Source organism: Caulobacter sp. P1_D6 (genome assembly GCF_056406095.1).
Window position 1 is genome coordinate 1 of record NZ_JBFUAW010000032.1, and the last position, 43,989, is coordinate 43,989.

The window sequence follows — 43,989 nt, forward strand, 5'->3', positions numbered from 1 at the left end:
GCGCTGGAGGCGGCCGGCGGCTACAAATATCCGGAAAGCCAGACGCCCTGGCAGGAGATCCAGCGGGCCATCGTCGGCCAGATGGAGACCGGCGCGGTCCTGGAACCGGCGGTCAAGTACCAGCGCATCGCCCAGACCAAGGGCCTGCCCCGCGACAACCACTAGAGCTCGGGGCGCCGCCCCGACATCCGAACCAAGACCAACGCCGACAAACGGCGAGCCTAGGGAGAAATCACGTGAAGCTGACCACGCTGAAGCACGCGCTCGTCGCCGGTTTGGCCACCGCCGCCCTGATGGGCGCGGGAGCCGCCGCGGCCCAGACCGCCGTCACCGCCATCCTGCGCGCCGACCAGCCCGGTCCGGTGATCCAGCCCGAAGTCTACGGCCAGTTCGCCGAGCACCTGGGGCACGGCATCTACGAGGGCGTGTGGGTCGGCGAGGACAGCAAGATCCCCAACACCAAGGGCTATCGCACCGACGTGGTCGAAGCCCTGAAAGCCATCAAGGTGCCGCTGGTCCGCTGGCCCGGCGGCTGCTTCGCCGACGACTATCACTGGCGCGAGGGCGTGGGCCCGCGCGACAAGCGCCCGACCAAGGTCAATGTCGTCTGGGGCGGTGTCGAGGAGCCCAACAGCTTCGGCACCAACGAGTTCATGGAGTTCGCCGAGCTGATCGGCGCCAAGACCTATGTCGCCGGCAATGTCGGCACCGGCTCGCCGCAGGAAATGGCCGAGTGGGTCGAGTACATGGTCTCGCCGACCAGTTCGACGATCGCCAACATGCGCCGCGCCAACGGCCGCGATAAGCCCTGGAAACTCGACTACTTCGGGGTCGGCAACGAGAACTGGGGCTGCGGCGGCCAGATGACGGCGGCCCACTATACCGACCTCTACCGCAACTTCGCCGAGTTCATCCGGGTGCCGAAGGGGACGAAGACCGAGAAGATCGCCGGCGGCGCCAACAGCGACGACTACAGCTGGACCGAGACCCTGATGGCCGGCGCGGCCAAGAACATGGATCAGATCAGCGTCCACTATTATACGATCCCCAGCGGCAAATGGGAGAACAAGGGCTCGGCCACCCAGTTCGACGAACAGGTCTGGGCCGACACCATGTTCCAGGCCCTGCGCATGGAAGAGCTGATCACCAAGCACACCGCCATCATGGACAAGTACGATCCGAAGAAGCGGGTCGGCCTGGCCGTCGACGAGTGGGGCATCTGGCACGACGTCGAGCCTGGCACCAATCCGGGCTTCCTGTACCAGCAGAACACCATGCGCGACGCGGTGGCGGCCGGCGCGACGCTGAACATCTTCCACAAGCACGCCGATCGGGTGCGGCTGACGGCCATCGCCCAGATGGTCAACGTGCTGCAGGCGATGATCCTGACCGACAAGGACAAGATGGTCCTGACCCCGACCTACTGGGTCTACGACCTGTATAAGCCGTTCCAGGGCGCGACCTCGCTGCCGGTCGAGCTGAACAGTCCGGCCTATACGATGGGTAAGTCCAGCGTTCCGGCGGTCAGCGCCTCGGCCGGCAAGGACACCGCCGGCGTGGTCCACCTGGCGCTGGTGAACCTGGATCCGAACAAGTCGGCGACGGTGACGGTCAAGCTCTCGGGCGTGAGCGGCAAGACCGCCAAGGGCCGGGTGCTGACGGCCCCGACCATGAGCGCCCACAACACCTTCGAGGCCCCGAACGCGGTGAAGCCGGCGGCCTTCACGGCGGCCTCGATCAAGGGCGACACCCTGACCGCGACCCTGCCGAGCAAGTCGGTGGTCGTGCTGGATCTGAACTAGGGCTTCTGATGGGGACATGCGCATGCGCATGTCCCCATCGATTCAACCCACGTCCGTCATCCTCGGACTTGTTCCGAGGACCCCTCGTTCCGCCTCGCTGCCGCTCGATGTTTGGTCGCGATCTCGCTGTCCCACGGATCATCCTTCTTCGCGGTTGAAGCAGGGGTCCTCGGAACAAGCCCGAGGATGACGGGCGTTGAGGGAGCGGATCGGATGGAGGCCCTAGAACACCTTCATCTCGATCAGCCGCATGTCCTTGCCCGGCGTGAGATCGAACACCGCCCGCAGCTTCGTCTTCGTGATCGGCGCCAGGTCGTGCGGTCCACGCCGTTGGCCAGCGGGGCGGGGGCCTTGGCCACCTCCACCCACTTGCCGTCCTACCGGGCCTCCAGCCGAGGCCAGCTTCAGGCCCAGTCTCGACGGCGCCATCCGATCCTCCCTCGGCTATTTGTCTGAGTATTAGTCGGCTTGGCTACTTCGCCAATCTTTCATGTCTCCTGTCGCGAGGAAGGCGCTAGGCTCCGCCCAATCCCCGCGAAAGGGGAGCCCGCCGACCAAGGGAGATGGCGATGAAGACGTTCCTGGCCCTCTACATGGGCTCCGACGCCCCGATGGATCCCAGCACGATCGACGACGAGACCAAGGACAAGGGCATGGCCGCCTGGGGCCAGTGGATGGCCGACCACGCCGGGGCGGTGATCGACCACGGCGGCCCGGTGGGCAAGACCAAGAAGACGGCGGCCGACGGCGTCAGCGACATCCGCAACCGGGTCGCCGGCTACATCATAGTCCAGGCCGAGTCCCACGAGGCGGCGGCGGCCATGTTCGAGAACCACCCCCACTTCGCGATCTTCCCCGGGGACTCGGTGGAGATCATGGAACGCCTGCCGATCCCCGGTCAGGGGTAGGCGCTTGAGGGCGCGGCTCTAGCCGCGCCCCCACAGGCGCTCGAAGCGCCAGCCGGTCAGGTTCTCGACGATCTGCTTGGACTCCTCGCTCTCGGCCTGCGTCTCGCCGGCCCGCAGGCGCTCGACCTCGTGGATCAGGACCTCGTGGGTCCTGGCGTTGAGGCGGAAGGACCAGGACATCCAAAGGCCCCACAGCATCACCAGGATCGGCCCGCCCACCATCACCAGCACCACGGCGCGCACCGCCTCGGGAGACTGGACCACGGCCACGCCGGGGTGGGCCTTGTCGGCGGAGACATAGCCCCCCAGGCCGATCAGCGAGGTGGTGACCAGGATGGCCCCGGACTGGGCGATCTTGCGCACGAAGGTCATCACTCCGGCGAAGATGCCCTCGCGGCGCTGGCCTGTGACCGCCTCGTCGATGTCGGGCAGGTAGTTGTAGACGCTCCAGGGCACGAAGTTCAGCGTGCCGCGGCCCAGGCCCGCCAGGATGATCGGCACGAACAGCCAGAACAGCACCATGGGGTTGGCGGCGCTGAACAGGTTGCCGCCCATCGCCGTCAGGCCCTCGGCGAAGCCCGCCGGCTTGATCATGTAGAAGGCCAGGAACAGCAGCAGGGCCGCGCCGACGGAGCTGATGGCCAGGCGGTAGGCGACGGTCGGACCGGTGCGGATGACCACATTGATGGCGATCATCACCGAGATCAGCTGGGCGACGTACATGGTGGTCATCAGCTGGGAGATCACCAGGGTGGCCCCCATCATCACCGTCGCCACGAATAGCGGGAAGGCGGTGTTGAAGATGTCCTGCGAGATGTAGCCGCCTAGATAGAGGCTCAGGTGCTGGCGGAAGGCCTTGATGCGCAGGGTCGAGAACAGGTCGCGGAACATGTTGACCGGGATCAGCGCCGCCTTGGCCCAGTCCATGGGCTCGGGCTGGATCAGCTTTTCCGCCTCGGTGTAGGGCCGCTCCCAGGTGAACAGCACGACCAGCAGCACGACCAGGCTGAACAGCCCGCCGAAGATCGCGGCCATGATCAGGAAGGTGCCCGACGAATCCTTGCCGCCGAAGTGGTTGATGATCAGGGTCGGCAGGTAGGACGCCAGGATCGCCGAGCTCTGGGCGATCAGCATCCGCGCGCCAGCGAACTTGGCCTTCTCCTTGTAATCCTTGGTCATTTCCGCCGCGAGGGTTTCCCACGGGATCAGGAACATCGTGTAGAGGAACTCGAAGAAGATGAACGTCACCAGGTAGTAGGCGAACGTCTGGCCCGTGACGAAGATCAGGGCGAAGCTGGGCAGCAGCGGGATGGTCAGGATCAGGAAGATCTTGCGCCGCCCGATCCGCCGCCCGATCCAGGTGTGGCGCAGGTTGTCCGAGATGTAGCCGATCAGCGGGCAGGTGATCGCCTCCAGCAGCCGGGGCAGGCCCAGGATCAGGCCGGTCTCGACCGCCGACAGGCCGCAGAAGGTGATGAAGAAGTAGGCCAGCCAGCCGGTGATGACGGCTTGCGCGCCGGCTCCCAGCATGTCGCCGGAACCCCAGCCCCAGTAGTTGATCCAGGAGGGTTTGCGAGGTTCCGGCGTCGCCATTTTGCGTATCTTTCCGACTGATGGAAGGGACCCAGCCCGACGCTGGGCGGCGCTTTAGATGAAGGCGCGCTGGAACTCGCCCAGGGCCAGGATGGCCAGGGACTGGCCGTAGGGCATCGAGGTCAGGGGGATGTCCTTGTAGCCCTGCAGGGTGTCGAACACCGGGGTGCCGAACGACACCTGCTGCAGCTCGCCCTTGTCGTCGATGTTGGCCAGGACGCCCTTCAGCGCCTTGACGCCCAGCTCCTGGTACTCGCGACCGACGTAGCGCTTGCGCACGGCCTTCAGCACGCCGTAGGCGAAGCCGGCCGTGGCCGAGGCTTCCAGGTACGAGGTCTTGTCGTCGACGAGGGTGTGCCACAGACCGGTGGCCGGGTCCTGATAGCGGGCCAGGGCCTTGATCTGGGCTTCCAGCGTGTCGATCAGGAAGTCGCGCAGGGCGTCGCCGGGCTTGAGGTCCAAGAGCTCGATGAATTCCGGGATGGCGATCGTCACCCAGCAGTTGCCGCGGGCCCACAGGGCGTCGGCGAAGTTATGCCGGCCCTCGAAGGTCCAGCCGTGGAACCACATGCCGGTCTTGCGGTCGGCCAGGTACTTCACGTGCACCATGAACTGGCGCTTGGCCTCCTCGACGAAGTCGTCGCGGCCCAGCAGCAGGCCGATCTTGGCCAGCGGCAGGACGCTCATCATCAGCGTGTCGTCCCACAGCTGCTGGGGGTTCTCACTGTTGAAGACGATGTGCTGGAAGCCGCCTTCCTCGGTGCGCGGACCCTCGTACATCACGTAGTCGGCCCAGGTTTCGAGATAGGGCAGGTAGGTGTGGTCGCCGGTGGCCTCGTACAGATAGGCCAGGGTCAGGAACGGCGAGACGGTGTTGATGTTCTTGGTCGGGGTGCCGGCCTCGAAGCGGTCGGCGAACCACTGGGTCATGATCTCGAACGCCCGCGGATCGGCGGTCATCTCGTACTGCTTCCACAGGCCGTACAGGCCCACGCCGTGGGTCCATTCCCAGTCGTTCCAGCCCTTGGTGTCGATGACGCGGCCGTCGTCGAGGCGCAGCAGGAACTCGCCGGTCTCGTCCTGGATGTCGACCAGATTGCTGATCAGCAGGGCGATCTTGGCCTTGATGTCCTTGGCCTCGAGGCCGTGAGCGAGATTGGGCACGGGGTAGTCTCCTTGGAAAGTCTTGGCTCGGGCGGGGGAGCGCCCAAGCAAGGTAGAGTTCAGGGTTTGAAATCGGGCGCGGGGACGCGGGCGACGGGGATGCCGCCGCGCACGGTGCGCAGGCTTACGAGTTTCACCGTCTCCAGGGCGTCGCCGGGGGCGCCGTCGCTGGTCACGGCCAGGGCCAGGGTGTTCTTGCCGTGCAGGTCGACGATGCCGGGCGGCAGAACGAAGGTCCGCTGCGGTCCGACATTGGCGATGAACTGGCCCATGTTCCAGCCGTTGACGAAGATCAGCACCCGGTAGCGGCCCGGCGAGCGCGGGACGGTGGGGTCGCCGATCGTCAGCCCCAGGGTGGTGTCCTGGTCCTTGGGCAGGTTCAGGTCGAAGCGGGTGCGATACCAGGTCGTGCCGGCGGCGGGCTTGGTGGCGGCCATGTCGGCCTTGGTCCCCATGTCTGCCTTGATCCAGGTCGCGTCGGGGAAGCCGGGCAGATGCCAGCCCATCCGCTCGCCGTACTGGCCGCCGTTGTTGGCGTTGCCGCGCACCGGGTCCTGGATGTCCTCGCCGCCCAGATTGCCCTGAATCTTCCAGGCGATCGGCACGGCGAAGCTGTAGCTGGTCGGGCTGGACAGCGAGGCCGAGATCAGGCCCCGGGCCTCCTTGTGGAAGTCGTCGGCGTCCAGGTCCCAGTTGTGGCCGTTGTTGCGGACCATCACCGAGATCACGTGCTCGCCGGCGCCTCGCAGGTCTTCCGGCAGCTTGAAGCTGGCGACGCCCGTGGTGATCGGGCGCGGCAGGCCGCCGTCCAGCTCGTGCTGGCCTAGGAAGCGGCCGTCCAGCCAGACCTGCAGCATGCCCGCGCCGCCGCCGCCGTAGTGCAGGGTCAGGGTGTCGATGTCGGGCTTGGCGGTGTAGCGGCCGCGATACCAGACGTCGCCCTGGTGGAAGCCGTAGGCGCTCATATCGAGCGCCGGCTGGCCTGTAGGACCGCGCACGGTCGAGCCGCTGCGGCGACCTTCGGTCTTCAGCCAGGCGGCGTCGTCGAACTTGGGATCGGCCTCGGGCGTGCCGGGGGCGGTCTTCCAGTCGAGCGTGGCGAGGTCGGGCACGGTCACCGCCGCCGGACCGGCCAGCGGCTTGTCGGCCAGCAGGCTGCCCGAGGCGGTGGCCTTGGTCGCGACCTTGGCGCCGTTCCAGCGGATGGACGTCACGGCCTTGGGGGCGAAGACCTCCAGCGGGCTGTCGGTCTCGGTGTCGCCGGTCAGGCTGAGCACGCCGCCCTTGGTCGCGTCGCCGCGCACCAGGCCCGGGCCGCGCACCAGCACGGTGTCGCGGCGCCAGAAGGTCTGGCCAGTCTCGGCGTCGGCCAGCAGCAGGGTCAGGGGCGGGCGGCCGCCGCCGGTGATCCGCACCCGGGCCAGGCCCTTGTGGGTGTAGGTGAGTTTCAGATCGCCTTTGACGGCGTCGAAGTGCGGAACGACGTCGCCCTCGATGATCTGAACGTTCGGGGTGGACGGGTAGCGCAGCACCGTCTCGCCCGCCTCGCCGGCGCGGCCGTAGAGCAGGGCCAGGTCGCCGTCGTTCCACTTCAGGTGCGTCTGGATCTCGGACGTCGAATAGACCAGCCGCTGGCCGCCCAGGTCGTAGCTGGCCATCAGCATCTTGCTGTCCTGGCCCTTGATCCGCGAGGGGACCACGTACTCGCCGTCGCGGGTCTTCACCTTGAAGGTGAAGGCCTCGTCGCCGGTGGCGCTGCTGGGGTTATGGACCACCACATAGAGGTGGCTGCCGGTCTCCGAATTGACGTTGTGATAGACGCGGACCTTGTCGTTCGACGGGGCGACGGCCTCGCCCTTGTCCATGCGGCGGATGTCGGGCACGGCGTTGATGAACTCGCCCATCTGCTTCATCACGCGGATCTTGTCGCGCAGGCCCCGGGTCTCGTCGATCGCCGAGCCGTAGTCGTACGAGGTGAACACCACCGGGGCCGGCAGCCAGCCCCACGAGGTGCCGCCATAGGTCATGTAGAAGCTCTGCAGCGTGATGCCGTTGGCGATGTTGGTCGCGTAGAACACCCGCTGGTAGCCGACGCCGCGATGCAGCGCGGTGCAGTCGTAGTCGCCATTGCTGCCCCAGTAGTCGAACCAGCCGCCGCCGAACTCGGCCGCGAAGCCGGGCGTGTTGGGGCTGGCCGAGGCGCCGCCCTTGGAGCCGCCGGGACCGTACAGGCCCCAGTCCGGCGCGACGCCGGGGCTGGACGGGGTGGAGTCGACCTTGCAGCTGCCGCCCGGATAGCCGTCGAAGGCGTAGAGGTCGTTAGGTCCCTCGACCGTGCCGGGGACCTTGGAGTCCTTAGGCACCCAATAGCCGTTGCGGCCCTTGTCGTTGTGGAAGATCGGGACGGTGATGCCGTCGGCCTTGGCCTTGTCGTACAGCCACTGCATGTAGCGCTGCTGCGGGGCGCCGACGACGTCGAGCTCGTTCTCGATCTGGTGGGCGATCACCGTGCCCTGGCCGGTGGTCAGCTGGTGGCGGGCGATCACGGCGTTGATCCGGGTCAGCCACTCGTCGGCGGCCGTGATGTATTCCGGGGCGTCGGTGCGGGCCCGGGCCTGCTGGTTGACCATCCAGCCCGGAAAGCCGCCGCGCGTCAGCTCGGCGTTCACATAGGGCCCGGCGCGGGTGATGACGTAGAGGCCTTCCTCCTTGGCCATGGTCAGCACGCGATCCATGTCGCGCACGCCGTTGAAGTCGTAGACCCCCTGCTTGGGCGAGTGGTAGCCCCAGTCGAAATAGATGGCGACGGTGTTGTAGCCGCTGGCCTTCATCTTCTGGAGGATGTCGCGCCACAGGTCGGGGCTGGGCACGCGGAAGGGGTGGAACTCGCCGCCCCACGAGAAGACGCGCTGGTCGTCGACCTTCAGCGAGTACTTGTCCCAGGTGACCTTGTGGGCTTCGGCGGGCTTGGCCGCGACCGCCTGATCGCCGCCTTCCTTCAGCACCGTGAAGTGACGCACCGTGCCGGAAAGTTCCGGCAGCTCGGTCTTGGGCGTCCAGGTGCGGAAGCCGTCCTTGCTGTCGGAGTACCAGTACCGCTTGGACATGTACTCGTCGAAATAGATCCGCCAGGCGCCGTCGGGGGCGCGGGTCAGGGCGGGGCCTTCCAGGAACCTGCCCCAGCCGGCCCAGTCGCCCGAGCCCTTCGGTTGCCACGGCCCGTCCAGCGAGGGGGCGGTGTAGAGCTCGACGAACTTGCTGGTCTCGTTCTTGGCGAAGGCGTTGTAGAGCCCGCCCTCGCGCACCACGAAGGTGTCGATGAAGTTGGGGCCCAGGCCGGCCAGCGGCTTGGGCGCGCTCCAGGCCGCCAGCGAGGCGTCGGTCGCGGTGATGCGATAGGGCTGGAAGCTGCCCTGCTGGCCGGTGGTCGAGACCGACAGGATCAGGTTCACCGACCCGTCCTGGTCGACGAACCATTCCGGCGCCCAGCTGTTGGTCGCGCCGGGGACTTCGACAGTGACGTCGCGCAGGAAGGTCCAGTCGGTCAGGTCCCGGCTGCGGGCCAGGCCGATCGTGTTTCCGGCCCAGCCGGTGGTGTAGGCGACATAGTACCAGCCGTCGGTGTGCTTGATCACGCTGGGATCGCGGATCAGGCCCTTGGGCGGGGTGTAGGCCAGCGGCTTCTTCAGCGTGAACCGGGTCCCGTCCGCCGAGTCGTAGACGCTCATGTTCGACTGGCTGGCGTTGGTGAACGCCGTCATCGTGTAGCGCACGGGCTCGGCCCAGACCGGCTCGACAAAGGCGGTGGTCGCCAGCAGGGCCGTGGCCAGGCTCAGGGCGCGGAGGAACGGACGGGTCATCCTCAGCCCTCGAAGTAGAAAACGGGCTTCAGCGGCCATTCGACGGGCTTGTTGTCCGGGTGGACCTCCATCAGGTCGGCCATGTAGTCCCACCAGCGCTTCATCACCGGCTGCAACGGCAGGGCGTCCTTCTTGTTGTCGGGGCGCAGGCGCAGCACGGCGAAGAGGCTCATGGTCCCTTCGTCCAGGAAGATCGAATAGTCGTGGATGCCCGCGTCGCGCAGGGCGGCGGCCAGGTCGGGCCACAGTTCGTCGTGACGGCGCTCGTACTCGGCGGCGACGCCGGCCTTGAGCTGCATGCGGAAGGCGAGGGGCCGGTCCTGGATGCTCATCGTGTCCTCCCGTTTTTGCTTTTGTGGTTCAGGTGGTGGGCGGCGGCAGGCGGTAGACGCGGGCGGCTGTTCCGCCGAACAGCAGGGCCCGCTCGGCCTCGCCGAAGTCCGCCGTGATCGCGTCATAGGCCTCGTAGAAGCCGCCGAACGACCCGTGCACCTTCTCGACCGGGAAGTTGCTGGCGAACATGCAGCGGTTGGGGCCGAAGGTTTCGATGACCTGCAGCACGTAGGGGCGCAGGCTGTCGACGGTCCAGGTCCGGTCGATCATGGCCAGGCCCGAGATCTTGCAGCTGACGTTGGGCCGCTGGGCCAGCAGGGCCAGGCCGTCGCGCCAGGCCTTCAGCCCGGCGTCGTCGCGGTCGGTAGGCATGCCGGCGTGGTTGACGATCACCGGGACGTCCGGGTTCGCGCCGGCCAGGGCGGCGGCCGTCGCCATCTGCGAGGGATAGAGCTGCAGGTCGAACGACAGGCCGTACCTGGCCAGCAGGGCGTAGCCTTGCCGCCACTGCGGATCCAGCAGCAGATCGCGCGGGCCGTAGGTCTTGGCCGGGTCGGCGTGCCAGTTGACGATCTGGCGGATGCCGCGAACATTGGCCCGCGCCGCGTGGGCCTCGAGCAGCGGCTCGACGCCGGGATCGTCCAGATTGGCGCCGGCCACGATGCCGCCGACCACCCCTCGGGTATCGGCAAGGCACTGCAGCCAGTCAGTCTCCGACAGCTGGTCCTTGGGCGGCAGGCCGCACTCGACGTGGACGGTCTGGACGACGTTCCAGCCGGCGGTGTCGGCCAGATAGTCATCGAGCCCATAGGAGCGGTAAGCGATCGGCGACATGTCGCCGGCCGGATTGTTCGGCAGCGGGGTGTCCTGGAGCCAGCTGTAGTAATGCTGGTCCAGGTCCCACAGGTGCATGTGCGGGTCGATGATCGGGCCGAGATAGGTCATCGCTCCGCTTTCCCTAGAACGTGGTGCGGCCGCCGGAGGTGTCGAAGGTCGAAGCCGTCGTGAACGAGCACTCTTCGCTGGCCATGAAGCAGACCATGGCCGCGCTCTCGTGGATCTCACCCAGGCGGCCCATCGGGATCTTGCCGCGCATGTAGTCGACCTGGCTCTTGGGCAGCTGTTCCAGGATCGGGCTCTCGAACGTGGCCGGGGTCAGGGCGTTGGCGATCACGCCCTTGGTGGCCAGTTCCTTGCCCAGCGACTTGGTCAGGCCGATCACGCCCGCCTTCGACGCCGAATAGGCGCTGGCGTTGGGATTGCCTTCCTTGCCGGCCACCGAGGCGACGTTGACGATCCGGCCGTAGCCGTTGGCGATCATGAACGGCGCGACCTCGCGGCAGCAGTAGAACAGGCCGTTGAGGTTGATGTCGATCACCCGCCGCCAGCTGTCGAGCGGGTACTCGTGGACCGGGGCGGTGGCGCCGGTGATGCCGGCCGAGGCGACCAGGACGTCGATCCGGCCCAGGGCCTGGTTGGCGGCCTTGGCGGCGGCCGAGACGGCCGCCTGGTCGGAGACGTCCAGGGCGACGACGTGCTTGGCGCCCACCTCGGCGGCGGCGGCCTTCAGGCCTTCGGCGTCGAGATCCCACAGCGAGACCTCGCCGCCCTCGGCGACGATGCGCGCGGCCACGGCCTTGCCCAGGCCCGAGGCGCCGCCGGTGATGACGGCGGTCCGACCGGCGAAACGATTGGGGTAGACAGTGCTCACGCGACGCCTTCCTTCGACCAGGCGACGACGATCTGGCGTTGCTCGCCCAGCTTCTCGATGCCCAGGCGGATCTGGTCGCCGGCCTTCAGATAGACGGGCTGCGGCTTCTGGCCCATGCCGACGCCGGGCGGCGTGCCGGTGGTGATCAGGTCGCCCGGCTCCAGGGTCATGAACTCGCTGATGTAGGAGACCAGCTTGCTGATCGGGAAGATCATGGTCTTGGACGAGCCGTCCTGCTTGCGCTGGCCGTTGACGTCCAGCCACATGCCCAGGTTCTGCGGGTCGCCCACTTCGTCCGAGGTGACCATCCAGGGGCCGACCGGACCGAAGGTGTCGCAGCCCTTGCCCTTGTCCCAGGTGCCGCCGCGCTCGATCTGGAAGGCGCGCTCGGAGACGTCGTTGATCAGCACGTAGCCGGCGACGTGGTCCAGGGCCTCGGCTTCCGAGACGTAGCAGGCGCGCGAACCGATCACGACGCCCAGCTCGACTTCCCAGTCGGTCTTCAGCGAACCCTTGGGGATCATCACCGGGTCGTTCGGGCCGGTCAGGCAGCTGACAGCCTTGGTGAACAGCACCGGCTCCTCGGGGATCGGCAGGTTCGACTCGGCGGCGTGGTCGGCGAAGTTCAGGCCCACGGCGATGAACTTGCTGACGCCGTTGACAGGCACGCCGTAACGGGGCGAGCCCTCGACCAGCGGCAGCGACTTGGGGTCGATCGCGGCCAGCTTCTTGAGGCTGGCGGGCGACAGCTCGGCGCCGGTGATGTCGGACACCACGCCCGACAGGTCGCGGATCTTGCCGTCGGCGTCGAGGAGGCCGGGCTTTTCGGCGCCGCGGGGGCCGTAACGGAGCAGTTTCATGGGTCTAGTCTTTCGGGGGATTTAGCGGGCGTAAGGCCGGTGCAGACCGACCTCGCGATTGAGTTCGACGCCGAAGCCGGGGGCGTCGGAGAGTTTCAGCTTGCCGTTCACCGGCACGGGCTCGCCGATCAGCTGCGGGTGGAACATCGGCACCACCTCGTCGGCCTTGGGGGCCATCATCAGGAACTCGGCGAACGGGCTGTTATGGCGCGTGGTGACGAAATGGTAGCTGTAGACGCTCGAGCCGTGCGGGATGCACATCACGCCGCGGCTGTCGGCGAGGTTGGAGATCTTCACCAGCTCGGTCATGCCGCCGCACCAGCCGACGTCGGGCTGGATGATGTCGCAGCACTCCATCTCCAGCAGCATGCGGAAGCCCCAGCGGGTGGCCTCGTGCTCGCCGGTGGTGACCAGCATGCCCTTGGGGGCGTTCTTCTTCAGGTCGCGATAGCCCCAGTAGTCGTCGGGGCTCAGCGCCTCTTCGATCCACTTCAGTCCATACTCGTGGGCCTTGTGGGCCAGCTTGGTGGCGTAGTTCAGGTCCAGCGCCATCCAGCAGTCGAACATCAGCCAGAAGTCCTCGCCAGTGCGCTCGCGCATGGTGGCCAGTTCTTCGAGGTTCTTGCGCAGGCCTTCCTCGCCCTCGGCCGGGCCGTGGTGCAGGGGCATCTTGCCGCCGATGAAGCCCATCTTCTGGGCCAGGTCGGGCCGCGCGCCGGTGGCGTAGAAGGTCAGCTCGTCGCGAACCTTGCCGCCCAGCAGATGATAGACCGGCTCCTGACGCAGCTTGCCCAGCAGGTCCCACAGCGCCAGGTCCACGCCCGACAGGGCGTTCACGACCAGGCCCTTGCGGCCGTAGTACTGGGTGGAGAAGTACATCTGATCCCAGATCTTCTCGATCTCGGCGGGATCGCGACCTTCCAGGAAGCGAGCCAGGTGCTTTTCGACGATGTAGGCGGCGGGCTCGCCGCCGGTGGTCACCGCGAAGCCGATCGTGCCGTCGGCGGCCTCGATCTCGACGACCAGCGTGCCCAACACGTTGATGCCGAAGCTCTGGCGGCTCTGGCGATACTCCGGATAGCGCGACATCGGGGTGGCGATGTGGTCGTCGATCCAGTGGCCTTCGCCCTGATCGTGATAGTCGGCCCCGCCGCCGCGGACGACATAGGCGCGAACCGCCTTGATGAGGGGAAACGGCATGGGAAAAACCAGCTCCAGCCCGACACTTCCTAAGAGGAAGCGATCAACTTAAAGGAAGAGGAGGGCTTATCGCGAGGCAAAGGCCTTCGACATGCTTGGCGAAACCTTGAGCGGCCGCGCCTACCTCCCCGGGACGTCCTATGACACGGTGGCGCGCCCTGACTTTCGGTGACCGGATCGTCGCCTTCGCCGCTTGCGCTAGGTACCATATTATGAGAGAGAGTGCTACAAAATGAAACGTGACGCGTCAAGGGGAGCCTCAGTGGCAGCCAAGGAAGACAGTGCCGGCGGCAAGGCGCCCAGCGGCAGCCAGACGCTGTTCCGGGGCCTGGACCTGCTCGACGTGGTCGCCGATTCCGGCACCATCGGCCTGCCCGCCCTGGCCCAGCGCCTGGGCCTGACCCGCAGCACGACTCACCGCCTGGCGACCGCCCTGGTCGAGCGCCGGCTGCTGGCCCAGACCCCGCGCGAAGGCTACAGCCTGGGCTCCAAGCTGCTGGAGCTGGGCTATCTGGCCGGCCAGCAGATGGACCTGCCGCGCCTGGCCCGCCCGCATCTCGAGCGGCTGTGGGAAGAGCTGGAGGACACCGTCCACCTGGGCGTGATGGAAGACGACCGCGCCCACTATCTGGACAAGCTTACCGGGCGTAGGCGGATCAACATCAGCTCGCGCGTCGGCGACCGCCAGCCGATCCGCTCGACCGGCCTGGGCAAGGCCCTGGTGCTGGACGAGACCGAGGAGCGTTGGCGCGAGCTCTATCGCAAGGAAGGTCCGCGCTCGGAGCACGGTCCCGACGAAGAGCAGTGGATCGCCTGGATGCGTGACTATTCCAAGCGCGGCGTGGCCTACGACCTCGAAGAGAACGAGGACCGCATCCGCTGCGTCGCCGCCCCGATCCGCGGCCCCAGCGGCGCGATCGTCGCGGCCATCAGCGTCTCGGGCGCCGCCCAGTACATGGACGACGCGCGCATGGCCGACCTGACCGAGACCGTGCGCCAGTGCGCCAACGCCATCGGCGTCGAGCTGGGCTGGAACGAGAAGAGGGCGGCCGCGAAACGCTAGGCCGCTGACAAGTACATAGTGGAGGAACGATGCTTCTGAAGGACAAGGTGGTGCTGGTGACCGGCGCCTCGCAGGGGATCGGCAAGGCGGCCGCCATCGGCTGCGCGCAGCATGGCGCGGACGTGGCGATCAACTATCATTCCGACGAAGCCGGCGCGGCCGACGCCGTCGCCCAGATCGAAGCCTTGGGCCGCCGCGCCATCGCCGTGAAGGGCGACGTGGCCGAGGTCGCCACCGCCCAGGCCTTCGTCAACGCCGCCGTCGCGGCGTTCGGCCGGGTCGACGTGTTCGTCAACAACGCCGGCATCTGCCCGTTCCACGCCTTCCTCGACATGCCGCCCGAGGTCATGGAGCGGACGATGAAGGTCAACCTGTTCGGCGCCTACTACATGGTGCAGGCGGCGGCCAACCAGATGGTCAGGCAGGGCGACGGCGGGGCGATCATCGCCGTCAGCTCGATCAGCGCCCTGGTCGGCGGCGGCATGCAGACCCACTACACCCCGACCAAGGCCGGCGTGCACAGCCTGATGCAATCGACCGCCATCGCGCTGGGCAAGTACGGCATCCGCTGCAACTCGGTGCTGCCGGGCACCATCGAGACGGCGATCAACAAGGAAGACCTGGCCGACGTCGCCAAGCGCGAATACATGGCCGGCCGCATCCCGCTGGGCCGCCTGGGCGAGCCCGACGATCTGGCCGGGCCGATCGTCTTCCTGGCCTCGGACCTGGCAAAGTACGTGACCGGCGCGGCCCTGCTGGTCGACGGCGGCGCGTTCGTGAATCTGCAATAGCGGCGATGATCGTCTCGTCCACCACGGACTTCCGTGAGGCGGCGCGGCGCAAGCTGCCCCGCTTCCTGTTCGACTATATCGACGGCGGCGCCTATGCCGAGCGGACCCTGGCCCGCAACGTCTCGGACCTGGCCGACCTCAGCCTCCGCCAGCGGGTGCTGAAGGACGTCTCCCAGGCCGACCTGTCGACCACCTTGTTCGGCCACTACCAGGCCCTGCCGGTCGCCCTGGCCCCGGTGGGGCTGACGGGCATGTACGCCCGGCGCGGCGAGTGCCAGGCCGCCAAGGCCGCCGCCGCCAAGGGCGTGCCGTTCTGCCTGTCGACCGTCTCGGTCTGCGACCTGGCTGAAGTGTCCAAGGCCAGCCCGACGCCGATCTGGTTCCAGCTCTACGTGCTGCGCGACCGGGCCTTCATGCGCGACTTGCTGGCCAAGGCGGCCGACGCGGGGGCCACGGCCCTGGTGTTCACCGTCGACATGCCCGTGCCCGGCGCCCGCTATCGCGACGCCCACTCCGGCATGAGCGGCCCCAACGCGGCCATGCGCCGGCTGGTGCAGGCGGCCTTCAAGCCCGCGTGGGCCTGGGACGTCGGCGTGATGGGCCGACCGCATACCCTGGGCAACGTCGCGCCGGTGCTGGGCGAGAACTCGGGCCTGGAAGACTTCATGGGCTGGCTGGGGGCGAACTTCGACCCCTCGATCCAGTGGAAGGACCTGGAGTGGATCCGCGACCTCTGGAAGGGCCCGCTGATCATCAAGGGCGTGCTCGATCCGGAAGACGCCAAGGCCGCCGCCGACATCGGCGCGGACGGCATCGTGGTGTCCAACCACGGCGGCCGGCAGCTGGACGGGGTGCTGTCCTCGGCCCGCGCCCTGCCGGACATCGCCGAGGCGGTGGGCGACCGCCTGACCGTATTGGCCGACAGCGGCGTGCGCTCGGGCCTGGACGTGGTGCGGATGCTGGCCCTGGGCGCCAAGGGCGTCCTGCTGGGCCGGGCCTGGGTCTACGCCCTGGCGGCGCGCGGCGGGCCGGGCGTCAGCCAGCTGCTGGACCTGATCGAGAAGGAAATGCGCGTGGCCATGGCCCTGACCGGCGTCAACACCCTGGACCAGATCGATCGCTCCATCCTGGCGAAGGTCGAGCGATGAGCCTGGCGTCGCTGGTCGCCGCCCTGGCGTTGGTCCAGTCGGCGCCGGGCGCGCCGTCGCCGGACCTCACCGCCGTGCCCCCGCCGCCGCCGATGGCCGCGCCGGTCGCCCGCATCCTGATCGCCAGCGACTCCACCGCCGCCAACTACGGCGCCTCGGCCTATCCGCAGATGGGCTGGGGCATGGTGCTGAAGTGCTCGCTGGATCCCCGCGTCGAGGTGGTGAACCTGGCGCGCGGCGGCCGCTCGACCAAGACCTTCATCGAAGAGGGTCTGTGGACCGGGCTGCTGGAGAAGGTCCAGCCCGGCGACACCGTGATGATCGCCTTCGGCCACAACGACGCCGACCGGGTGAAGATCGTCCGCTTCACCGATCCCAAGGGCGCCTATACCGACAACCTGACCCGCTTCGTCGCCGACGTCCGCGCCAAGGGCGGCCAGCCGGTGCTGATGACCCCGATCGCCAAGCACGTGTTCCTCGATGACCAGGTCCAGGAGACCCACGGCGCCTACGCCGTGGCGGTCCGCGACGTGGCCAGGGCCACGAACACCCCGCTGATCGACCTGGACGCCGACATGATGGGCGCCCAGCAGGTGCGAGGCGAGGCGGGCTCGCGCGGTTTCTACCTGATCTACACCCCGCAGGACGGCGTCGCGCGCTATCCCCAGGGCATCAGCGACACCACGCACATCAACGAGGGCGGGGCGCGTCTGGCGGCCTCGCTGGTGGCCGCGCGCTTGGCGTTCCTGAAGCTGCCGGTCTCGACCTACGTCCATCCGGCCTCGACCGGCGCCCAGCCGATCCTCGGCGGACCGCGCTGCCTGGGGCGGTAGTCAAGCGCGCAGACGGCACCCTACCTCCGTCTCCCCGGCGAAGGCCGGGGCCCAGGTGAAACCCACGAGCCGCTCAGGCTGAATCTGGATCCCGGCCTTCGCCGGGAAGACGGACCGTGGTTGGTTCTTCAGCCAAAAGAAAAGCGGAGCACCTGAGGGTGCTCCGCTGGCCCGGATGGGGGAAGAACGGGCGAGTGCGTGTGTGGGGAGGGAAGGAACCGAGGTTCAAATCCCAGCGGCTAAAGTTCCACAATATGGAACATCATCCGATATAATGAGAATGCTTGACAGCGTGCCGGATGTCAAGCCACAGGTGGCGAAAGGCCTGAAAGTGGCCTGGCCAATTTGGAGGCGGCGATGCGACGCGTTTCGGGATCGATCCTGGGCTGGCTGTGCGCCGTCTTCTGCCTGGCCGGCGTGGCCACCGCCGCGCCCCGCGTCGATCGAGGCTTCAATGACGACTGGCGGATGGCGGTGGGCGATATCGCCGGGGCCGAGAAGCCCGACTTCGACGCCGCCGCCTGGAAACCCGTCACCCTGCCGCGCGCCTGGAACGAGGACGAGGCCTTCAAGGTCGACATCCACGACCTGAAGGGCGCGATCGTCTGGTATCGCAAGAGCCTGGTCCTGCCGACCGACGCCGGGCCGGCGGTCGGCGGCAAGGCCTTCATCGCGTTCGAGGGCGTGCGCCAGGCCGGCGACGTCTATGTGAACGGCGTGCTGGTCGGCGGCCACGAGAACGGCGTCACGGCCTTCGGCGTCGACGCCACCAAGGCCCTGAAGCCCGCGCCGTTCGTCAACGTGGTGGCCGTGCGGGTCGACAGCGACTGGAAGTACAAGGAACGCGCCACCGGCAGCGCCTTCCAGTGGAACAACAACAACTTCAATGTGAACTACGGCGGCATCCACCGGGCCGTGCGGCTGCACCTGACCGACAGCCTGCACCAGACCCTGCCGCTGTACTCCAGCCTGGGCACGACGGGCGTCTATGTCTGGGCCGACCGGTTCGACATCAAGGGCGGCGCCGCGACGGTCCATGCGGAGTCGCAGGTGCGCAACGAGTCCGACCGACCGCGCACCTTCAAGTACCGGGTGAGCCTGCGCGACGTCGACGGCAAGCCGGCCGGGGCGTTCGACGGCCCCACCGTCACCCTGGCCCCGGGCGAGACCCGCACCGTCTCGGCCCAAGCGCCGCTGAAGGGCCTGCATTTCTGGAGCTGGGGCTACGGCTATCTCTACGCGGTCACGACCGAGCTGGTGGAGAACGGCGCGACCGTGGACACGGCCGTCACCCGGACCGGCTTCCGCAAGACCGAGTTCCGCAACGGGATGATCTTCCTCAATGACCGGGTCATGCAGGTGCACGGCTACGCCCAGCGCACCAGCAACGAGTGGCCGGCCCTGGGCGCCGACATCCCGCCGTGGATCAGCGACTTCTCCAACGCCCTGATGGTCGAGAGCGGCGGCAATCTGGTGCGCTGGATGCACATCACGCCCGCCGCCCAGGACGTCGAGTCCGCCGACCGCGTGGGCCTGCCCCAGGCCATGCCGGCCGGCGACGCCGAGAGCGACGTCACGGGCCGCCGCTGGGAGCAACGGATCGAGGTGATGCGCGACGCCATCGTCCGCTTCCGCAACAACCCCTCGATCCTGTTCTACGAGGGCGGCAACGAGAACATCAGCGACGAGCACATGGCGCAGCTGAAGGCCGTCCGCGACCAGTTCGACCCGCACGGCGGCCGCGCCATCGGCTCGCGCGAGATGCTGTCCAGCAAGGTGGCCGAGTACGGCGGCGAGATGCTGTACATCAACAAGAGCGGGACCAAGCCGGTCTGGGCCATGGAGTATTCCCGCGACGAGGCGGCGCGGAAGTTCCAGGACGACTTCACCCCGCCGTTCCACATCGACAGCCCCGACTACAACCGCAACCAGGACAGCCACGCGGCCGAGGATGTTCGCCGCTGGTTCGACTACTGGCGCGAACGGCCCGGCGGCGGCGACCGCGTCAGCTCGGGCGGGGTCAACATCATCTTCTCCGACAGCAACACCCACTTCCGCGGCGACAACAACTACCGCCGCAGCGGCGAGGTCGACGCCATGCGCCTGCCCAAGGCGGGCTTCTACGCCCACCAGGTGATGTGGGACGGCTGGGTCGACGTCGAGCATCCGCGCAGCCACATCATCGGCCACTGGAACTACGCGCCGGGCGTGACCAAGGACGTGCTGGTGGTCTCCAGCGCCGACAGCGTCGAGCTGCTGCTGAACGGCAAGTCGCTGGGCAAGGGCGTGAAGTCGGACGGCTTCCTGTTCACCTTCAAGGCCGTGGCCTGGACGCCGGGGACCCTGCGCGCGGTCGGTCGCGACGCCGGCGGCAAGATCGTCTCGTCCGACGAGCGCGTCACCACAGGACCGGCCGTGGCCCTGCGCCTGACGCCGCATGTCGGTCCGTTCGGTTGGAAGGCCGACGCGGCCGACATCGCCCTGGTCGACGTCGAGGCGGTGGACGCCCAGGGCCGGCGCGTGCCCACGGCGCTGGACCTGGTGAAGTTCGAGGTGTCCGGTCCGGCCGAATGGCGCGGCGGCATCGCCCAGGGCGACTCCAAGGGCGGGGCCAAGCCGACCCAGGCGCCGGCTTCGTCGGGCGAGGTCGTCACCGGGGCGCACACCGTCGACGGCGTGACCTCCTACGCCGGCGCCTCGCGCGGCGACGACAACTACATCCTGTCTCGCGACCTGCCGGTCGAGGCCGGGATCAACCGCGTGGCCCTGCGCTCGACCCTGGAGGCGGGCAAGGTCACGGTGACGGCCCGGGCCGAAGGGCTGAAGTCCACGGCCGTGTCTCTCGAGGTCGCCGCTCCGGCGGCGAACGACGCCCTGCCGCCGGTCAGCCTGGCGCGGGGCCCGACGCCTTCGACGCCGTCGTACAAGGTGCGCCGCGTGGCCTTGAAACCCGCCGCCACCGTGGCGGGCTCGAACCAGGCCACCGTCGGCCTGACCGTCGACGATGACGAGATGACCCACTGGGCCAGCGACGGCCAGCTGGCCAACGCCTGGATCGAGTACCAGCTCGACAAGCCGCAGGTGGTCGACGAGGTGGTGCTGAAGCTGATCGGCTGGCGCCTGCGCTCGTACCCGCTGCGCATCACGATGGACGGCGTGACGGTCTATGAGGGCCTGCCCGCCAAGAGCCTGGGCTACGTCACCCTGCCGCTGAAGCCGGCGAAGGGCCGCAAGCTGCGCATCGCCCTGACCGGCCCCACGGTCGACCGCGACGCCTTCGGCAAGATCGTCGAGATCACCGGCGCCCGCGCCGGCCTCGACACCGGCGCCGAAAAGGTGGCGGCCGGCGGCGGCCTGGGGATCATCGAGGCGGAGCTCTATCGGCGGCCGTGAAGATCCTCCTGCGCTAGTCCTCCTCCTTGAGCCAGTCACTCAGCCTGACGCGGCGGAAACCCGGCGCGGGGGCGTCATCGACGGACTCGAAGTTCGCCCCCGTCCGCGCCCCTTGAGGCGCGGCGGTGAACTGCTTGGGATTGACGGGACGAGCCCGGTTCCAGTCGATCTCGAACGCCTCGTCGAAATAGTCGGCGATCTCCGTGTCGTCGAACAATAGAGAGGCGTCGCGGTTGAGGGTGACGCCGGGTGCGCTCCAGTTGTGGCTGCCGATCAACACCCGGCGTCCATCGACGATCATGCCCTTGGTGTGGTGGTTGTCGATGACGCGGACGCGGCTGGCGATGTCGACTCCCTTTGACTTCAGGTACCAGGCGGCGTGCTGCGGGGAGGAGTATTTGCTGCCGCCCGAGCGCAGGATCAGTCTCGCGTCATCCAGGGTGGTGAGCTTCTGCACCAGGGCCTTGAGCAGGGTGTCGATATAGCCGCGATCCGCACGCGGATTGGACGGTATGGCGATATAGGGGATCTGGAAGTGCAGGCTGCGCCGCGCCGAACGGATCAATTCCAGCACAGCCTCGGAGTAGACGGCGCCTTCCTTGTCTGGCGTCAGCAACGGCTGTACGCGTCTTGGTCCCGTGAATATCTGAGGTGTGATTACCCGGCCGGGCGGCGGGCGCTCCAGTTCTAAGGACGGCGCGACGGGGATGTCGAGGAAGAGGTCGGAGGCTTCGTCATGCCGGGGCGCCGGTCGGCCGCCCAGGTCCGCGGAGCGCCTGAAGTCCTGCTGGATATGATGGCGCAGGCGATCGGCCAGCGTCTTGTTGCCAACCACGACATGCCATTCGCGATTGCCAGGAATGTCTGCGAACTCGGCCTTCTCGCGCTGGGCCTGGGTGACGATGGGCTGGCTGGAGCCGGCCTTCCAGTTGCCCGACGACAGCCAGAACACACCATCGTTCCGGACCGTGACCTTGATGTGATAGGCGTTGGAAATTAGGCCCGCCGCCCCCTCCGGCGCGACGATCCTGGTGAAGGTGAAGTTGTCGGACCAGCGCCGGAAACGTTCCTGACGATCAAAGTCGCCTGGCTCGACCTCACCCGAGAAGGTGGCGTTGTCGAGCACCAGTTCAAGCTGGACACCTTCGGCGAGGCGGTCCTCGATCTCGTCGGCGATATGAGCGGCGTGGAATTCGTACATCGCCGAAACGAGCTCGCCTTCGGCGCCCTGCAGGAACCGCTGCAGCACCTCCCAGGAATATTCCGGGCCCACATGGGCCTCGACCGTCATCTCCTCGTCGACAGGTTCAAACGAAAAGTCCGCTCCGGTCCTGGCCGCGTCGTCATAGGCGATGGTGGCCGGCGCTTCGAGAAGTCCCAGCGACTCGACCAGTTCGGCGGCGTTCGCGGGCAGATAGCGCACGGCCAGGCCCTGAAAGACTTGTGGACCCGAGGTCGAGACAGTCGCCAGATGCTCGACGGCCACGGAGGCGGCGATGAAGGCTGTCGCACCGAACCGATCACCCTCGGCGGGATAGCCCAGGCGTACGGCCACGACGCCGGCGGGCCTCTGGTCCCAGAAACTCTTGGCGGCCTCTTCGGCGGCGGCGCTCGATATAGAGAAGGTGGAGGCCGGTGCGCCTAGGCCAGGACCAGGACCGGAGGAGGTCGAGCCGATCACGACCGATGCTTCGCCCAGGCCGATGGTGATCGACAGCGGCAGGGTGATGGTCGTCGACGTCCCGGCCGCACCGACGACCGCGGTCTGTGCCGGCGCCGCGAACGCGCCGGTCTCGACGCCCGGAGGCCGGGTCCAGCGCTTGCGGGCGATATAGTCGTTGAGCACCGAGGCGGGGACGGCGTAGTTGGCCTCCTGGTAGAGACCGGCGAAATGCAATCCCGCGGCCTGACCCGTGCTCAGGTCAAAGACCACGGAGCCGGAGTTTCCGCCCAGGGTGGTGCAGTCGTGGCGGCCGGACCCCTGCTGGGTGAGCATGGTGTAGCCCGGCGCGGCGCGTTTGACGTCGTACCGACCGCGGAACAGTTGCTCCATTTCCTCTTGATCGGGAATGGCGCGCTTGGAGGCTCGGGCGGGATAGCCGACCACAAGCACCGACGAGTCCGGGGCCAGGTCGACGGGCGCGATCTGAATATGAGTCGGCGCGGTTCCGCTCGCGCGCCGGGATATCCGCAGGAAGGCGATGTCGTTGGGCCCGTTTTCGGGCTCGATATACAGCACCTCGGTGATCGCGAACCGCCGGGTCTCATCGAAAGCCACGTCGTCATATTCGTGCAGGGTGTCCAGCGTGGCGGCCATGGCGTCGCCGCCGACGCCTCGTCGGAAGGCGAACTGTCGTCCGTCCCATCGAGCGATCAGGCTCGCGACGTGCCGGTTGGTGACGACGACATCGGGCGCGATCAGCCAGCCCGTGCCGAGGAAGTCGGCGCCGGGAAAGTGCGTGACGTCGATGCGCCCCACGAGCGGAAGCAGAGGTTGGAACAGGGCGCGCTTTTCGTTGATCTGCCGAATGAGGCTCGCGGCCTCTTCTCCGATCTCGGTCACGTTCTCGAAATTGAGCCAGTCGCTCTCGACGAACAGGACCGGCCGCTCCTTCTTCACGATCGTTTCGAGGACCAGGCTTCGTTCCACGGTCGCGGGGGCGATCGTGGTCGCGGCCTCCAGGGCCTTGGTCGTCATAATCAGTTGTCGCTCGGGCGTGGCCGCCGCGGCCTCGGCGCTCAGGGCCGAAAGGTCCAGGTCCGGCCGGCGCCGAACAAGGCCTTGAACGAACTCGACATTGTGTCGCTGGCGCGAGGCGAAGCGCCGCGCGACCTGATTTTCAGGTATGCTCATTGGTTCAGCCCCCGCCGATGTATTCCCCCGATCGGTCAAGGAAGACCGATCGGGCGTCGAAGAACGACGTTACTTTAAAATCAACCTGGGGGCATTGCGTTTTTGGCGCTTGCGCGCCGCCGTTCTAGGGCGCGGCCTTCGCCACCTCCACCGCATACACGTGGTTGGCCCCGTGCATGTTCGACCGGAACACGATCCACTTGGCGTCCGGCGTGAAGTTGACGTTCGGCTCCAGCCGGTAGTCGTGGCCCTGCATGTTGACCAGCTTCTCGGTGTCCAGCACGCCCGGCTGGATCAGCGCCTCGGAGCCCGGGGCGTGGATGCCGGCGACGTCCGGGATGGCGCGCGGGCGCATCAGGTACAGCCACTTGCCGTCCGGCGCGTGGGCGACCATCTCGCTGTCGCCGCCGTCGCCGGCGAACAGCTTGCCGTCCGGCGAGGTGTTGAAGTGCACCGACCAGGCGTTGCGGTCCAGGTGCAGCCAATCGCGCTTGCCGGTGGCGATCTCGTATCCGGCCACCCAGAAGTCCTCGCCGCGCGGGGTCTGCAGGTCGTACCAGACGGTCTTGCCGTCGGCGCTGAACCACTCGTGGCCGGCGATCTCCATGTTCATGGTCCGGGTGTGGATCTTGACGGGCGCGACACCAGGCTTGTCGGTGCGCGTCAGCCACAGGCGGTCGACCTTGTGCCAGGGACCCTCGTGGCAGAACATCAGCAGGTGCGGGTCGGTGGGCGAGAACTGCAGGTGGTTCAGCCAGTCGGTCGCCTGGTGCACGACCTTGCGCTCGCCGGTCGCGGTGTTGATCGTGAAGATCTCCATCGGGATGCGGCTGTCCAGGCGGGCGTTCAGCTGCACCTCGCGGCCCTCGGCGTAGCTGAGCTCGCGGCCGTCCGCGCCCTTCACGTCGTCGGGATTGCGGGGCAGGGCCTCCATCATGTTGGGCGGGATCGGCACGTCGGTGCGCGTGGCTACGCCGGCCAGCAGGGTCTCGTCGGCGTTGATCGTCTGGATGCCGACGCCCTTGGCCAGCTTGGCGATCTGGCGGACCTTGCGGCTGGCCGGATCGGCGGCCTCGACCACGGCCGTGCCGTCCTCGGCGGCCCGTTGATAGTAGATCTGGCCGGTCTTGCGGCCGACGAACAGCAGCCGGACCTTGCCTTCGACGACGGGCTTCAGGTCATGGCTCTTCAGATCGACGACCGAGATCCCGTCGGGCGTGCTGATCGCCAGGAAGCGGCCGTCGGGGGTGTAGCCGTTGTAGTTGAAATAGAGGCTGCCGCTGCCCGGCTTGTCCGACAGGCGGACGACGCGGTGGCCGGTGTCCTTGTCGACCCACTCGCGCGGGGCCTCGGGCAGGCCGGCCTTGGGCTGGGTGACCATGTCCTGGGCCAGGGCGGTCGGAACGGCGAGGGGCGTGGCGACCAGCAACAGGCTGAGCGCGGCGGCGCGGAAGAGGGTGGTCTTGGTGTTCATCGGCGGCCTCACTTGGTCCGGATGTCGGTGCGGGGCGGGGACTTCATGCCTTCGCCCAGATAGAAGCTGGTGTGCGGCGGCTGATTGTAGGCGGTGTTCTGCCAGGCGATCGACACCCGATACTGCGGATCGTGCATCAACGTGACCAGGCGTCGCTGGGTGACGTAGGGCGTGGCGTAGATCCGCAGCGAGCGGTTGTCCTCGGCGCGCCAGATCACCTCCTCGCGCCAGTCGCCCAGGATGTCGGCCGACAGGGTCGGGGTCGACTTGGTGCCGTTGTTCGAGGTCATGCCTTCGGCGGTCAGCAGGGGCTTGGCCTCGCCGGTCTTCCAGTCCCATTTGCTGATCTGGTTCTTGTCCAGCAGCTCGCGCAGGTCGTCGCCGTCCCACCAGATCGCGAAGTTGGTCTGGCGCGGATGCTTGACCCCTTCGATCGGCTTGCCCTGTGCGGTGTAGAGCAGGTCGCTGTTGGTCCCCCAGGCCTCGTCGCCGGGGAAGCGCGGGTCGATGTCGGCGGCCAGACCCCGGCCGGTGTCCTTGTCGGTGGGGGTGCTCCACAGCACCTTGCCGGTGCGGGCGTCGAGCATGGCCGCGCCGATCCCGCCGTTCTTGCCGGGGCTCTCGTGCACGCCGAACTTCTCCAGCCCGGGATGGGTGGGATCCAGGTCGGAGACATGCATGGCGTCGCCGTGGAACAGCTGGGCGCTCCACAGGCCCTTGCCGTTGTCGTCGACGGTCATCGAGCCGTAGACGATCTCGTCGCGACCGTCGCCGTCGACATCGGCGACGCTGAGCTGATGGTTGCCCTGGCCGCCGAATTTCTCGTTGCCCGGCGCGCTGCTGTCGAACAGCCAGCGCTGGGTCAGCTTGCCGTTCCGGAAGTCCCAGGCCGCCAGGGTGGTGCGGCCGTAATAGCCGCGGGCGAAGATCAGGCTGGATCGCTGGCCATCCAGATAGGCGGTTCCGGCCAGGAAGCGGTCGGAGCGGTTGGCGTAGCCGTCGCCCCAAATCTGCGTCATCTGCTCGACCGTGGGGGCGTCCGTACGCGGGTCGCGGGGAGGCGAATAGGGCGCGCTGGCCAGGGCCTTGCCCGTCGGGCCGTCGAACACCGTCAGGTATTCGGGACCCTTGAGGATGCGGCCCTGCACCCTGGCGACTTTCGTGCCGTCGGGGAGAACCGTGGCGCCGGTCCTGTCGCCCTGGGGCCGCTCGCCGCCGCTCTCGCGCCAGTCGACGTTCGGGTCGCCCAGCACCTTGCCGGTCCCGTCCGTCGCGCCGTCGCCGGTGCGCATGGCGATCTCGGCCTTGCCGTCGCCGTCCAGGTCATAGACCTGGAACTGGGTGTAGTGGGCGCCGGCCCGGATGTTGCGGCCCAGGTCGATCCGCCACAGGCGTTTGCCCTCCAGCGTATAGGCGTCGATGTAGACCGGTCCGGTATAGCCGCCGAAGGCGTTGTCCTTGGAGTTGGTCGGGTCCCACTTGAGGACGATCTCGTAGCGGCCGTCGCCGTCCAGGTCGCCGACGCTGGCGTCGTTGGCGGTGTAGGAATAGGCCTCGCCGCTGGGCGTGACGCCGTCGGCCGGCGGTTGCAGCGGGATGCTCAGATAGCCCTCGGCCCAGACCCTGGCCGGCTTGCCGGCCGGGGCTTCCTTGCCGCCGATGACGGCGCGCACGGCGTAGGTCGCGGACGAAACGCCGGTCTTGTCGACGAAGTCGGTGGGCCCCGCCAGCGGCGCGGCGTTCAGCTTCGCGCCGTCGCGATAGAGGTTGAAGGCGGTCCTGGCGGGATCGTCGCCCAGCAGCCGCCAACTGACCAGCACGCCGCCGTCGATGGCCGGCACGGCGACCAGGCCGCGGTCGAGGGCTTCCATTTGACGGGGTTTTGGCGCGGAGAGCGCCGATCCGGCCACGGACGACAGCGCCGCCGCGCACAACAGAGCCGCCGTCGCGACCCGGTTCCCACCACGCTTACTCATGCGTCGAATCCCTTGTGTTTCCCCGTTTCCCAGCTTGCGACGGCCATTCTTCGCGGCCTTCAGGTCGGCGCGTGGGCCGCCTCGCAAGCGATGCAGCAACCTTACACCACGGAAACAAAGTTCTGTCTTCCCACAAATTGCGTTGACATCTCAGCATGTGGAACTATTCATATTGTATGAGAAATGCGCCGCCGTGCGCTGCGAGCCGTCCGTTCAAGGACCGCCGCAGGGCCGGTAAGGCGCCCGGGGCCCTTCGTCGGGAGCTCCTGGGTCATGGTTAGAGGGAGGGAACCCAATGCTTGCATCCACTCGCCGTCGTCGCGCGGCCATCGCCACCACATCCTTGCTGGCCCTGGCGGCCGGCCTGGCCTGCGCTACGAGCGTCAGCGCCCAGACGGCCCCGGCCGCCGGCGCGAGCGCCGAGTCCAGCACGATCGATGAAGTGGTCGTCGTCGGCACGCGCGCCAGCCTGCAGTCGGCCATGAACCGCAAGAAGCGGAACGGCACGATCTCCGACTCGATCGTCGCCGAAGACATCGGCCAGTTCCCCGACAAGAACATCGGCGAGGCCCTGGGGCGGGTGACCGGCGTCCAACTCGCCCGCGACTTCGGCGAAGGCAACGCGGTCTCGATCCGCGGCGTCGAGCCCGACCTGAACCGTGTCGAAATCAACGGCATGAGCACCCTGTCGACCGCCGGCAACCTGTCGGTCTACGGCGGCGGCGGCCGGTCCAACGACTTCCGCGAACTGGCCGCCGAACTGGTCCAGTCGATCGACGTATTCAAGGGCTTCACCGCCGACATGACCGAAGGCGGCGTCGGCGGCACGGTCTCGGTGATCACCCGCAAGCCGCTGGACTTCGCCAAGCCCACCATCTCGATGACCGCTTCCGCCCAGAAGCTGGACACGATGGATGACTGGACCCCGCGCGGCAACATCATCGCGGCCGGCAAGTTCTTCGACGACCGCCTGGGCCTGATGGCCAACGTCACCTACGACAAGGTCGATACGCGCGGCGACTTCGTCCGCAACTCGTCGTGGGGCCGCTTCGCGGACTTCGACGCCTCGGCCGACAAGACGGTTCCGTACTATAACAGCGCCTACAACCAGCAGATCAACGAGCTGGCGCGCAACGTCGCGACCCAGGCGGGCTGCACCGCCCTGACCACGCCGGACGGCACCCAGATCTCGACCACCAACCTGCGCACCGCCTGTCAGTCGCAATGGTACGACTACGCGCCGCGCACGGCCCGCTACGGCGTCTGGTACCGCGGCGACGAGCGCGTCACCGCCGAATTCACCGCGCAGTATCGCTTCACCGACAAGCTCGACGCCTGGATCAGCTACAATCGCAACGAGCGCAGCCAGACGCTCAACGACATCAACTACGGCACTGACTTCACCTCGGCGATCCGCCTGCGCAACACGGCCACCGCCACGACCTGCTCGGCCACCGACACCACGGGCAGCTCGGTCAAGGTCGACGCCAACCACAACGTCATCGGCTATACGCTGGGCAACTGCCTGAACACCGCCAGCGCCGGCGGCCAGAGCGGCTTCGGCATCAGCGCCCGCGACTTCTCGCTCAAGACCACCAGCGACTACGTCAGCTTCGGCGGCCGCTACAAGGGCGACCGCCTGCAGGTCGAGTTCCTGGGTTCGACCGCCAAGACCGACAACGTCACCGAGACCAACAACGTCAGCGTCACCTTCGACACCCCCGGCCTGGCCGTGACCCTGGATCCGAGCACCGGCAACCCGTCGTTCAAGTTCGCCCCGGGCTACAGCCCCAGCGACGCCGCGGCGATCCGCCAGTTCCAGATCCAGTACCGCCCCTCGCTGGCCTACCAGGAAGAAAAGCAGTTCAAGCTCGACTTCGACTACGACACCCATCTGCCGTTCATCACGAAGGTGGAGTTCGGCGGGCGCGCCACGGACTACAAGACCTCGGGCTACGGCTACGGCGGTTTCATCCTGAACGGCGGGGCCAACCCCTACTCGACCCTCGACGACACGGTGATCTATTCCAACGCCGTCAACTCGACGGCGACGATCTCGAACGTCGCCGGCGCGCCCGATCAGACCAATCCGGTGCTCGGCGCGGCCAACACCACGGGTTACTGGGGTTCCAGCGAAGTCTGGTCGCGGGCGTACGCCAACTCGGTGTTCGCCAGCAGCATGTCGCCGCTGCCCAGCGACTTCTACTTCGGCGGCGGCACGACCCCGTCGATGTGGAACTATCCCGACTTCGACAAGATCTCGCAGAGCCTCGACACGACGCACTTCAACCTGAACAACATGAAGTCCACCGTCGGCAACGACGGCAAGACCTACACCCAGATCCCGTACAACATCCGCGAAGAGACAAACGCGCAGTACATCAAGTTCAACTACAACTTCCCGATCGGTTCCTACGACATCGACGGCAACTTCGGCTGGCGTCGGGTTCAGACCAAGGTGACCGCGGCGGACGTCTCCACGCGCAACTCGACCTACGCGGCGACCAACGGCGGCACATCGACCACCTACGTTCTGAGCAACAGCCAGGCCTCGTCCAAGAGGGACTACACGGTGTGGCTGCCCAGCTTCAACGTCGGCCTCTGGTTCGTGCCGAACAAGCTGTCGACCCGCTTCGGCTTCGCCCAGCTGATGGCGCGTCCGCGCCTCGACTTCCTGAAGCCGGTGCTGAACTGCACCGACGACCGCTCGCCGGACGCCAATGGCGACTTCGACGAGCCGAGCTGCACGGCCGGCAACCCGGACCTGAAGCCCTACCGCGCCAACCAGTATGACCTGAGCTTCGAATACTACCCGAACCAGGACACCCAGATCTCGGTGGGTCTGTTCTACAAGGACATCAAGCAGTTCTACGTCTCGTCGCGCACGCTGATCGGCAAGCGCGACGTGTACGGCGACGGCCAGATGTACAACGTCAACACCTACATCAACGGCGACGGCGCCAAGATCTCGGGCGTGGAAATCACGGCCAAGACCGCCTTCACCTTCCTGCCGGGCTTCCTGGCGGGCTTCGGTGTCGACGCCAACTACACCTACCAGAAGGCCAAGGACGTCGAGCTGTACTCGATCCTCGACGGCTCGCCGCTGCCGTTCCCGGGCCTGTCGCCCGACAGCGCCAACGCGACGCTGTGGTACGACAAGGGCCCGTTCAACGCCCGCCTGGCCTACAACTTCCGCTCCAAGTACCTGGTCTCGGCCGCCGACACCTCGGGCCAGCCCGTGTATCGCGACTCGACCGGCTACCTGGACGGCAAGATCACCTGGAAGCCCGAGCTGTTTAACATCCAAGGCCTGTCGTTCTTCGTCGAAGGCAAGAACCTGACCAAGGAAGAAGAACGCTCGACCGCCGGCGACATCCGCTTGACGGAACTGGGCTACTTCGGTCGCCGCTTCTTCGTCGGCATGACGGCGAAGTTCTAGGACGGAGCGATGCGGCGGACGTCCCGGCGTCGAGCCCGGGACGTTCGTCGCCGCCCACTCCGAACGTTACGATCTAGGAACGACTTCAGGGCCGCGCCGGCATGGCGCGGCCCTTTCTCTTTGGCTTCGGCCACAGACCATCATCTTTCTTAGCCCGTCATTCCCGCCCTTGTGGCGGGAACCCCTGGCTCAGCCGACGGCGAAGCGACTTGGCGCGCCAGCGCGCCACCCCTCCGCACCTGCGGTGGGCAAAGGGGTTCCCGCCACAAGGGCGGGAATGACGGATAATTGGGAGGTCCGGAGACTCGTCGAGCGCCTTGGTCGCTGAACGTTGCTGGGGCTACCGGCCCAGGGCGTACACCCGGAACCGCCGAACCCGTAGATGGCTGAAGGTCGTGCGCAGGCCAAACCAGCCGCGCGTGTAGGGCTCGGCGTCGTTCAGCTCGAACAGCTTGCGCTCGTCATTCCAGTATTGGATCAGCCCGCCGTCGGCGATCAGCCGCACGGTCTGCCAGCGGTTGGGGACCAGCATCTCGTCGGCCGCCGCGTGGTCGTGCTGGGGCAGCAGCGGCCGGTCGCCCGGACGGCCGACATAGCGACGGAAACGGGTCGAGGTGTTGGCGTTGCCGCCCTGGCCCACATAGTAGGTCTTCAGGGTGTCGTAGTCGGCGAAGGCGCCTGTTCGTGGCGTGGCGAGCGGGCTGCCTCCGCCGGCGTCGCGGGCCATCCAGAAGGCGTTCAGGTCGCTGACCCGGTCGTTCGGACCGCCTTCCGAGACCGCCAGGGCCTCGTACTGGATGATCACCGGGCCGACCAGTTCGGAGCGGAACCACAGGGTCAGGCCGGCGGGGGTGTCGATGTCGAGCACGCCCTTGTGGACGCCGACCTTGGCGGGCTTCTCGGCCTCGAGCGCCCACTGGTCCAGGCCGCGGCGGAAGTCGTCGGCGTGCAGGCGGCGGCCGCGACGCCAGGGCTCGACCGGAGCGGCCAGAGCGGGAAAGGCGGGCAGGGCGGCCAGGCCGGCGAGGATGGCGCGACGGTTCATCAGGGCTCCTCCACAGCGTCCAGGCCGTTCAGCGCCACGCGTCGCGTCGCCTGCAACAGGATGGGCGGACGCGGATCGGGCGTCAGGGTCTCGATGCGGACGTTGTCCAGTGTCAGGCCCTCGACGTGCCGGGCCCATAGGCCATGGGCCGGGGTCGGGCCGAACATGCTGGGCTCGGGATAGGCCTGGGCCATGTCGCCCGGGCGGCGGTCGGCCCAGTCGGCCTGGCCGCCGCCGGCATAGACCAGGCGGACGTCGGTCAGTTCGACGTCCTGGATCGGATCGCCCTCCAGCCCGGCGAGGGTCGCGGCGTAGTCGGGCAGGATGTCGAAGGCGCTCAGACTTCGGATGCTGACCCGCCGGATCGCCCCGCGGGTCGTGCCGTCCGGACCGCGTCCCCGGTCGCCCAGCCGTAGGAACAGCGGGGCGGTGGTGACTTCGCGCATGACGATGTCGCGGATCGTGACGTCCTCGATCACGCCGCCGTCGACGGTCTCCAGCGCCAGGCCCCGCGAGCGGGTGAAGACGCAGTCGCTGATGGTGATGTGGCGGAAACCGCCGTTGGACTCCGTGCCCAGCTTGATCCGGCCGGTGACGCGGTCCTGGTCGGGCGCCAGTTGCTGGGTGCGGCCCTGGGTCCCGTCCAGCATCGTGCCCAGGTCGAAGCCGCTGACGTGGCAGCGGACGATCTCGACCCGCTCGGTGGCGCGGACTTCGCCGAGGGCCAGCGAGCTCTTCAGCACGATGGCGTCGTCGTTGGGCGTGTTGACCCGGCAGTCGGCGATGGTCACGTCGCGGCAGCAATCGATGTCCAGGCCGTCGCGGTTGGTGTCGATGCGCAGACTTCGGATCGTAAGATCGTCGCAACCGGTGGCCAGCACCGCGAAGTGGCCGCCGCGCCAGATCGTGAAGCCGTCGAGACGCACCCGGCGGGCGTTCTTCAGGGCGATGGCCTTGTTGCCCTCGCCGGCCATGGCCTCCAGGTCCGGCACGAGGATCGCCATCTCCTCGGGCGACAGCCCCGCCATGCTGACCGGGAACTCGCCGGCCTGGCGCGTCCAGCGCGAGCCCGGGCCTTCGCGGGTCATGCCCAGGCCGTCGATCATGCCCGGACCGATGATGGCCACATCCTCGACGTCCTCGCCCCAGATCAGGCTGTTGCGCCAGTGGCTGTGGCCGAAGTCCTGGTAGAGGTCGAACGGGTTGGGCTCGGCCGGATCGTAGGCGCCGGCATGTCGAGCCGGATCTGCGGCCTCCAGCACGCAGTCGTCGTCCAGCCGCAGGGTGACGCCGCTCAGCAGCCGGATCGAGAACGACAGCCAGCGTCCGGCCGGCAGCACCACCTCGCCGCCGCCCGCCGCATGGGCGAAGGCGATCGCCGCGTTGATCGCGTCGGTGTCCAGCGTCGCGCCGTCGCCCTTCGCGCCGAAGCCGCGGACGTCGAACGCCGCGCGGGTCATGCGTAGAGGCCGTGCCGCTTGAAGAAGGCGCTCAGCAGGGCCGGCCAGGGCATGGCGACGCCGCCGGGGCCGTTCAGCCCGAAGCCGTGGCCGCCGGACTCGAAGACGTGCAGCTCGCTGGCGATCTTCCGGGCGCGCAGGGCCTGGAACATCATCAGGCTGTTCTCCATCGCCACCACCTTGTCGTCGGCCGCGGCGGCGATGAAGGTCGGCGGGGCGTCGGCGGGGATGTCGTGCTCGGCCGAGACCGCCAGGCGCTGGGCGTCGGTGGGGTTGGCGCCCAGCAGCGACTTCAGCGAGCTGCCGTGGGCGTGGGGCGCGGTCATGGTGACGACCGGATAGAACAGGCCCGCCGCCGACGGCCGGGTCGACAGCTTGTCGGCCGCGTCGATCGGGGCATAGGTCTCGCGACCAAACTGGGTGGCCAAGCGAGCCGCCACGTGGCCGCCGGCCGAGAAGCCGGTCACGGCGATCCGCTCGGGATCCAGGCCCCACTTGTCCGCATTGGCGCGGATCAGGCGGATGGCGCGCTGGGCGTCCTGCAGCGACACGTCCGGACCCGCCGCCCAGCCGTCGGCCGGCAGGCGGTAGTCCATGACGAAGGCGGTGACGCCCTGGTCGGCGATCCAGGCGTCGATCGACCCGCCGGCCTTGCTGACCGCCACGCGGATATAGCCGCCGCCGGGGATCATGAGGATCGCAGCGCCGTTCGGCTTGGCCGGCCGGCGCATCATCAGCCAGGGCTTGGTGACGTTCAGGAACGCCGTGTCGTTGGGATCGCCGCCGGGCTTGCGCAGGATCACCTGCTCGGTGACCGTGACCTTCTCGCCGCCGGGCGGCTTGCCGGGCCACAGGTCCATGACTTCGATGGTCGAGGGGGCGGGCGGCTTCGCCGCCTGTTGGGCGCGGGCCAGGCCCGGAGCGGCGAGGGCGAGAGCGCCCAGGCCCAGAAGCGAGCGACGATCAGTTGCCACGGGGAATCTCCGTGCTGTGGGCGATGCTGGGCGCAAGGACGAACGTATCAGGCGAGGGCGGCCTGGCCGGATCGAACGGCGGAAGGCCGTCGACCAGATGAGCCGCCAGGTCGGGAACCTGGGACCGGATGCCGGCCACGACGCACTCTGCCAGCACATAGGCGCCGTAGTTGTCGTGGTGGGTGGCGTCCTTGCCGCCGTCGCCGAACGCCTTCGGAGCATCGGCGGGACCCAGGGCTTCGTAGAAGGCCGCGCTCATGGTCAGCAGGTCGATCACCGGGACGCCGGTCTCGCGGCCCACGGCGCGCACCGCCTCGGGATAGTCGCCGTGTGTGTTCACGATCTTGCCGGCCGCGTCGAACTTGCGGCGGTGCATCGAGGTCACCAGCACCGGCTTGGCCCCGCGCCGCCGCGCCTCGCCGATATAGGCCTTCAGATAGTCGCGATAGGTGGTGGCGGCCTCGGCGTAGGTCTGGGGCCAGTTGGCCTTCTGGTCGTTGTGCCCGAACTGGATCAGCATCCAGTCGCCGGGCTTGATGCGGCTGAGCAGCTTGTCCAGCCGGTGCTCAAACAGGAACGACTTCAGGGTCTCGCCGGACTCCGCGTGGTTGGCCACCGAAACGTCGGGCTTGAAGAACCGGGGCAGCATCTGGCCCCAACTGGCGCCGGGCTCGAACCGCTGGTCGGTCACGGTGGAGTCGCCGGCCAGGTAGACCACCGGCACGGTCACGGGCTCGACCCGCAGGCGGCGCACGGCCGGGGCGGGGCCGCAGAACTCCAGGGTCAGCTTGTCGTCCCAGTTATACGAGCCTTCCTCGCGCGGATTGAGCAGCACCCGCACGCCGCCGGGGGCGTTGGGCGGCGGCGCCTTCAGAGCGGCCGTGCGGACGTTGACGACAAAGTCGACGGTCGCCGTCTTGCCGGCCTTGGCTACGATCCGCTCGGCCATCAGGCGGCGGGACTCGGCCTTGACCGTGGTGTCGGACGCGGTCTTGCCGCCCAACTCCAGGGTCACCCGATAGTCGCCCTCGGGCACGGCGATCGAGAACAGGAACGGGCCGCCCGCTGGGGAGGGCTCGAAGCCATGGCCGACAGCTGGATCGTAGGCGGCGTCGCGGGCGACACCGACATGGCCCGGAGCAACCTTGTCGTCGCCGAAATCGAAGGCCCAGGTCTGCATCGGTGTCCCCGGTTCCGCTGCCCAGCTCGCGGTCGGCGCGACGGCGAGGGCGGCGAGGACGGCGCGTCTATGCAACATCAAGGCGCGGCCTCCCTCTGTCCGGACTCTGGGCGATCTGCGTCGCGCTGCGTTGCTCCAGAAATATCGGCCGTCCCGCGCCCTGGCAACGGATTTCATATTACGAGATTAAGTCCCGTAAAATGAAACTCAAGGCTTGGCGACCAGCAGGTTGAGCGTGGCGGGTTTCAGCCCCGGCGCGCTGGCCGTGACCGTCGTGACGCCGCCGGCGCCCGATCCGCGCACGAAGGCCGTGGCCCCGCCGCGCCAGGCCTGGCGGGTGGGCGAGGCGAACGGCGTGTGGTCGGTCGGGGCGGCGTTGTCGGCGGCGACGAACCGGCCAGAGCCGCCAACCGCGAAGGTGATCGGCGCCTCCGACGACGGCAYGACCACGCCCTTGGCGTCCACCACCTGGGCGCGGACGATGGCCAGGTCGTCGAAGGTCGAGCCCACGGTCTTGTCGACGCTGGCCAGCACCAGGCGCGCCGGCGCGCCGGCCGTGCGCAGCACGTCGCGCGGTCCCAAGCCGCCGCAGGTCGCCACGACCTCGCCCGGCGCGAAGGTCACCGACCATTGTCGGGGCGAGCCGTCGGCGGGCAGGGGCTTGGCGCCCAGGGCCTTGCCGTTCAGCGTCACGTCGACGGAGGGGCAGTTGCTGTAGACCTCGATGGTCTCGGGATGCGGCGACAGGTCGGCCGGCGTCCAGTCGTCGGCGATGTCGATCTTGGCCCGAGGCGTGGCGACGGCGATCATGGTCGGCAAGGCGGGGGCCGGACCCGCGCCGTCGTTCGACGGGGGAGGGGCGGCGGGCGCGGCGTTGCGCACCACGTGGATCACCGGCGTCTCGGCCCACCAGCCGGCCCGCTGCATGCCCGAGACCTTCAAGGCCCCGGTGCGGTCGATCAGGCCGGCGGGATTGGCGATGTTGGGCCAGCCGCTGCGGTCGGACTCGCCCAGATAGTCGACCCCGGTCCACAGGAACATGCCCGCATAGGGAGCGTAGTCGCGCACCGCGACCCACGACCCGCGCGCGTGGCTGTTCTCGGTGCCGACGATCTTGCGGCTCGGCTTGGCCTCGTGGGCGGCGGTCAGCTCGTTCTCGCGGTAGTTCTGGCCGACCACGTCCAGCATGTCGGCCAGGCCGTTCTGGTAGTCGCCGGTCACGTTGGGGCGGAACAGTCCCATGGTCACCGGCCGGGTCTGGTCGGCGGCGTGCATCACGTCCAGCAGGCTCTTCAGCGCCGCCTTGGCCTGGACCGGATAGGCGGTGTCGTGGATCTCGTTGCCGGCGCTCCAGATCACGACGCTGGGGTGGTTGCGGTCGCGGCGCAGCATGTCGCGGGCGTCGCGCTTGGACCAGTCGCCGAAGAACAGGTGATAGTCGCCGGGGGTCTTGGCGACGTTCCACTGGTCGAACAGCTCGTCCATGACCACGAAGCCCATCTGGTCGGCCAGGTCGAGAAACTCCGGCGAGGGCGGGTTGTGGGCGGTGCGGATGGCGTTGACGCCCAGCGCCTTCAAGGCGGTGAAGCGCTGGCGCCAGACGGCGATGGGCACGGCCGCGCCCAGGGCGCCGCCGTCGGCGTGCAGGGCCACGCCCTTGAGCTTGATGTTCCTGCCGTTCAGCCAGAAGCCGGTGTCGGCCTCGAACTTCGCCTCGCGGACGCCGAACGGCACGATGTCGCTGTCGACGACCTGACCATCCGCGCCGATCACCCGGACGGCGGCCTTGTAGAGGTTCGGCGTCGCCAGATCCCACGGATGGGGCGAGGGGATGTCGACCTCGGCGCTCAGCGTCTCGGTGCGGGCGATGCCGACCGCGACCGGCGCGACACTACGCTTGGCCACGACCTTGCCGTCCGGATCGGTGACGACGATCTCCAGCCCAGCGCGGGCGTCCGCGGCGCCGCTGTTGGTCACCTCCACCTCGATCTTGGCGACGGCGCGGTCCTTGGCGATCGTCGGCGTGCTGACGAAGGCGCCGCCCTGTTCGACGTGCAGGTCGCCGGTCTCGATCAGGCGGACCTTTTCGACGATCCCCGAGCCGGCGTACCAGCGCGAGGAGGGGGCGAAGGAGGTGTCGGCCCGCACGGCCAGCACGTTCGGGCCGTCGGCCTTGAGGAAGTCGGTGATGTCGTAGCGCAGGCCGACATAGCCGCTGGGCCGGTGGCCCAGGTGGTGGCCGTTGATCCAGACGCCGCTGCGTTCCATCACCCCGTCCAGCTCGACGAACACCCGGCGGCCGGGTGTCGGCTTCACGTCCAGCGTCCTGCGGTACCAGGCCACGCCGGTGGGCAGGAAACCGCCGGCCCCGCCCGCCCGGGCGTTGACGTCGAACGGCCCGGCGATGGCCCAGTCGTGGGGGACCGACACGGTCGCCCATTTCGAGTCATCCAGCGTCGCCGTCTCCGCGCCCTCGGGATCGCCCTGGACGAACCGCCAGCCGTCGGCGAGGGGCGTGGTGACGCGATCGGCGGCGAGCGCGGGAGAAGCCAGAAGGGTCAGGGCCGAGGCGGCCAGCAGCAGAGTCTTGAGCAAGGGTGTCTCCCGTCGCATCACGAAATCAGAACTTCAGAACTCAAACGGTTGTCATCCCGGGCGTAGCGAAGCGGAGACCCGGGACCGACGCCTGAGCGCCACGCTTCCTGCGGTCCGGATCGGCGCGCTTCGCGCTTGTCCGGGATGACGGTCCGAGAAGGTAGGCCACTTCTACGGCCCGCCCACCCGCTCCACCGGATCCCCATCCAGGTCGATCCGTTGCCGGACGATCTCCAGCCGATCCCCCGCGTCGCGCATCTCGTAGAGCTTGCCGCGGGCGTTCTTGAACGGGCGGTGGACCACCATCATCAGCTGGCCGTCGAAGCGCTTGAACAGCATGCCGTGGCCGCTGTCGTAGCGGACCAGCGGCTCCAGCTGCTCCCAGGGACCGGTCAAGGTCCCGCTCTTCGAACGGGCCTGCGACTGGACGTAGCCCTTGGCGTCGTAGCTGGACCACAGCATCAACAGGACGCCGGTTTTCGTGCGGAAGAACTCGGGGCCGTCGGTGACGAACACCGTGTCGCCGGCCGGCTGCTTCTGGCCCTTGGCCCAGGGCGCGTCGCTGGCCTTGAACAGGACCTGGGGCTGACCCTTGGCGCCAAGGTCGTCGGTGGCCGGCAGGGCCTCGATCGTGCCGTCGGTGGTCTGCAGCCATTCGTGGGCGTAGACGAACCAGGGCTTGCCGGCGGGATCGACATGGAGCGTGCCGTCCAGGGTCATCAGATCCTTCGGCGCCACCGGCTCGCCGTCGCGGAGCAGCTCGAACGGGCCGTCCGGACGTTCGGCCACCGCCACGACCGTGCCCCGGCGATAGGGCTTGCGCTGGTCGACCGGCGGCAGGGCGGCGGCCTCGTCATGGAAGGTCGTGAACAGCCACCAGCGGCCGCGCCACTGATGGACCTCCGGCGCCCAGGCGCCGTCCCTGAACCACTTGTCGGTCGGGGCGACGAAAACCGCCTTGGCCGGGCTCCAGGCCTTCAGGTCGCGGCTGACGTACATCATCGTGCCCAGGCCGGGCGTGCCGCTGACGGCCTCGATATTGGACGTGTAGAGCCGGTAGAGCCCCGCCTTGGCGTCGGCGACGATCCACGGATCGTGCAGCGGCATGTCGGGCAGGGCCAGCGTGGCGGGCTTGGCCGCTTGCGCCGCCGGAGGCGGCGCGGCCTGGGCCACGGCGCGCGCCGCGCCCAACGCCAGCAGGGCGGCCGAGGCGAGCACCGCCAGCGAACCGCCCGGGACGCGACGAGCCGCGCGGATGCGTCGGGTGACCATGGTTTACTCCCTCACCGGGCTCGCGCCGTTCTTGGTCCAGCGGGCTCGTGCCCGCTTCTTGTTCTTTGGGAAGCGACGCCGTCGGCCTTTTCACGGCCGTCGACGCTTGGCGTTTCCTCTCACAAAATGGGACGTAATCCCATTTGATGAAAAGCTAACGCGAAAGGCGCTCGGGGGCAATCCCGGCGCGCGCGGCCCGAGGCGGCGCGGGTTTTTACACCAGGTCCGGTGGGGATTGGCCCTATCGCAATGCCTTGCCGTCGAGCGCCTTCTAGGAACGGGCGCGGTGACGTTTGGCGCCTGTTGGCGCGTGCGAGACGATGCTCCTGCTGCAAAAGGCGACGTTCGGCCTGGTGTGCTTGGCGGCGCTCGTCGTCATCGCCTTCGCCGTGGCGCTTCCCCTGGACCTCCGGGCCCAGGCGATCTTCGGCCTGACGACGATCGTCGTCACCCTGGTGTTGAACCGCCGCGGGTCGCGCCGGATCACCATCGCGCTCGGTCTGCTCTCGATCGCCGTTTCGACGCGCTATCTCTTTTGGCGCACGACCGAGACCCTGCACTTCCGCTCGCCGATCGAAGCGGCTTTCGGACTGGGGCTGTACCTGGCCGAGCTCTACGCCTGGGCCATCCTGGTGCTGGGCTATGTCCAGACCGTCTGGCCGCTGGCGCGACCGGTCCGTCCGCTGACGGGCGAGGCGGACAGTTGGCCGACCGTCGACGTCTTCATCCCGACCTATAACGAGAGCCTGCAAATCGTGCAGGACACCGTCCTGGCCGCGCTGTCGATGGACTATCCGCGCGACCGCTTCCGGGTCTACTTGCTCGACGACGGGCGGCGTCCCGAGTTCAAGGCCTTCGCCGAGGCCGCCGGCGCCTTCTACATCACCCGCGACGACAACAAGCACGCCAAGGCCGGCAACCTGAACAACGCCCTGGGCCTGACCGACGGCGAGCTGGTCTGCATCTTCGACGCCGACCACATCCCGACCCGGGCCTTCCTGCAGGTGACCGTCGGCTGGTTCCAGGCCGATCCGCGCCTGGCCCTGCTGCAGACCCCGCACCACTTCTATTCGCCCGATCCGGTGCAGCGGAACCTGCGCACGGTGAAGGACGTGCCCGACGAGGGCGCGCTGTTCTACGGCGTGGTCCAGCCCGGCAACGACTTCTGGAACGCGGCCTTCTTCTGCGGATCCTGCGCCGTGATCCGCCGCGCGGCGCTGAACGAGACCAACGGCTTCGCCGGCGAGACGGTGACCGAGGACGCCCACACCGCGCTCAAGCTGCAGCGACGCGGCTGGAACAGCGCCTATCTCGACATCCGCCTGGCCTCGGGCCTGGCGACCGAGCGCCTGGCCCTGCACATCGGCCAGCGCGCGCGCTGGGCGCGGGGGATGATCCAGATCTTCCGGGTCGACAATCCCCTGACCGGCCCCGGCCTGAGCCTGGCCCAGAGGCTCTGTTACCTCAACGCGATGCTGCACTTCTTCTTCCCGCTGCCGCGCATCGTGTTCCTGACCTCGCCGCTGGCGTTCCTGCTGTTCGGCCAGAACATCATCTTCGCCTCGGCGCCGATGATCGCCGCCTTCGCCGTGCCGCACCTGGTCCAGTCGATCGTCACCAGCAACCGCATCCAGGGCCAGGACCGCCGGGCCTTCTGGGGCGAGGTCTACGAGAGCCTGCTGGCCTTCCACCTGGTGCTCCCGACGATCACCACCCTGCTCAATCCCAAGCGCGGCAAGTTCAACGTGACCGACAAGGGCGGACTGCTCGACAAGGGCTATTTCGACGCGCGGCTGATGTGGCCGCACATGGCGGTCGTCGGCCTGCTGGTGCTGGGCTTGGTCGTGGGCGTCGCCAAGCTGATGCTCGGCGGGTTCGGCGTGAACCTAGGCACCCTGTTGCTCAACGCCAGCTGGACCCTGTTCAGCCTGCTGATCCTGTCGACCGCCCTCGCCGTCGGCCGGGAAAGCCGCCAGATGCGCGCCTATGTCCGGGTCGGCGTCCACCTGCCGGTGATCCTGAGGTTCGGCGACGGTCGCGAGATCCGGACCGAGACCGACGAGATCTCGATGGGCGGGTTCGCGGTCTCCAAGGTCGGCTCGACCGACCGGGACCAGTCGATCGAGGCGCAGCTGCTGTGCGGTTCGCAATGGACCACCTTCCCGGCGCGCGTCGCCTCCGTGACCGGCGACACCCTGCGGTTCCAGTTCAAGCCCATGCCCATCGCCCGGCACCGGGAGCTGGTCGTGGCGGTCATGGGGCGCGCCGACGCCTGGCAGCCGCACGCCGACCCGCCTTCGGCCAACCCGATCGCCTCGCTGATCGACCTGGTGCGGGCCAGCGCCTCCCTGGTGTTCTGGTGGAGCATCAAGCAGCCCGAGCCCTACGCCCAGCGCCCGGTGGTTCCGGACGACGCCGCCAAGCCGATCTCGACCCTCTGCGCGTTGCTGGCCTGCCTTGCGCTGCTCGCCATGCCGGAGATCGCCCGAGCCCGCGCCCAGGCGCCGGAGCCTGCGCCGGTGGTCGCCGGCGGGGTGCGCGAGGTCACCGTCACCCTGGCCGACATGGGCGTGCGGAGGCCCGTCCGTCTGCTCGGCGTCAATGGCGAGGCGGGCATTCCCTTTCCGCTGCGCCGGGACGAGGTGGTGACCGGCGCGGCCCTGGTGTTGAACTTCGCCTATTCGCCGGCCCTGCTGCCCGACCTGTCGCAGCTCAACGTGTTCATCAACGACGAGGCGGTGGCGTCGCTGCCGCTGTCGCGGGAGGGCGCCAGGGGCACGCGGATCGAGGTCCCCATCGAGCCGGCCCTGTTCCTGACCGACAACCGGCTGAACCTTCGCTTCGCCGGTCACTACGCCCGCGGCTGCGAGGACCCCCGCCACTCGTCCCTGTGGGCCAATGTCAGCAACCTGCGCTCGTCGCTGAAGCTGCGGCTGCAGCGGCTGCCGGTGCGCCCCGAGCTGAGCCAGCTGCCCGCGCCGTTCTTCGACGCCGGAAGCGGACCGCTGACCCTGCCGTTCGCCTTCGCCGGCGCGCCTTCGGACGACGCCCTGCGCGCCGCCGCGGCGACGGCCTCGTACTTCGGCATGGCGGCCAGCTATCGCGGCTTTCGCTTTCCGGTCCTGATCGGCGGCCTGCCCTCCGGCGACGGGGTGGTGTTCGCCACGGCCGGAGACCGGATCGAGGGCCTGACCCTGCCGGCGATCAGCGGCCCGACCCTGGCGATCGTCGTCAATCCGCGCGATCCGTCGAGCGCCCTGTTGCTGGTGCTGGGCCGCAACCCAGCGGAGATGCGCGACGCGGCCCTGTCCCTGGCCGTCGCCGCCAAGGGGCTGGCGGGTCCGGTCGCGACCCTGGGCCCGCCCAGCCTGGCCGTGCGCCAACCCTATGACGCGCCGCGCTGGCTGCGCACCGACCGCAAGGTGCGGCTGGGCGAGATCGTCGATCCCGCCACCCTGCAGACCGTCGGCCTGCCGCCGGCGCCGGTGAACGCCTCCTTCCGCGTTGCCCCGGATCTCTTCCTGTGGCCCCGCGGCGGCGCGCCGATGTCGCTGCGCTATCGCTACCCGATGGGCGCGTGGCTGAACCGCGCGGAGTCGCGCCTCGACGTCTCGCTGAACGACCGCTACCTGAAGTCCTTCAAGCTGGATCGCCAGACCGGGGCCGACAGTTTCCGCACCCGGCTGATGCGGGGCTTCACGCTCAACGAGCAGGATGTTTCGCTGCCGCCCTATCAGCTGTTCGGCCAGAACGAGCTGCAGTTCTATTTCGACCTCAAGGGCCACAAGACCGAGGCCTGCCAGGGTCAGCAGCCGACCAACGTGCGCAGCGGGATCGATCCGGACACCACGATCGACCTGACCGGCGGCCATCACTACACCCAGCTGCCGAACCTGGCCTTCTTCGCCAGCGCGGGCTTCCCCTTCACCCGCATGGCCGACCTGTCGAAGACCGCGGTGGTGATGGCGCCCAACGCCGGGACCAACGAGATCGAGGCGTTCCTGGGCCTGATGGGCCGTTTCGGCGACGCGACGGGCGCGCCGGTCACCCGCCTGCGCATCGTCCGCGACGGGGACGAGGCGGCCCTGCGCGACCACGACGTGCTGCTGATCGGCCCGACCAGCCTGCTGACCGGGAACGAACGCCTGGCGAGCAGCGCGCCCTTCTCGGTGGAGGGTTCGCGCCTGCGTCTGCGTCTGGCCAGCTTCCGCGACCGGGCCTTCTCGATGCTGGGCACGCCGCTGGACGATGGGCAGCGGGGAGCGGCCGACGAGGTCCTCGTCAACGCCGAGACCTTCAGCGGCATGACCAGCTTCCGCTCGCCGTTCGGTGGCGACCGGGTGGTGGTGGCCCTGCTGTCGGACCGCACCGAACGCCTCCCCCAACTCGTGCAACGGCTGGCCGATCCCACCCAGAACGCCGAGGTGAAGGGCGACCTGGTCGTCGAGTCCGACAACACCCTTTCCAGCTTTCGCGTCGGATCGACCTTCTGGGCCGGGACGATGCCGTACATCTATCGCGCCGCCTGGTGGCTGAGCCGCCACCCGGTGCTGCTGGCCCTGGCCCTGGCCGGCGCGGTCCTGGTGCTGGCCGGACCGATCTTCCTGCTGCTGAGGGCGCATGAGCGGCGACGGCTGAAGGGCGCCGAAGGGCCATGAGCTCCCGCCGCCTCCTTCCCTGGCTGCTGGCCGGCGTCGCGGCGACCTCCGTGCTCGCGCCTCAGGCGGCGCCGGCGCGGCAATCCGCTCAGGAAGGCGTGAACGCCCTGGTCCGCCAGGCGGCGTTCTGGCGCGAGCGCGGCCGCAAGGACCTGGCCGGCCAATCCCTCCAGCGCGCCCTGGCGGCCGATCCCAACAATGCCGACGCTCTCGCGGCCATGGCCCGCTACGCCCGCGAGGATGGCGACATCGCCGGCGCCGAACGCTGGACCGCCCGGCTGCGGAGGGCGGCCCCCAACGATCCTCGGTTGCGGCAGCCGGCGGCTCCGGTCGCCGCCGCCCAGCCCCGCGTGGGCGAACCGCGCCGCCCGGCCGCTCCCCCGCCGGCGCCTCAGCCCGCGCC

29 protein-coding genes are annotated in these 43,989 nt (G+C 68.3%); 11 read left to right on the top strand and 18 right to left on the bottom strand.

Annotation, left to right across the window (positions count from 1 at the left end; all coding sequences use genetic code 11):
- Both AC1DYP_RS18165 and AC1DYP_RS18170 read left to right on the top strand, forming a co-directional pair.
- Nucleotides 1–165 (top strand): hypothetical protein (locus AC1DYP_RS18165; protein ID WP_477047531.1); only part of this gene is annotated, 165 nt, incomplete at its 5' end.
- A gap of 71 nt (nucleotides 166–236) precedes the next feature.
- Nucleotides 237–1,802, top strand: a complete 1,566-nt coding sequence (locus tag AC1DYP_RS18170; RefSeq protein WP_477047505.1) for an alpha-N-arabinofuranosidase — start codon at nucleotides 237–239, stop codon at nucleotides 1,800–1,802.
- Between the two features lie 222 nt (nucleotides 1,803–2,024).
- Here the strand turns inward: AC1DYP_RS18170 and AC1DYP_RS18175 are convergent, their stop codons facing one another.
- Complete coding sequence (locus AC1DYP_RS18175) at nucleotides 2,025–2,231, bottom strand: hypothetical protein (protein ID WP_477047506.1); 207 nt, start codon at nucleotides 2,229–2,231, stop codon at nucleotides 2,025–2,027.
- 140 nt (nucleotides 2,232–2,371) lie between these two features.
- Here AC1DYP_RS18175 and AC1DYP_RS18180 point away from each other — a divergent pair, with 140 nt between their 5' ends.
- Nucleotides 2,372–2,710, top strand: a complete 339-nt coding sequence (locus AC1DYP_RS18180; RefSeq protein WP_477047507.1) for a YciI family protein — start codon at nucleotides 2,372–2,374, stop codon at nucleotides 2,708–2,710.
- 18 nt (nucleotides 2,711–2,728) lie between these two features.
- Here the strand turns inward: AC1DYP_RS18180 and AC1DYP_RS18185 are convergent, their stop codons facing one another.
- From AC1DYP_RS18185 to rhmD, 8 genes are read right to left on the bottom strand one after another with little or no spacing between them, the layout of a single operon-like run.
- A complete protein-coding gene (locus tag AC1DYP_RS18185; protein ID WP_477047508.1) occupies nucleotides 2,729–4,303 on the bottom strand; it encodes an MFS transporter in 1,575 nt (524 codons plus the stop codon).
- Between the two features lie 54 nt (nucleotides 4,304–4,357).
- Complete coding sequence (gene bglB / locus AC1DYP_RS18190; RefSeq protein WP_477047509.1) at nucleotides 4,358–5,467, bottom strand: beta-galactosidase BglB; 1,110 nt, start codon at nucleotides 5,465–5,467, stop codon at nucleotides 4,358–4,360.
- A 59-nt stretch (nucleotides 5,468–5,526) separates the two neighbouring features.
- Nucleotides 5,527–9,327 carry a beta-galactosidase gene (locus AC1DYP_RS18195; protein ID WP_477047510.1) on the bottom strand — a complete coding sequence of 1,267 codons (3,801 nt, stop codon included), beginning with the start codon at nucleotides 9,325–9,327 and terminating at the stop codon, nucleotides 5,527–5,529.
- Between the two features lie 2 nt (nucleotides 9,328–9,329).
- Entirely contained in the window at nucleotides 9,330–9,659 is a 330-nt protein-coding gene (rhaM, locus tag AC1DYP_RS18200) for an L-rhamnose mutarotase (RefSeq protein ID WP_477047511.1), read from the bottom strand.
- Between the two features lie 28 nt (nucleotides 9,660–9,687).
- Complete coding sequence (locus AC1DYP_RS18205; RefSeq protein ID WP_477047512.1) at nucleotides 9,688–10,605, bottom strand: amidohydrolase family protein; 918 nt, start codon at nucleotides 10,603–10,605, stop codon at nucleotides 9,688–9,690.
- 13 nt (nucleotides 10,606–10,618) lie between these two features.
- Entirely contained in the window at nucleotides 10,619–11,371 is a 753-nt protein-coding gene (locus AC1DYP_RS18210) for an SDR family NAD(P)-dependent oxidoreductase (protein ID WP_477036127.1), read from the bottom strand.
- Nucleotides 11,368–12,231 carry a 2,4-didehydro-3-deoxy-L-rhamnonate hydrolase gene (locus AC1DYP_RS18215; protein WP_477047513.1) on the bottom strand — a complete coding sequence of 288 codons (864 nt, stop codon included), beginning with the start codon at nucleotides 12,229–12,231 and terminating at the stop codon, nucleotides 11,368–11,370. Before AC1DYP_RS18215 ends, AC1DYP_RS18210 begins: the two co-directional genes overlap by 4 nt.
- Before the next feature lie 21 nt (nucleotides 12,232–12,252).
- Nucleotides 12,253–13,431, bottom strand: a complete 1,179-nt coding sequence (gene rhmD, locus AC1DYP_RS18220; protein WP_477047514.1) for an L-rhamnonate dehydratase — start codon at nucleotides 13,429–13,431, stop codon at nucleotides 12,253–12,255.
- Between the two features lie 262 nt (nucleotides 13,432–13,693).
- Between rhmD and AC1DYP_RS18225 the strand changes: the two genes are divergently transcribed.
- From AC1DYP_RS18225 to AC1DYP_RS18245, 5 genes are all read left to right on the top strand, one after another.
- Nucleotides 13,694–14,494, top strand: coding sequence for an IclR family transcriptional regulator (locus AC1DYP_RS18225; protein WP_477036130.1), 801 nt, complete (start codon nucleotides 13,694–13,696; stop codon nucleotides 14,492–14,494).
- A 29-nt stretch (nucleotides 14,495–14,523) separates the two neighbouring features.
- A complete protein-coding gene (locus AC1DYP_RS18230; protein WP_477047515.1) occupies nucleotides 14,524–15,285 on the top strand; it encodes an SDR family NAD(P)-dependent oxidoreductase in 762 nt (253 codons plus the stop codon).
- 5 nt (nucleotides 15,286–15,290) lie between these two features.
- Complete coding sequence (lldD, locus tag AC1DYP_RS18235) at nucleotides 15,291–16,433, top strand: FMN-dependent L-lactate dehydrogenase LldD (protein WP_477047516.1); 1,143 nt, start codon at nucleotides 15,291–15,293, stop codon at nucleotides 16,431–16,433.
- Nucleotides 16,430–17,266, top strand: a complete 837-nt coding sequence (locus AC1DYP_RS18240; RefSeq protein WP_477047517.1) for a rhamnogalacturonan acetylesterase — start codon at nucleotides 16,430–16,432, stop codon at nucleotides 17,264–17,266. Before lldD ends, AC1DYP_RS18240 begins: the two co-directional genes overlap by 4 nt.
- 357 nt (nucleotides 17,267–17,623) lie before the next feature.
- Nucleotides 17,624–20,659, top strand: a complete 3,036-nt coding sequence (locus tag AC1DYP_RS18245; RefSeq protein ID WP_477047518.1) for a DUF4982 domain-containing protein — start codon at nucleotides 17,624–17,626, stop codon at nucleotides 20,657–20,659.
- Nucleotides 20,660–20,672: 13 nt separating this feature from the next.
- Here AC1DYP_RS18245 and AC1DYP_RS18250 read toward each other — a convergent pair whose 3' ends face one another.
- The 3 genes from AC1DYP_RS18250 to AC1DYP_RS18260 all read right to left on the bottom strand — a co-directional run bounded on the left by AC1DYP_RS18250 (nucleotide 20,673) and on the right by AC1DYP_RS18260 (nucleotide 26,858).
- On the bottom strand, nucleotides 20,673–23,513 hold the full coding sequence (locus tag AC1DYP_RS18250) for a phospholipase D-like domain-containing protein (RefSeq protein WP_477047519.1): 2,841 nt from the start codon (nucleotides 23,511–23,513) through the stop codon (nucleotides 20,673–20,675).
- Between the two features lie 124 nt (nucleotides 23,514–23,637).
- A complete protein-coding gene (locus AC1DYP_RS18255; RefSeq protein WP_477047520.1) occupies nucleotides 23,638–24,987 on the bottom strand; it encodes an oligogalacturonate lyase family protein in 1,350 nt (449 codons plus the stop codon).
- An 8-nt stretch (nucleotides 24,988–24,995) separates the two neighbouring features.
- Nucleotides 24,996–26,858 (bottom strand): rhamnogalacturonan lyase, encoded by a 1,863-nt coding sequence (locus tag AC1DYP_RS18260; RefSeq protein WP_477047521.1) that lies wholly within the window; start codon nucleotides 26,856–26,858, stop codon nucleotides 24,996–24,998.
- 400 nt (nucleotides 26,859–27,258) lie between these two features.
- Here AC1DYP_RS18260 and AC1DYP_RS18265 point away from each other — a divergent pair, with 400 nt between their 5' ends.
- Nucleotides 27,259–30,402 carry a TonB-dependent receptor gene (locus AC1DYP_RS18265; RefSeq protein ID WP_477047522.1) on the top strand — a complete coding sequence of 1,048 codons (3,144 nt, stop codon included), beginning with the start codon at nucleotides 27,259–27,261 and terminating at the stop codon, nucleotides 30,400–30,402.
- A 340-nt stretch (nucleotides 30,403–30,742) separates the two neighbouring features.
- Here AC1DYP_RS18265 and AC1DYP_RS18270 read toward each other — a convergent pair whose 3' ends face one another.
- From AC1DYP_RS18270 to AC1DYP_RS18295, 6 genes are all read right to left on the bottom strand, one after another.
- Nucleotides 30,743–31,447, bottom strand: coding sequence for a DUF6250 domain-containing protein (locus AC1DYP_RS18270; RefSeq protein WP_477047523.1), 705 nt, complete (start codon nucleotides 31,445–31,447; stop codon nucleotides 30,743–30,745).
- Nucleotides 31,447–32,907, bottom strand: coding sequence for a rhamnogalacturonidase (locus AC1DYP_RS18275; RefSeq protein ID WP_477047524.1), 1,461 nt, complete (start codon nucleotides 32,905–32,907; stop codon nucleotides 31,447–31,449). Before AC1DYP_RS18275 ends, AC1DYP_RS18270 begins: the two co-directional genes overlap by 1 nt.
- Entirely contained in the window at nucleotides 32,904–33,881 is a 978-nt protein-coding gene (locus tag AC1DYP_RS18280) for an alpha/beta hydrolase (protein ID WP_477047525.1), read from the bottom strand. Before AC1DYP_RS18280 ends, AC1DYP_RS18275 begins: the two co-directional genes overlap by 4 nt.
- Nucleotides 33,871–35,061 (bottom strand): rhamnogalacturonan acetylesterase, encoded by a 1,191-nt coding sequence (locus tag AC1DYP_RS18285; protein ID WP_477047526.1) that lies wholly within the window; start codon nucleotides 35,059–35,061, stop codon nucleotides 33,871–33,873. Before AC1DYP_RS18285 ends, AC1DYP_RS18280 begins: the two co-directional genes overlap by 11 nt.
- A 207-nt stretch (nucleotides 35,062–35,268) precedes the next feature.
- Complete coding sequence (locus AC1DYP_RS18290; protein WP_477047527.1) at nucleotides 35,269–37,656, bottom strand: glycoside hydrolase family 2 TIM barrel-domain containing protein; 2,388 nt, start codon at nucleotides 37,654–37,656, stop codon at nucleotides 35,269–35,271.
- A gap of 171 nt (nucleotides 37,657–37,827) precedes the next feature.
- Nucleotides 37,828–38,928 carry a glycoside hydrolase family 43 protein gene (locus AC1DYP_RS18295; protein WP_477047528.1) on the bottom strand — a complete coding sequence of 367 codons (1,101 nt, stop codon included), beginning with the start codon at nucleotides 38,926–38,928 and terminating at the stop codon, nucleotides 37,828–37,830.
- Between the two features lie 320 nt (nucleotides 38,929–39,248).
- On the opposite strand from AC1DYP_RS18295, the gene bcsA reads away from it, so the two are divergent.
- Together bcsA and AC1DYP_RS18305 are read left to right on the top strand one after the other, a co-directional pair.
- A complete protein-coding gene (bcsA, locus tag AC1DYP_RS18300) occupies nucleotides 39,249–43,586 on the top strand; it encodes a UDP-forming cellulose synthase catalytic subunit (RefSeq protein WP_477047529.1) in 4,338 nt (1,445 codons plus the stop codon).
- A partial coding sequence (locus tag AC1DYP_RS18305) for a tetratricopeptide repeat protein (RefSeq protein WP_477047530.1) occupies nucleotides 43,583–43,989 on the top strand: 407 nt, incomplete at its 3' end. The genes bcsA and AC1DYP_RS18305, both read left to right, overlap by 4 nt.

What these genes read in the sequence shown, in the direction of transcription:
- AC1DYP_RS18175 (WP_477047506.1), bottom strand. Translation starts at nt 2,231, where the DNA reads ATGGCGCCGTCGAGACTGGGCCTGAAGCTGGCCTCGGCTGGAGGCCCG.
- AC1DYP_RS18180 (WP_477047507.1), top strand. Translation starts at nt 2,372, where the DNA reads ATGAAGACGTTCCTGGCCCTCTACATGGGCTCCGACGCCCCGATGGAT.
- AC1DYP_RS18185 (WP_477047508.1), bottom strand. Translation starts at nt 4,303, where the DNA reads ATGGCGACGCCGGAACCTCGCAAACCCTCCTGGATCAACTACTGGGGC.
- AC1DYP_RS18195 (WP_477047510.1), bottom strand. Translation starts at nt 9,327, where the DNA reads ATGACCCGTCCGTTCCTCCGCGCCCTGAGCCTGGCCACGGCCCTGCTG.
- rhaM (WP_477047511.1), bottom strand. Translation starts at nt 9,659, where the DNA reads ATGAGCATCCAGGACCGGCCCCTCGCCTTCCGCATGCAGCTCAAGGCC.
- AC1DYP_RS18205 (WP_477047512.1), bottom strand. Translation starts at nt 10,605, where the DNA reads ATGACCTATCTCGGCCCGATCATCGACCCGCACATGCACCTGTGGGAC.
- AC1DYP_RS18215 (WP_477047513.1), bottom strand. Translation starts at nt 12,231, where the DNA reads ATGAAACTGCTCCGTTACGGCCCCCGCGGCGCCGAAAAGCCCGGCCTC.
- rhmD (WP_477047514.1), bottom strand. Translation starts at nt 13,431, where the DNA reads ATGCCGTTTCCCCTCATCAAGGCGGTTCGCGCCTATGTCGTCCGCGGC.
- AC1DYP_RS18230 (WP_477047515.1), top strand. Translation starts at nt 14,524, where the DNA reads ATGCTTCTGAAGGACAAGGTGGTGCTGGTGACCGGCGCCTCGCAGGGG.
- lldD (WP_477047516.1), top strand. Translation starts at nt 15,291, where the DNA reads ATGATCGTCTCGTCCACCACGGACTTCCGTGAGGCGGCGCGGCGCAAG.
- AC1DYP_RS18240 (WP_477047517.1), top strand. Translation starts at nt 16,430, where the DNA reads ATGAGCCTGGCGTCGCTGGTCGCCGCCCTGGCGTTGGTCCAGTCGGCG.
- AC1DYP_RS18245 (WP_477047518.1), top strand. Translation starts at nt 17,624, where the DNA reads ATGCGACGCGTTTCGGGATCGATCCTGGGCTGGCTGTGCGCCGTCTTC.
- AC1DYP_RS18250 (WP_477047519.1), bottom strand. Translation starts at nt 23,513, where the DNA reads ATGAGCATACCTGAAAATCAGGTCGCGCGGCGCTTCGCCTCGCGCCAG.
- AC1DYP_RS18255 (WP_477047520.1), bottom strand. Translation starts at nt 24,987, where the DNA reads ATGAACACCAAGACCACCCTCTTCCGCGCCGCCGCGCTCAGCCTGTTG.
- AC1DYP_RS18260 (WP_477047521.1), bottom strand. Translation starts at nt 26,858, where the DNA reads ATGGAAGCCCTCGACCGCGGCCTGGTCGCCGTGCCGGCCATCGACGGC.
- AC1DYP_RS18265 (WP_477047522.1), top strand. Translation starts at nt 27,259, where the DNA reads ATGCTTGCATCCACTCGCCGTCGTCGCGCGGCCATCGCCACCACATCC.
- AC1DYP_RS18270 (WP_477047523.1), bottom strand. Translation starts at nt 31,447, where the DNA reads ATGAACCGTCGCGCCATCCTCGCCGGCCTGGCCGCCCTGCCCGCCTTT.
- AC1DYP_RS18275 (WP_477047524.1), bottom strand. Translation starts at nt 32,907, where the DNA reads ATGACCCGCGCGGCGTTCGACGTCCGCGGCTTCGGCGCGAAGGGCGAC.
- AC1DYP_RS18285 (WP_477047526.1), bottom strand. Translation starts at nt 35,061, where the DNA reads ATGCAGACCTGGGCCTTCGATTTCGGCGACGACAAGGTTGCTCCGGGC.
- AC1DYP_RS18295 (WP_477047528.1), bottom strand. Translation starts at nt 38,928, where the DNA reads ATGGTCACCCGACGCATCCGCGCGGCTCGTCGCGTCCCGGGCGGTTCG.
- bcsA (WP_477047529.1), top strand. Translation starts at nt 39,249, where the DNA reads ATGCTCCTGCTGCAAAAGGCGACGTTCGGCCTGGTGTGCTTGGCGGCG.